General features: G+C 65.4%; 54 protein-coding genes and 3 tRNA genes (1 of these 57 only partly in view). 24 read left to right on the forward strand and 33 right to left on the reverse strand.

Annotated elements, in window-relative coordinates; all coding sequences use genetic code 11:
• A partial coding sequence (locus JSE7799_RS17645) for an IS1380 family transposase (RefSeq protein ID WP_055664783.1) occupies positions 1–880 on the reverse strand: 880 nt, incomplete at its 3' end.
• A 204-nt stretch (positions 881–1,084) separates the two neighbouring features.
• Here JSE7799_RS17645 and ligA point away from each other — a divergent pair.
• The 3 genes from ligA to JSE7799_RS22085 all read left to right on the forward strand — a co-directional run bounded on the left by ligA (position 1,085) and on the right by JSE7799_RS22085 (position 5,644).
• The gene (gene ligA, locus JSE7799_RS17650; RefSeq protein ID WP_055664837.1) at positions 1,085–3,328 is read left to right on the forward strand and encodes an NAD-dependent DNA ligase LigA; all 2,244 of its coding nucleotides are present in this window, start codon (positions 1,085–1,087) and stop codon (positions 3,326–3,328) included.
• On the forward strand, positions 3,325–5,409 hold the full coding sequence (recG, locus tag JSE7799_RS17655; RefSeq protein WP_055664784.1) for an ATP-dependent DNA helicase RecG: 2,085 nt from the start codon (positions 3,325–3,327) through the stop codon (positions 5,407–5,409). The genes ligA and recG overlap by 4 nt, the downstream gene beginning before the upstream one ends.
• Before the next feature lie 109 nt (positions 5,410–5,518).
• Positions 5,519–5,644: a hypothetical protein gene (locus JSE7799_RS22085; RefSeq protein WP_275934909.1), complete on the forward strand. Its 126-nt coding sequence runs from the start codon at positions 5,519–5,521 to the stop codon at positions 5,642–5,644.
• 209 nt (positions 5,645–5,853) lie between these two features.
• Here JSE7799_RS22085 and JSE7799_RS17660 read toward each other — a convergent pair whose 3' ends face one another.
• Positions 5,854–7,263, reverse strand: coding sequence for a methyl-accepting chemotaxis protein (locus JSE7799_RS17660; RefSeq protein WP_055664785.1), 1,410 nt, complete (start codon positions 7,261–7,263; stop codon positions 5,854–5,856).
• Positions 7,264–7,310: 47 nt separating this feature from the next.
• The gene (locus JSE7799_RS17665) at positions 7,311–7,769 is read right to left on the reverse strand and encodes an iron-sulfur cluster assembly scaffold protein (protein WP_055664786.1); all 459 of its coding nucleotides are present in this window, start codon (positions 7,767–7,769) and stop codon (positions 7,311–7,313) included.
• 77 nt (positions 7,770–7,846) lie between these two features.
• Here JSE7799_RS17665 and hisI point away from each other — a divergent pair, with 77 nt between their 5' ends.
• From hisI to eda, 3 genes are all read left to right on the forward strand, one after another.
• The gene (hisI, locus tag JSE7799_RS17670) at positions 7,847–8,209 is read left to right on the forward strand and encodes a phosphoribosyl-AMP cyclohydrolase (protein ID WP_055664787.1); all 363 of its coding nucleotides are present in this window, start codon (positions 7,847–7,849) and stop codon (positions 8,207–8,209) included.
• A gap of 122 nt (positions 8,210–8,331) precedes the next feature.
• Positions 8,332–10,137: a phosphogluconate dehydratase gene (gene edd / locus JSE7799_RS17675; protein ID WP_055664788.1), complete on the forward strand. Its 1,806-nt coding sequence runs from the start codon at positions 8,332–8,334 to the stop codon at positions 10,135–10,137.
• 48 nt (positions 10,138–10,185) lie between these two features.
• Entirely contained in the window at positions 10,186–10,818 is a 633-nt protein-coding gene (gene eda / locus JSE7799_RS17680; RefSeq protein WP_055664789.1) for a bifunctional 4-hydroxy-2-oxoglutarate aldolase/2-dehydro-3-deoxy-phosphogluconate aldolase, read from the forward strand.
• A 9-nt stretch (positions 10,819–10,827) separates the two neighbouring features.
• Here eda and JSE7799_RS17685 read toward each other — a convergent pair whose 3' ends face one another.
• Positions 10,828–11,652, reverse strand: a complete 825-nt coding sequence (locus JSE7799_RS17685) for an isocitrate lyase/PEP mutase family protein (protein WP_055664790.1) — start codon at positions 11,650–11,652, stop codon at positions 10,828–10,830.
• Between the two features lie 182 nt (positions 11,653–11,834).
• Here JSE7799_RS17685 and cysS point away from each other — a divergent pair, with 182 nt between their 5' ends.
• From cysS to JSE7799_RS17700, 3 genes are all read left to right on the forward strand, one after another.
• Complete coding sequence (gene cysS, locus JSE7799_RS17690) at positions 11,835–13,229, forward strand: cysteine--tRNA ligase (protein WP_055664791.1); 1,395 nt, start codon at positions 11,835–11,837, stop codon at positions 13,227–13,229.
• Positions 13,230–13,370: 141 nt separating this feature from the next.
• Complete coding sequence (gene cimA, locus JSE7799_RS17695; protein ID WP_055664792.1) at positions 13,371–14,966, forward strand: citramalate synthase; 1,596 nt, start codon at positions 13,371–13,373, stop codon at positions 14,964–14,966.
• On the forward strand, positions 14,963–15,718 hold the full coding sequence (locus JSE7799_RS17700; RefSeq protein ID WP_055664793.1) for a squalene/phytoene synthase family protein: 756 nt from the start codon (positions 14,963–14,965) through the stop codon (positions 15,716–15,718). The genes cimA and JSE7799_RS17700 overlap by 4 nt, the downstream gene beginning before the upstream one ends.
• Here the strand turns inward: JSE7799_RS17700 and JSE7799_RS17705 are convergent.
• Positions 15,715–16,200 (reverse strand): flavin reductase family protein, encoded by a 486-nt coding sequence (locus JSE7799_RS17705; protein ID WP_055664838.1) that lies wholly within the window; start codon positions 16,198–16,200, stop codon positions 15,715–15,717. The genes JSE7799_RS17700 and JSE7799_RS17705 overlap by 4 nt on opposite strands.
• A gap of 95 nt (positions 16,201–16,295) precedes the next feature.
• Between JSE7799_RS17705 and speB the strand changes: the two genes are divergently transcribed.
• Positions 16,296–17,270, forward strand: a complete 975-nt coding sequence (speB, locus tag JSE7799_RS17710) for an agmatinase (protein WP_055664794.1) — start codon at positions 16,296–16,298, stop codon at positions 17,268–17,270.
• A gap of 285 nt (positions 17,271–17,555) precedes the next feature.
• On the forward strand, positions 17,556–18,512 hold the full coding sequence (lipA, locus tag JSE7799_RS17715) for a lipoyl synthase (RefSeq protein ID WP_055664795.1): 957 nt from the start codon (positions 17,556–17,558) through the stop codon (positions 18,510–18,512).
• 123 nt (positions 18,513–18,635) lie between these two features.
• On the opposite strand, the gene JSE7799_RS17720 is transcribed toward lipA, so the two are convergent.
• The 12 genes from JSE7799_RS17720 to JSE7799_RS17775 form a co-directional block, all read right to left on the reverse strand.
• Complete coding sequence (locus JSE7799_RS17720) at positions 18,636–19,955, reverse strand: sensor domain-containing phosphodiesterase (RefSeq protein ID WP_222101810.1); 1,320 nt, start codon at positions 19,953–19,955, stop codon at positions 18,636–18,638.
• 19 nt (positions 19,956–19,974) lie between these two features.
• Positions 19,975–20,562, reverse strand: coding sequence for a nucleotidyltransferase family protein (locus JSE7799_RS17725; RefSeq protein WP_055664797.1), 588 nt, complete (start codon positions 20,560–20,562; stop codon positions 19,975–19,977).
• A gap of 220 nt (positions 20,563–20,782) precedes the next feature.
• Positions 20,783–22,420, reverse strand: coding sequence for a GMC family oxidoreductase (locus JSE7799_RS17730; protein ID WP_055664798.1), 1,638 nt, complete (start codon positions 22,418–22,420; stop codon positions 20,783–20,785).
• Entirely contained in the window at positions 22,417–23,037 is a 621-nt protein-coding gene (locus tag JSE7799_RS17735; protein ID WP_055664799.1) for a gluconate 2-dehydrogenase subunit 3 family protein, read from the reverse strand. Before JSE7799_RS17735 ends, JSE7799_RS17730 begins: the two co-directional genes overlap by 4 nt.
• Positions 23,034–23,969: a hypothetical protein gene (locus JSE7799_RS17740; protein ID WP_144431788.1), complete on the reverse strand. Its 936-nt coding sequence runs from the start codon at positions 23,967–23,969 to the stop codon at positions 23,034–23,036. The genes JSE7799_RS17735 and JSE7799_RS17740 overlap by 4 nt, the downstream gene beginning before the upstream one ends.
• Entirely contained in the window at positions 23,966–25,078 is a 1,113-nt protein-coding gene (locus tag JSE7799_RS17745) for an enolase C-terminal domain-like protein (RefSeq protein ID WP_055664801.1), read from the reverse strand. Before JSE7799_RS17745 ends, JSE7799_RS17740 begins: the two co-directional genes overlap by 4 nt.
• A gap of 10 nt (positions 25,079–25,088) precedes the next feature.
• Complete coding sequence (locus tag JSE7799_RS17750; RefSeq protein WP_055664802.1) at positions 25,089–26,858, reverse strand: thiamine pyrophosphate-requiring protein; 1,770 nt, start codon at positions 26,856–26,858, stop codon at positions 25,089–25,091.
• A 42-nt stretch (positions 26,859–26,900) separates the two neighbouring features.
• Positions 26,901–27,326 carry a PPC domain-containing DNA-binding protein gene (locus JSE7799_RS17755; protein WP_222101811.1) on the reverse strand — a complete coding sequence of 142 codons (426 nt, stop codon included), beginning with the start codon at positions 27,324–27,326 and terminating at the stop codon, positions 26,901–26,903.
• A gap of 317 nt (positions 27,327–27,643) precedes the next feature.
• Positions 27,644–28,072 carry a DUF2267 domain-containing protein gene (locus JSE7799_RS17760; RefSeq protein ID WP_055664804.1) on the reverse strand — a complete coding sequence of 143 codons (429 nt, stop codon included), beginning with the start codon at positions 28,070–28,072 and terminating at the stop codon, positions 27,644–27,646.
• Between the two features lie 42 nt (positions 28,073–28,114).
• Complete coding sequence (locus JSE7799_RS17765) at positions 28,115–28,606, reverse strand: YciE/YciF ferroxidase family protein (protein ID WP_055664839.1); 492 nt, start codon at positions 28,604–28,606, stop codon at positions 28,115–28,117.
• Between the two features lie 54 nt (positions 28,607–28,660).
• Positions 28,661–28,906 carry a hypothetical protein gene (locus JSE7799_RS17770; protein WP_055664805.1) on the reverse strand — a complete coding sequence of 82 codons (246 nt, stop codon included), beginning with the start codon at positions 28,904–28,906 and terminating at the stop codon, positions 28,661–28,663.
• Positions 28,907–28,983: 77 nt separating this feature from the next.
• The gene (locus JSE7799_RS17775) at positions 28,984–29,406 is read right to left on the reverse strand and encodes a CBS domain-containing protein (protein ID WP_055664806.1); all 423 of its coding nucleotides are present in this window, start codon (positions 29,404–29,406) and stop codon (positions 28,984–28,986) included.
• Positions 29,407–29,776: 370 nt separating this feature from the next.
• Here JSE7799_RS17775 and JSE7799_RS17780 point away from each other — a divergent pair, with 370 nt between their 5' ends.
• From JSE7799_RS17780 to JSE7799_RS17800, 5 genes are all read left to right on the forward strand, one after another.
• Positions 29,777–30,298 (forward strand): histidine phosphatase family protein, encoded by a 522-nt coding sequence (locus JSE7799_RS17780; protein WP_055664807.1) that lies wholly within the window; start codon positions 29,777–29,779, stop codon positions 30,296–30,298.
• Between the two features lie 39 nt (positions 30,299–30,337).
• Positions 30,338–30,413, forward strand: a tRNA-Val gene (locus JSE7799_RS17785).
• A gap of 508 nt (positions 30,414–30,921) precedes the next feature.
• Complete coding sequence (locus tag JSE7799_RS17790; protein ID WP_055664808.1) at positions 30,922–32,460, forward strand: alkaline phosphatase D family protein; 1,539 nt, start codon at positions 30,922–30,924, stop codon at positions 32,458–32,460.
• 93 nt (positions 32,461–32,553) lie between these two features.
• Positions 32,554–32,630: transfer RNA gene (locus tag JSE7799_RS17795), tRNA-Asp, on the forward strand.
• Between the two features lie 26 nt (positions 32,631–32,656).
• Positions 32,657–32,733, forward strand: a tRNA-Asp gene (locus JSE7799_RS17800).
• Between the two features lie 71 nt (positions 32,734–32,804).
• On the opposite strand, the gene mmsB is transcribed toward JSE7799_RS17800, so the two are convergent.
• Positions 32,805–33,674 carry a 3-hydroxyisobutyrate dehydrogenase gene (gene mmsB, locus JSE7799_RS17805; protein WP_055664809.1) on the reverse strand — a complete coding sequence of 290 codons (870 nt, stop codon included), beginning with the start codon at positions 33,672–33,674 and terminating at the stop codon, positions 32,805–32,807.
• Positions 33,674–34,711 (reverse strand): enoyl-CoA hydratase/isomerase family protein, encoded by a 1,038-nt coding sequence (locus JSE7799_RS17810; RefSeq protein ID WP_055664810.1) that lies wholly within the window; start codon positions 34,709–34,711, stop codon positions 33,674–33,676. The genes mmsB and JSE7799_RS17810 overlap by 1 nt, the downstream gene beginning before the upstream one ends.
• 256 nt (positions 34,712–34,967) lie before the next feature.
• Here JSE7799_RS17810 and JSE7799_RS17815 point away from each other — a divergent pair, with 256 nt between their 5' ends.
• Positions 34,968–35,987 (forward strand): sensor domain-containing diguanylate cyclase, encoded by a 1,020-nt coding sequence (locus JSE7799_RS17815; protein WP_055664811.1) that lies wholly within the window; start codon positions 34,968–34,970, stop codon positions 35,985–35,987.
• A 312-nt stretch (positions 35,988–36,299) separates the two neighbouring features.
• Here JSE7799_RS17815 and JSE7799_RS21460 read toward each other — a convergent pair whose 3' ends face one another.
• The 5 genes from JSE7799_RS21460 to JSE7799_RS17835 form a co-directional block, all read right to left on the reverse strand.
• On the reverse strand, positions 36,300–36,500 hold the full coding sequence (locus JSE7799_RS21460) for a hypothetical protein (protein ID WP_222101812.1): 201 nt from the start codon (positions 36,498–36,500) through the stop codon (positions 36,300–36,302).
• A 116-nt stretch (positions 36,501–36,616) separates the two neighbouring features.
• Positions 36,617–37,756 carry an acyl-CoA dehydrogenase family protein gene (locus JSE7799_RS17820; RefSeq protein WP_055664812.1) on the reverse strand — a complete coding sequence of 380 codons (1,140 nt, stop codon included), beginning with the start codon at positions 37,754–37,756 and terminating at the stop codon, positions 36,617–36,619.
• A gap of 68 nt (positions 37,757–37,824) precedes the next feature.
• The gene (locus JSE7799_RS17825; RefSeq protein WP_055664813.1) at positions 37,825–38,955 is read right to left on the reverse strand and encodes a carboxylate-amine ligase; all 1,131 of its coding nucleotides are present in this window, start codon (positions 38,953–38,955) and stop codon (positions 37,825–37,827) included.
• 114 nt (positions 38,956–39,069) lie between these two features.
• Positions 39,070–39,666 (reverse strand): L,D-transpeptidase, encoded by a 597-nt coding sequence (locus JSE7799_RS17830; RefSeq protein ID WP_144431790.1) that lies wholly within the window; start codon positions 39,664–39,666, stop codon positions 39,070–39,072.
• Positions 39,667–39,910: 244 nt separating this feature from the next.
• A complete protein-coding gene (locus tag JSE7799_RS17835; protein WP_055664815.1) occupies positions 39,911–41,407 on the reverse strand; it encodes a CoA-acylating methylmalonate-semialdehyde dehydrogenase in 1,497 nt (498 codons plus the stop codon).
• 298 nt (positions 41,408–41,705) lie between these two features.
• Here JSE7799_RS17835 and JSE7799_RS17840 point away from each other — a divergent pair, with 298 nt between their 5' ends.
• The 3 genes from JSE7799_RS17840 to coaD are packed head-to-tail and all read left to right on the forward strand — an operon-like array spanning position 41,706 to position 42,986.
• Positions 41,706–42,143 (forward strand): CBS domain-containing protein, encoded by a 438-nt coding sequence (locus JSE7799_RS17840; RefSeq protein ID WP_055664816.1) that lies wholly within the window; start codon positions 41,706–41,708, stop codon positions 42,141–42,143.
• The gene (locus JSE7799_RS17845) at positions 42,136–42,444 is read left to right on the forward strand and encodes a hypothetical protein (protein ID WP_055664817.1); all 309 of its coding nucleotides are present in this window, start codon (positions 42,136–42,138) and stop codon (positions 42,442–42,444) included. Before JSE7799_RS17840 ends, JSE7799_RS17845 begins: the two co-directional genes overlap by 8 nt.
• Positions 42,445–42,494: 50 nt before the next feature.
• Entirely contained in the window at positions 42,495–42,986 is a 492-nt protein-coding gene (gene coaD, locus JSE7799_RS17850; RefSeq protein WP_055664818.1) for a pantetheine-phosphate adenylyltransferase, read from the forward strand.
• 16 nt (positions 42,987–43,002) lie between these two features.
• Here coaD and ilvN read toward each other — a convergent pair whose 3' ends face one another.
• Positions 43,003–43,566 (reverse strand): acetolactate synthase small subunit, encoded by a 564-nt coding sequence (gene ilvN / locus JSE7799_RS17855; RefSeq protein WP_055664819.1) that lies wholly within the window; start codon positions 43,564–43,566, stop codon positions 43,003–43,005.
• Positions 43,567–43,722: 156 nt separating this feature from the next.
• On the opposite strand from ilvN, the gene JSE7799_RS17860 reads away from it, so the two are divergent.
• Positions 43,723–44,145 carry an EF-hand domain-containing protein gene (locus tag JSE7799_RS17860; protein WP_055664820.1) on the forward strand — a complete coding sequence of 141 codons (423 nt, stop codon included), beginning with the start codon at positions 43,723–43,725 and terminating at the stop codon, positions 44,143–44,145.
• Positions 44,146–44,270: 125 nt separating this feature from the next.
• Here the strand turns inward: JSE7799_RS17860 and JSE7799_RS17865 are convergent, their stop codons facing one another.
• The 4 genes from JSE7799_RS17865 to JSE7799_RS17880 form a co-directional block, all read right to left on the reverse strand.
• A complete protein-coding gene (locus JSE7799_RS17865; protein ID WP_055664821.1) occupies positions 44,271–46,040 on the reverse strand; it encodes an acetolactate synthase 3 large subunit in 1,770 nt (589 codons plus the stop codon).
• A 225-nt stretch (positions 46,041–46,265) separates the two neighbouring features.
• Positions 46,266–47,666 (reverse strand): TRAP transporter large permease, encoded by a 1,401-nt coding sequence (locus tag JSE7799_RS17870; RefSeq protein WP_055664840.1) that lies wholly within the window; start codon positions 47,664–47,666, stop codon positions 46,266–46,268.
• A gap of 19 nt (positions 47,667–47,685) precedes the next feature.
• On the reverse strand, positions 47,686–48,357 hold the full coding sequence (locus JSE7799_RS17875; protein WP_055664822.1) for a TRAP transporter small permease subunit: 672 nt from the start codon (positions 48,355–48,357) through the stop codon (positions 47,686–47,688).
• A gap of 106 nt (positions 48,358–48,463) precedes the next feature.
• Positions 48,464–49,471 carry a C4-dicarboxylate TRAP transporter substrate-binding protein gene (locus JSE7799_RS17880; protein ID WP_370736668.1) on the reverse strand — a complete coding sequence of 336 codons (1,008 nt, stop codon included), beginning with the start codon at positions 49,469–49,471 and terminating at the stop codon, positions 48,464–48,466.
• A gap of 116 nt (positions 49,472–49,587) precedes the next feature.
• On the opposite strand from JSE7799_RS17880, the gene JSE7799_RS17885 reads away from it, so the two are divergent.
• Together JSE7799_RS17885 and JSE7799_RS17890 are read left to right on the forward strand one after the other, a co-directional pair.
• The gene (locus JSE7799_RS17885; protein WP_222101813.1) at positions 49,588–50,310 is read left to right on the forward strand and encodes an HpcH/HpaI aldolase family protein; all 723 of its coding nucleotides are present in this window, start codon (positions 49,588–49,590) and stop codon (positions 50,308–50,310) included.
• The gene (locus tag JSE7799_RS17890) at positions 50,307–50,768 is read left to right on the forward strand and encodes a YaiI/YqxD family protein (RefSeq protein WP_055664825.1); all 462 of its coding nucleotides are present in this window, start codon (positions 50,307–50,309) and stop codon (positions 50,766–50,768) included. The genes JSE7799_RS17885 and JSE7799_RS17890 overlap by 4 nt, the downstream gene beginning before the upstream one ends.
• Positions 50,769–50,857: 89 nt before the next feature.
• On the opposite strand, the gene trpE is transcribed toward JSE7799_RS17890, so the two are convergent.
• The 4 genes from trpE to ssb all read right to left on the reverse strand — a co-directional run bounded on the left by trpE (position 50,858) and on the right by ssb (position 56,069).
• Positions 50,858–52,357: an anthranilate synthase component I gene (gene trpE / locus JSE7799_RS17895; protein ID WP_055664826.1), complete on the reverse strand. Its 1,500-nt coding sequence runs from the start codon at positions 52,355–52,357 to the stop codon at positions 50,858–50,860.
• A complete protein-coding gene (locus JSE7799_RS17900) occupies positions 52,354–54,210 on the reverse strand; it encodes a peptidylprolyl isomerase (RefSeq protein WP_055664827.1) in 1,857 nt (618 codons plus the stop codon). The genes trpE and JSE7799_RS17900 overlap by 4 nt, the downstream gene beginning before the upstream one ends.
• A gap of 64 nt (positions 54,211–54,274) precedes the next feature.
• On the reverse strand, positions 54,275–55,468 hold the full coding sequence (locus JSE7799_RS17905) for an aminotransferase (RefSeq protein WP_055664828.1): 1,194 nt from the start codon (positions 55,466–55,468) through the stop codon (positions 54,275–54,277).
• 85 nt (positions 55,469–55,553) lie between these two features.
• Positions 55,554–56,069 carry a single-stranded DNA-binding protein gene (gene ssb, locus JSE7799_RS17910; protein ID WP_055664829.1) on the reverse strand — a complete coding sequence of 172 codons (516 nt, stop codon included), beginning with the start codon at positions 56,067–56,069 and terminating at the stop codon, positions 55,554–55,556.
• 190 nt (positions 56,070–56,259) lie between these two features.
• Here ssb and JSE7799_RS17915 point away from each other — a divergent pair, with 190 nt between their 5' ends.
• On the forward strand, positions 56,260–56,427 hold the 5' end (the start) of the coding sequence (locus JSE7799_RS17915; protein WP_055664830.1) for a lytic transglycosylase domain-containing protein. It continues 432 nt past the right edge of the window; only the first 168 of its 600 coding nucleotides appear in the window; the start codon lies at positions 56,260–56,262; the stop codon falls past the right edge of the window.

The following is a 56,427-nucleotide window of genomic DNA, read 5'->3' on the forward strand; positions in this document are numbered from 1 at the left end:
CGTAGGAGAAGGTTTTGAACCGGCGCAGCTTCTGGCCCGGCGTTCGGGCGTAGCGCGCCGCTGTCGACGCTTCCAGAGCCGAGATGTTCTGCGCCAGACGGCCGTTCTTTGACAAACCGAAGACATAGCGCAGCCCGAGCCTGTCACACAGGTCCAGAACCTGCGGGGTGCAGTAGTGGCTGTCGGCTCGCAGCAGGATTTCTGTCTCGGGCCAATGCCTGGCAATCTGCCGGATCAACCGGCGGATGTGGGCCGCGCTCTCGGCCCCGTTGGGGCGGCGGGCCGGGCGCAGCAGTGTCCCCACGAGCCGGCCTTCGCCGTCAAACACGACGATCGGCTGGAAGCCGAACTCGTCGTAGAACGCATTGAACAGGCGCAGCTGCTGGTGGCCATGCACCGCGTCAAAGGTATCATCGATATCGAGCACGATCCGGCTTGGGGGGCGCGCAAACGAGTGGCAGTAGAACCGGATCATCTCGTGGCCCATGCGGATAAGGGCGCGGGCGTCGGGCAGGTTCTCCATGCGCGAGATCGTCGGCTGCGAACACGAGGCCGGCCCTGTTTCCGGGCCACGCTCCAGCGCGATCCTGAAGCTGGGATCGTTCCGCAGGGCCGCCGCGTCGTTGCCGTCTTCGTATCCCGCCCCGATCATCATGATCCGGAACCGGATGATGTCGCTCAGGCTATGCTGAACTTTCGCCGGGTCACGCGGATCGTGCAGGCAATCTGCGAGCCGCTGCGCCAGACCCGCCCTGCGCTCGATCTCGCGCAGCAGGGTCAGGCCGGCGTCGGAGCTCATGTCGGCGCCGTCAAACCCGAGCAGGACCGGCTTGCCATTGAGGGGTGACAGGCGGGGCGTGGAGCACGTAGACTGGGTCATGGCGGAGGTCGTCCTGCTGAAATCTGAATCTTTGGCGTCGATAACCAAAAAATACAGAGTTTCAGACGGTTACGCCACCTCCGCCGCCTTCTCGTGAATTATCCGGGTTAAGTAACCGCAATCTCGAATCGGTGGAAAGCGGAAGTAAGCGGCCCTATCACCCTCCTAGGCAGAAGGAGGACCGGATTGACGGAACGGGCGGACATGGAGAACGCGGCATTTGAACCCAGTGCGCTCGACCTGCCAGCGGCGGCGTCTGAGGTAGAGCGACTTTCGAAGCTCCTCACCGAGGCCAATGAGGCTTATCACAGGAACGATGCTCCCGTCATTGACGACGCCACCTACGACGCCGCCAAGGCTCGACTCGCTGATATCGAAGCCCGGTTTCCGGATCTTGCCACCACGGACAGCCCGACAAAGCAGATCGGGGCGGCACCCGCCGAAGGCTTTGGCAAAGTACGCCACGAAGTCAGAATGCTTTCTCTTGGCAACGCGTTCGACGAGAATGACGTCGCCGAATTTGATGCACGTATCCGCCGCTTTCTGGACTTGGGTCCTGATGCGCAACTGGATTACACGGCCGAGCCCAAGATCGATGGTCTGAGCCTTTCTCTGCGCTATGAACGGGGACGGCTGGTCTATGCGGCCACGCGTGGCGACGGTGTCACGGGTGAGGCCGTGACCGCCAATGCTTTCACCATTGAGGATATTCCCGAAACTCTAGATGATGCTCCCGAAGTTCTGGAAGTGCGCGGCGAAGTTTATATGACGCATGCCGATTTTGCCGCTCTCAATGCCACTCAGGCCGAAGAGGGCGGTAAGATCTTTGCCAATCCGCGGAACGCGGCCGCTGGCTCCCTGCGCCAACTCGATCCTGCAATTACCGCGATGCGCCCGCTACGCTTTTTCGCATATGCTTGGGGAGCATTGTCTGAGCTGCTTGCCGAGACGCAGTTCGACGCACTCGTCCGGCTCGCTGCGCTGGGGTTCGCTACCAATCCCGAGACGCGGCGCTGCAACGGCCCCGAGGCCCTGCTGACGCAATATCGGGCCATTGCAGCAAGGCGGGCGGAACTCGGCTACGACATCGACGGCGTCGTCTATAAGGTCGATAATCTCGCGTATCAGCAGCGGCTCGGCTACCGATCCACCACGCCTCGCTGGGCCATCGCGCACAAGTTTCCCGCCGAAACAGCTTGGACCCGGCTTGTCGCGATCGACATCAACGTGGGGCGCACCGGAGCTCTGTCGCCGATCGCACGCCTGGATCCGGTGACAGTTGGCGGGGTCGTGGTCTCCAATGCCACCCTTCATAACGAGGATTACATCGCGGGCCGCGACAATGCCGGCGTCCCCATTCGCGGCGGCGTCGATTTGCGCGTGGGCGACCGGGTGGAAATCTACCGTGCCGGCGACGTCATTCCAAAGGTGCGCGACGTCGATGTTTCTGCACGACCGGAGCATGCCGTGCCGTACGACTATCCGGAGACCTGTCCGGAATGCGGCAGTCCGGCGCCGCGCGAGCCGGGGGAAAGTGTGCGCCGCTGCTCCGGCGGCCTCATCTGTCCGGCCCAGCGCATCGCACGGCTCAAGCACTTTGTCTCGCGTCCTGCGATGGACATCGAAGGATTGGGCGACAGGGAGATCGAGCGGTTTCACGACCTCGGCTGGATTCGGGAGCCTGCCGATATTTTTACCTTAAGAGACCGTTTCGAGAGTGGCCTCCAAAGTGTCGCCGCCCTGGAAGGTTGGGGAGACACCTCCGCCAAAAATCTTTTCCGCGCGATTGAAGCGGCGCGGACGCAGGACTTTTCGCGTCTGCTCTTCGCACTTGGTATACGACATCTGGGCGAGGTGGCGGGCGGCGATCTCGCCCGTCACTACGGCTCATGGGATGCCTTTGCGGCCGCCGCCGATGCCGCAGCGCCGGCCGCTGCTGCGCATCGCGTTGCCGAAGAAGCCGTGATCGCGGAGCGCCTTGCCGCGACGAAAGAAGGCCGGCGCGCGCGTATTTCGGAAGCGCGCGCGAAGGCTTTGACCTCTGTCGACGACGAGGCGCGCGCAGCATGGGCCGACATGACCGGCATCGACGGCATCGGTGCAACACTGGCCCTCGCCATCTGTGATGCGCTGTCAGCAGAGCGGGAGCGCGCAGCGATCGATGCGCTGCTCGCCCAGCTCGATCCGAAGCCGCCGGAAATCTCGGATGCGACCAGCCCGGTCGCCGGCTTGACAATCGTGTTCACCGGCACTCTGGAGCAGATGACCCGGCAGGAGGCCAAGGCGCGGGCAGAGGCGCTTGGTGCGAAAGTCTCGGGTTCGGTCTCCGCCAAGACGGACCTCGTCGTTGCCGGAGCGAATGCCGGATCCAAAGGCGCCAAAGCCGCCGAATTGGGCATCGACACAATCGACGAGAAGGCTTGGCTCTCACTCGCGGGCCGGGCGTGAGCGGACGGCCGGAGCGGCTCTTTCCGCTCTTCGCCGGAATCGAAACGCTGCCTGGCATCGGTCCGAAGACGGCAAAGCTTCTGGCGAACCTCCAGATCGCCCATCCGAAGGATTTGCTGTTCACGTTGCCGACCGGCGGGATTGATCGCACGCTTGTCGGATCAATCCGCGACGTTGCGCTGCCGGGGATTGCGACGGTTACCGTGACGGTCGGCCGCCACATGCCGCCGACGACGCGCGGGCGTCCTTACCGGATCGAAGTCGAGGACGCGGAAACTCGGTTTCAGGTTGTTTATTTCCGCGGCGCGGCGGAGTTGCACGAACGGTCACTGCCGCAGGGCAAGCGACGGGTCCTGTCGGGCAAGGTGGAGCTCTACGACGGCCTTGCGCAGATGCCGCATCCCGATCACGTCCTCGTCGAGGGCGACAATCTGCCGGCTTATGAGCCGGTCTATCCACTGACGAGCGGGCTGACGTCGAAGGTAATGGCGCGCGCGGTGGCCGGTGCGCTGGAACGGATGCCCGCCCTGCACGAGTGGATCGATCCCGCGCTGATGGCAGAGCGCGGCTGGCCAGCCTTCGACGAGGCGGTGCGGGCGGCGCACCATCCGCAGGATGCCCGGGACGTTTCGGCGACGACACCGACGCGACAGAGGCTGGCTTATGATGAACTCTTCGCGCACCAGCTGACGCTTGCCCTTGCCCGCGCATCGGACCGCAAACGCCGCGGCCGCACGACAGAAGGTGACGGACGGTTTCGCCGCAAGGTTCTCGACGCGCTACCTTTTCGGCCGACCGGCGCGCAACAGCGGAGTCTCGGTGAGATTGAAGCCGATATGGCGGCCCCGCGCCGGATGAACAGGTTGCTTCAGGGCGATGTGGGCTCCGGAAAGACCCTTGTGGCGATGATGGCCCTACTGACTGCGGTAGAGGCGGGCGGGCAAGGCGTATTGATGGCGCCGACGGAGATCCTGGCGCGTCAGCATGCGGAGGGCTTGCGCGAACTCGCGGATCAGGCCGGTGTCGTACTTGAACTGCTTACGGGGCGCGACAAAGGCAGGGAGCGTCAGGCAAAGTTGGACGCCATCGAGTCAGGCGCAATTCAGGTTCTCGTGGGGACCCATGCCGTATTCCAGCGTGACGTGACATTTGCCGACCTGCGCCTTGCGGTCATCGATGAGCAGCATCGCTTCGGCGTACGTCAGCGGATGCTGTTGGGCGAAAAGAACGCCGAAGCCGATGTGCTTGTCATGACGGCGACGCCTATCCCCCGCTCGCTTGCGCTGACGCAGTACGGAGACATGGATCTCTCGGCGCTCGACGAAAAGCCGCCTGGCCGGACACCCGTGACGACTTCGACTGTTCCCGTTGGCCGAATGGATGATGTGGTCGCGCGCCTGCGGTCCGCCGTCGCCGAGGGACGCCAAGCCTATTGGGTCTGCCCTCTCGTGGAGGAGTCGGAGATCGTCGACACCGCGTCGGCCGAAGAGCGGTTTCGCTCCCTGCGTACGGCCTTGGGTGAGGGCGTTGTCGGCCTTGTGCACGGGCGAATGCCGCCGGCGGAAAAGGACGCCGCGATGGCGCGGTTTGTCAGTGGCGAGACAGGTGTGCTCGTGGCCACGACCGTGATCGAAGTTGGCGTCAATGTGCCGAACGCATCGATCATGGTTATCGAGCGCGCGGAAACCTTCGGACTGGCGCAGCTTCACCAGCTTCGAGGCCGGGTCGGGCGAGGGGCTGCCGCCTCGACATGCCTGCTGCTCTACCGTGCGCCTCTGGGCGAAACGGCGGAGGCACGGCTCCGGATCCTGCGCGAGACGGAGGATGGATTCCGCATCTCCGAGGAAGATCTCGCCTTGCGTGGTGCGGGAGATGTCATCGGAACGGCCCAGTCCGGATTGCCGCGGTTTCGCGTGGCCGATCTGGATCGGCAGGCCGGGCTGATGGAACTGGCCAGTCGGGATGCGCGTGCCTTGCTGGCCTCTGATCCAAAGCTTGAGACTCAGCGAGGGCAGGCGGCCAGGATGCTCCTGTGGTTAACGGAACAGGATCGGGCGCTGCGCCTGCTGTCGGTGGGATAGGGACCAGGAGGGCCTCAGACGCCGACGCAAATGTTCTCATAAAGTTCTTTACTTTCCGTTTAGGAAATGAGAACAAATGCGCAACGAAACAGCAGGCAAGGAGGTCGAAATGTCCAAAACGATCAAGCAGGGATGGCTGCGCATCGAGCGAGAGCCCCTGACCGATATTGTAGGTGGCGTCTGGCTTGTCACATTGCTCCTGGGCCTGCTTCATCTTCCGTCTGTCATCGCCTGATCTGCGTCACTGCCCGGCGTTCCACCGCTTCCATCTCCGATCTCCGTTCCCCATTCCTTAGATCGGATTGCTCGTTGCGCCCTTTTCCGGCGCAGCCTGCTTCATCGATCGGCTTCCCCGGCCATCGTCCCTGCCCGAGCGGTATGGAACGCTCCCTTGCCGCCGCCTCCGCACCACGGAGTGCGGCGGTTTTTTCGAGACGCCGCCAATCAGGTTGCGGTGTCGTTTCGATAGCCCAAACGCAGCCCGCCCCAGTGCCGCCCTTGGATGATAATCGGGACAGAGATATCCTTCATCATCACCATGCCCTGTTCTCCCATGTCTCTGCGGTAGAGTTGCATCAGGAACGGCGACCGGTTGGCGCCAGCTTTTTTGCCCGTCCGGTCGGTGAAAATGCGACGATTGCGCGAATGTGCCGCATTCCACGCGGGGTCCGGGCCCTGCGGCCGCGAAAACTTCTTGTTGTGCGTTGCAATATAGCCGATCCGATCACACGGGGCGCAGAATATAACCCGTTCATCAAAGGTAAGGGCAGCCTCTATAATTGGCGGAACAACGCGATCCGTCACCGCGAGATGGCGCGCTTCGTGTTGAGCGGGATTCGTCCCCGGAATTGGGATGTGACCAATGTCGAACAATGCAGCGGTCGAAATTCGACCGGACAAGACCGCGTCGGTCAGGGCATCCTCGACCTGCTTCGCGACGCGTGCGGCATGTTCAATAAATTTACGATCCGGACCGTCCACCTCGACTTCTGCTGCCCTTTGAAGCAATCGCTCGCAGCGATTCATCATGACAGCCGAGCGCTCATGCGCCTCCGCCACCTCGGTCGCGGCGTGTCGGGCTCCGGTCTCGATCCCGTCGCAGACGGATTGCACATCGTCTTCCGAAAAGCCGAGTTCCGCAACCGTTCCGTCCATCGCCTCGATCTGTTCGCGGGCCGCCGCCATGTCAGCGGCGATGTTGCTTACGGCCTGCACGGTTCCTGCGACCGATTGAATGCTTTCGGCAAATTGCGGGCTGATCGCCTCGCTCTCTTCGCGTATTGAACGGGTCGATTTCTCCAGCGATCCAATAGATGCCTCTATTCCTTGTGCGGCTGATGCGGTCTTGCGCGAAAGTTCCTTGATGGCTTCGGCAACCACGGCAAAACCGCGACCGGCTTCGCCGGCGCGGGCAGCTTCAATCGAAGCATTGACCGCGAGAATATTTACCTGCCGTGCAATTTGGGTGATTTCCGCATTGCTCTCCACCACTGAGCGGAGCGACTCGTCGAGCTCGCGCATGCGCGGAGCAATACCCGTTCCCCATTCCGAAATTTTGCGCCAGCGCAGGCTGTTCGCCTCGATCGCGGCAAGTCTTGCTTTTGCCGATGTCGACGTGTCGCCGGCGGTGCGCGATAGACCCTCGAACCCGTCTCGAAGTGTGGCAATTGCTGAGGATAGCCGCTCCCGAACGTCACGAAGCCTGTCGATCTGGTCAAGATTGGCCTGCGCCGTCTTGCCGATACCATCCACAAAAGCCGCGAGATCGGTGATCAGGTAGCCCAGCGGCGTGATTTCTTCGGACAGGCTTGGCCCGTTAGGTTCGGCCGCAATCACGCGCAGGCTCTGGTTCATGGCGGCTGTCCCCGGTCTCCAATTCAAACTAGATTATCAGCCAGTGATTAGCGCGCGGTTAATGCCTCCCTCCGGGCAGCTTCGAAGGCGTCCACGGTCGCGTCGAGTGCCAGCAGTATAGACGCATGACGATTGCGATAGTCGCGGGCGGGCACCAGCACTTCGAAGCCGTCGAAGGGGTTATCCGGAACCGGCCCGCCCTCCTTGAGCATTGCGCGCAGATTATCGCGCACGTTGCGCACCTCGTCCTCCGACCGGCCGATCATCGCCGCACCCGACACGGCCGCCGATGCCTGACCGAGCGCACAGGCTTTCACGTCCTGAAAGTAGGCTTTGATCCGCCCTTCGTCGTCGAGATTCATCGAAACTGCCACGGTCGAGCCGCAAAGCGGAGATCGTTTCCGCGCTGTCACCTGCGGGTCCGCAATCGGATCCGTTGCCGGCATATCGGCGGCCAGCGCAAGAATTCGCCCCGAATAGAGCTTGATGAGATCTGAGTCGGACATGCACCCTCCCGGTCGGTTCCCTCGCGGGCACGCTTCGCTTAACTAGGAGCGCGAGACCCGATTGCAAAGGCGACACCGTGACCCCCTTCGACCCCGCGACCTTGCGCTACGATGCGAATGGCTTGATCCCCGCCATCGCACAGGATCAGGAAACAGGCGAGGTGCTCATGCTCGCCTGGATGAACGTCGACGCCGTGGCCCAAACCCTGGAGACGGGACGCGTCACCTACTGGTCGCGTTCGCGGCAGGCGTTTTGGGTTAAGGGCGAAAGTTCCGGTCACGTACAGCGCCTCGTGGAAATGCGCGTGGATTGCGATCGGGATTGTCTGCTGCTGCAGGTCGATCAGACTGGCCCCGCATGCCACACGAACCGCCGCACATGTTTCTACACCGCCGTTCGCGACAATGACGAGGTCGTGACGATGGCACCGGGTGGCTGAGGATGCACCGGCTGGTCGCCCCGGCAGATCCCGGGACGGGATCCTGCACCTCGCAGCCTCTCGGGGATCGAGGCTTGAACCGTTAACGCTAACGGGGCATTCCTGTCGCGAAGGAGAGACCCATGCCGCTCGACAGCCGAATCGATGAAATCACCGACCGTATCCGCGAACGGTCCCGCGACAGCCGCGACGGATATCTCAAGCGGATGCGCGCGCAGGCGGAGCAGGGGCCGCGGCGGGCGCATCTCGATTGCGGCAATCAAGCGCATGCCTATGCCGCGATGCAAGATCAGAAGGGCGATCTCGCCGCCGATCGGGTGCCCAATATCGGGATCGTGACGGCCTATAACGACATGCTCTCGGCGCACCAGCCCTATGGCACCTATCCGGATCGCATCAAGGCCGCCGCGCGCGAAGCGGGCGCGACCGCACAGGTTGCGGGCGGCGTGCCGGCGATGTGCGACGGCGTCACCCAAGGGCAGGCGGGAATGGAGCTCAGCCTCTTCTCGCGCGATGTGATCGCCCTCGCCGCCGGTGTCGCGCTCAGCCACGATACGTTCGACGCGGCGCTTTATCTGGGCATTTGCGACAAGATCGTGCCGGGCCTCGTCATCGCCGCGGCGACGTTTGGTTACCTGCCCGGCATCTTCGTGCCCGCGGGTCCCATGCCGTCGGGCCTTCCCAACGAAGAAAAAGCCCGCATCCGTCGCGAATTCGCCGAGGGCAAGATCGGCCGGGACAAACTCATGGAAGCCGAAATGGCGTCCTACCACGGGCCGGGAACCTGCACCTTCTACGGTACCGCCAACTCCAACCAGATGCTGATGGAGTTCATGGGGCTTCATCTGCCCGGCGCGTCCTTCGTCAACCCGGACACGCCGCTTCGGGATGCGCTTACCGACGCGGCCGTCGTCCGGGCGAGCGAGATGACCGGGCTCGGCAACGCCTATAACCCCGTCTGCGATATTCTTGACGAGCGTGCTTATGTGAACGGTCTGGTGGGGCTTATGGCCACCGGCGGTTCGACCAACCTCGTCCTGCACCTGATCGCCATGGCCCGCGCCTCGGGCGTTCAACTGACCTGCGCGGATTTTGACGCCGTGTCTGAGGCGACGCCACTGATGGCGCGGGTCTATCCCAACGGTCTCGCCGACGTGAACCACTTCCATGCGGCGGGGGGGCTGCCCTTCATGATCGGGCACCTGCTCGAGGCGGGCTTGCTGCACGAGGACGTGCGCACCGTCGCGGGAGGCGGATTGTCGGCCTATGCGACCGAACCCAAACTCGATGGCGACCGGGTGAAGTGGGAGCCGGGTCCGCGCGAGACCCAGAACGACCGCATTCTGAACACGCCGGAAAACGGGTTTGCCAAGACCGGCGGTCTGAAGCAGGTGCGCGGCAATCTCGGCATCGGCGTGATGAAGATTTCCGCCGTCGCAGAGGAATTGCAGCATATCGAGGCACCCGCCCGGGTTTTCCACGATCAGGCTGCGGTCAAGGAGGCCTTCCGCGCCGGAGAGCTGAACCGCGACGTGGTTGTCGTCGTCCGCTATCAAGGGCCGCGTGCCAATGGGATGCCGGAGCTTCATGCGCTCACGCCGCTCCTGTCGGTCCTGCTGAGCCGGGGTCACAAGGTCGCGCTGGTCACGGACGGTCGCATGTCCGGGGCCTCGGGCAAGGTGCCGGCCGCGATCCATGTCGCCCCGGAGGCTCTCCTCGACGGTCTCATCGCCAAGGTGCAGGACGGCGATATCGTTCGTGTCGATGCCGCCAACGGCAAGCTCGAGGTGCTGAACGAGGGCGTGGCCGAGCGGGAGATTGTGCACCCCGACCTCACTGGAAACGAAATGGGGCTCGGGCGAGAACTGTTCTCCCTCTTCCGCGCCACGGCCGGACGTTCCGATCGCGGGGCAGGGGTCGTCATCTGACGCAACCCGCGCCACAAGACCTTCAAGCAATACACCGGAGCAGCAGACATGACCCCCGCAGATCAGTCCAAGGTCGCTCGCGACATCGCCGCCCGCGCGCCGGTCATCCCCGTGCTCGTGCTCGATGACGCGGATCAGGCCGCGCCCCTTGCCGAGGCGCTCGTCGCTGGAGGGCTACCGGCGCTGGAGGTCACCTTGCGCACGCCCGCCGCGCTCGACTGCATCCGCGCGATGTCCGCCGTTCCGGGCGGGATCGTCGGTGCGGGCACCTTGCTGACCCCCGAGGATGTCCGTGCGGCCAAGGAGGCCGGCGCGACCTTCGGCGTCTCGCCCGGCGCGTCCGGTCTGCTCCTGCGGGCCTGCGAGGAGGCAGGCCTGCCGCTCCTGCCCGGTGCCGCGACGGCGACGGAGGCGATGGCGCTCCTGGAGAAGGGCTACGACATGCTCAAGTTCTTCCCGGCCGAGGCTTCGGGCGGGGCACCCGCGCTGAAGGCGATCGGCGCGCCGATCCCGCAGATCGCCTGGTGTCCGACGGGTGGCGTGACGCCTCAGAACAAGGGCGATTACCTCGCGCTGGGCAACGTGATCTGCGTCGGCGGGTCGTGGGTCGCGCCGAAGGATGCGGTGGCGAAGGGCGACTGGGCCAAGATCGAGGCACTGGCGCGCGAAGCGGCAGGCTGACGCGCGGGATCAGAGGGAGAGGGGGTCGCTTCCCTCCCCACGCCCCGCCTCCAGAAGCGCGTTCACCTCATCGGATTCGATTCCGCCCAACCCGCTGAAATGACCGTCTTCAAAGATGGCCCGTCCCGCATCCCGGATCACCCGGTGCGTCGCCCGCGCCAGCGCCGAGCCGAGCGATATTCGCGCCACGCCTGCCGCCGCAAACCCTGCTTTCGTCTCTCGCGTCCACGGCCCTGCGGCCAAGGCATTCACCGGCGCGGAGACGGCGGCCACGATGCGCCGCAAGTCCTCCATCCCGCCCGGCATCGGACAGTAAAGCACGTCCGCCCCGGCGGTCTCGAACGCCTGCAGCCGCCGGATCGCCTCGTCCAGATCGTAGGCGCCCGTCATCACCCCGTCGGCCCGCGCGCAGAACACAAAATCATGCGGTGCCCGTCGCGCCGCCGCCGCCGCGGCCTCCACCCGCGCGACGGATGCGGCGAACGTATAGGCGGAGCCGTCCGGCGCCACATCCTCGATGCTGCACCCGGCAAGCCCGGCCAAGGCGGCCTCGTTTACCGTGTCGCCGCAATCGGCCGGTTCCGGGCCGTAGCCGTCCTCGAGATCCGCCGAGACGGGAACGCCGACATGGGCGGCAATGTCTTTCGCATGCGCGATTGCCTCGCTCCGGCCAAGACGCCCCCCATCGGGCAGCCCGCGGGTGAAGGCATGCGCCGCCGACGACGTTGCTACCGCCTGCGCCCCCAGTGCGACCAGCATCCGCGCCGACCCGACATCCCATGCGTTGGCCAGCACGAAGGGCGTGCCCGGGCGGTGAAGGTCTCGAAACGTCATGGCGTGCCTCCTCGTGCTTGCCTCCCCTGAATGCGTGTATCGGCCCGGCAAGGAAACCCGGTTCATCCGGGTTGTCGCGGCGCGGCCCTACGTGCTACGGGCCGAGCATGGGCAAGATTTGTTCAATTCGCATCATTTCCGCCCGCTGACCTGATCGGCGGGCCGTCACGGGTGCCCGCAATATGCCTTCCGGACGCCCTTCCCGCCACTACGAAAGGAGCCGTCCGTTGACGATCCGCCTGCGCAATTCGATGACCCGCCGCGTCGAGGATGTGGTATTCCGCGACCCCGGCCGCGCAAGCCTCTATCTCTGCGGGCCCACGGTCTACGACCGCGCGCATCTGGGAAATGCCCGACCGACGATCGTGTTCGACGTGCTGTTCCGCCTGCTGCGTCACGACCTCGGGCCGGAAAACGTGACCTACGTGCGCAACTTCACCGATGTCGACGACAAGATCATCGCCCGGGCGCAAGAGACGGGCCGGCCGATCGATGCCATCACTGCCGAGACGACGGAATGGTATCTCGAGGACATGGCCGCGCTCGGCACCCTGGAGCCGACGCATATGCCGCGCGCGACCGATCACATCGCCGATATGGTCCTCATGATCGAGACGTTGATCGATCGCGGCCACGCCTATGCGGCCGAGGGGCACGTCCTTTTTTCCGTGACCAGCTTTCCCGAATACGGCGCGCTGTCGGGGCGTTCCACCGAGGACATGATCGCGGGGGCCCGCGTCGAAGTTGCGCCCTACAAACGCGACCCGATGGACTTCGTTCTCTGGAAACCGTCCGCCGAGGGTGAGCCGGGATGGGAGTCGCCCTGGAGCTGGGGGCGGCCCGGCTGGCACATCGAATGTTCCGTCATGTCGAAGGCGCTGCTCGGTCCGGCCTTCGACATTCACGGGGGCGGCAACGACCTGCTCTTCCCGCATCACGAGAACGAGATCGCGCAGAGTTGCTGCGCCGATCCGGGTGCGGGCTTCGCACGCTACTGGCTGCACAACGAAATGTTGCTCGTCGAGGGCAAGAAGATGTCGAAATCCCTCGGCAACTTCTTCACCGTGCGCGATCTTCTGGATCGCGGCGTCCCGGGCGAGGTGATCCGGTTCGTGTTCCTGTCGACGCATTACTCCAAGCCGATGGATTGGACGGAGGAGAAGGCGCAGGAGGCGGAGCGGGTCCTGCGCCGCTGGCGCGGCATGGCCGAGGAAGGCGGAGCCCCCGATCCGGAGGTTCTCGATGCGCTGCGCGATGACCTGAACACGCCGGGGGCGATAACGCATCTGCACCGGCTGGCAAAGGCCGGCGATGGCGCGGCATTGGCTGCCTCCGCGAGGCTCATGGGTTTGCTTTCGCCCGCTCTTGGCGGCTGGGCCGAGGCCGGCGACGCCGATACCGTCGTCGAGGCCGTTCTCTCCGCACGCCGCGCTGCCCGCGCCGAAAAGGACTGGGCCCGAGCCGATGCTCTGCGCGATGCGCTCCTTGCGGCGGGCGTGATCGTAACCGACGGCAAGGGCAGGGGCTGGGAACCCGGTCCCGGCTTCGACCCTGCCCGATTGGAGGAATTGGCATGACGCTTTTGCGACCGACAGCAGCTTGGAGCCGCAAGTTCCCCCGGTCACACCCAAAGGCAGCGATCCTGTCCGGCGGCGAAAAAGCATCACTTCCTACGGCTGCGGCAAATCCACGTCGGTTCTCCATGGTAACGGTGCCGCATGACTGACCGCCTCACCCTCTACGACACAACGCTCCGCGATGGGCAGCAGACGCAGGGTGTCCAGTTCTCCGCCGCGGAAAAGCGCGAGATCGCGATCCTGCTCGACACGCTGGGCCTGGACTACATCGAGGGTGGGTGGCCCGGCGCGAACCCGACCGACAGCGAGTTTTTCGACGCCCCGCCCGCGACCTCCGCACGGCTCACCGCGTTCGGGATGACCAAGCGCACGGGCCGGTCGGCCGAAAACGACGACACTCTCGCGGCCGTCATGAATGCGGGCACGGGCGCGGTCTGCATCGTTGGCAAGACGCATCCGTTCCATGTCGAGACGGCGCTCGGAGTGACCCTCGACGAGAACCTCGAGAACATCTCGAAATCCATCGCCTACATTGTGGCACAGGGGCGTGAGGCGTTGTTCGACGCGGAACACTTCTTCGACGGCTACGAGGCCGCTCCCGCCTATGCCACCGCTTGCGTCATGGCCGCGCTCGAGGCCGGGGCGCGCTGGATCGTTCTGTGCGACACGAATGGCGGCACGATGCCCACGCGCATCGGTGCGATCATCCGCGCCGTGATCGCGGCCGGCATTCCCGGCGAAAGGCTCGGGATTCACACCCACAACGACACCGAGCAGGCCGTCGCCGGATCCCTCGCCGCGATCGACGCGGGCGCACGGCAGGTTCAGGGTACACTCAACGGGTTGGGCGAACGGTGCGGAAATGCCAACCTGACGACGCTGATCCCGACGCTGCTGCTCAAGGAGCCCTATGCGTCGCAATACCTGACGGGGATCGACCGCGACCGGCTCCCTTCGCTTCTGCAGGTGTCGCGCAGGCTCGACGACATCCTCAACCGCGTGCCCCGGCGCGAGGCGGCTTATGTCGGCGCATCCGCCTTTACCCACAAGGCCGGGCTTCATGCCAGCGCCATCGCCAAGGATCCGACAACCTACGAGCACATCCCGCCAGAGACTGTCGGCAACACCCGCCTCGTGCCCATGTCCAATCAGGCGGGCCTGTCGAACCTGCGGACCCGTCTCGCCGATGCGGGGCTCAAGGGCACGGACGATCAGCTTCGCCGCATCCTCTCCCGCGTGAAGTCCCGCGAGGATGAGGGCTACTCCTACGACGTGGCGCCGGCCTCGTTCGAACTAATCGCCCGCTCGGAGTTGGGCCTGCTGCCCGACATGTTCGAGGTCGAGCGTTACCGCGTCAGCGTGGAGCGGCGGCGCGATGCGCGCGGCGCCGCCGTCACCCTGTCGGAGGCCGTCGTTGTCGTGCAGGTCGACGGAGAAAAACGGCTCTCCGTCTCCGAAAGTCTCGACGAGGTCGGGGCCGATCGCGGGCCGGTCAATGCGTTGTCGAAGGCGCTGGCCAAGGATCTCGGCTCCCTGCAGGACAGGATCGCCGACATGCGTCTGACCGACTTCCGCGTCCGGATCACTCAGGGCGGGACGGAGGCGGTCACGCGCGTCCTGATCGACCACGAAGACGATGCCGGGCAACACTGGACCACAGTGGGCGTGTCGCCGAACATCGTCGATGCCAGCTTCGAGGCCTTGATCGACGCGGTCCGCTGGAAGCTTCTGCATTGAGTGACGCCGATCTCTCCGCCTGCGCCGCATTGCTCCATCGGGGCGACCCGGAGCGGTTTCGCGCCGTCATGGCGGCGCCCGTGCCGCTGCGCCGGATGCTTTTGCCGCTCTATGCGTTCAACCTGGAGGTCGCGCGCGCGCCGTGGGTCACGAAGGAGCCTTTGATCGCGCAGATGCGGCTGCAATGGTGGTCGGACGCTCTGGAGGAGATCGCGGCCGGCAAGACGCCGCGTCGGCACGAGGTGGTCACGCCGCTGGCCGAGGTGCTGGACATGCGGGGCGCGCGAGATCTCGAAACGCTCGTCGCGGCGCGGCAGGCGGATGTGGAGGGGCTGACGATCGGGCAGCTTTCCGACCTCACGCGCTACATCGATGGCACCTTGGGGACGCTGCTGTGGACGGCCGCGCGGCTTGCGGGAATGGAGGACGAATCCGCGGCACGCGATGCGGGACTGGCCCATGGTCTCGCGGCCTGGTTGACGGCGGCGCCGGATCTGACCGGGCGGGGGCGCACGACCCTGCCGCCTGGCGATTCGGCGGAGCGGACGCGCGAGCTGGCCGCCGAGGGGCGTACCGCGCTCGCCCGCTTCCGGCAGGCGCGCATTCCACGATCCGCCCGCCCGGTCTTCTTGGTTCTCTCGGACACGGAGATGCGTCTGCGCGCATTCGAAGCGGATCCCGAGCCGCCCGAGACGAACCCTGTACGCAGTCGTCTGCGACTGACGTGGAAGACGCTGATGGGGCGGGTCTAGGCGCGTTCCGTCTTGAGGTAGGAGCGCATCCCGTAGATCAGCGGTGCGCCTTCCTCGCGCACGCGTACGGCGCGCACCGCACCGATGATGACATGGTGCGTACCCACGAGGTCGGCCGATGCGAGGTCGCAGTCGAAGCCCGCCAGCCCGCGCAGGACCGGAGCGCCTGTTTCCAGAACGTCCCAAGGGACGTCGGCAAAGCGGTCTTCAACATCCGTGCGGCCCGCGAAGATGTCGGCCTCGTTCTGCTGATCCTCGCACAGCACGTTCACCGCAAAGCGCCCGTTGCGCAGGATCGGCTCCGCCGCAGAAGCGCCCTTGTTGATGCAAACCAGAATCGTCGGTGCATCGCCATCGGCCGACACGCTGGTCATGGCCGAAACGGTGATCCCCGCCCGGCCCGCGGGGCCGTCGGTCGTCACGACGCTGACGGTTGCGGCGGCGCGGGACATGGCATGAATGAATTCGTCGCGGAGGCTCATGACCTTCACCTAGACGATGACGCCGGGGAGTCGAGAGGCTTTCCCTTGCCGGGCGTCCGTGATGATCTCCGCGCGACCAGACAGGAGGAGCAGCCATGGCTTTGCAGGATGCGCGCGACCAGGTGGACGGCGCCTTCACCCGCGACAATCCGCGCGGTCTCAATTTCGAGAACGCGTTCGGCGGCGCGACGTCGATCTTCCGTCGCCGCTATACCAAGAACCTCGCGGGCTACGACCTTGCCGTCACGGGCGTGCCCTTCGATCAGGCCGTGACGCACCGTCCCGGCGCACGCTTCGGCCCCCGTGCGATCCGTGAGGCGAGCGCGCTGCAACCCTTCGATCCGCCCTATGGCTGGGACTTCTCGCCGCTCGAGGAGTTCGCCGTCGCCGATTACGGCGACGTCGGATTCGACTACGCAAAAGTTGCGGAGTTTCCGGGCGCCCTGCGGGATCATGTCGCGGGTATCCTTGCGCAGGGGGCCGGCTGCATCGCCATGGGCGGGGATCATTACGTCAGCTTCCCGATCCTGCAGGCTCACGCGGAGGTGCATGGTCCCCTCGCGCTGATCCAGTTCGACGCCCATTCCGACACATGGCCCGACGACGACCTAAGCCGGATCGACCACGGAACGATGTTCTACAAGGCCGCGAAGACGGGCGTGATCGATCCGGCATCCAGCGTTCAGGTCGGTATCCGCACGGTCAATCCTGACACGTTGGGGGTCACGACCATTGATGCGCGTGCCGTGCACGAAGCCGCGCCCGGTGAGGTGGCAGCCCGGATCAAGGCGATCGTGGGGGACCGGCCCTGCTACCTCACCTTCGATATCGATTGCCTCGATCCTGCTTTCGCGCCTGGAACGGGCACCCCGGTATGGGGCGGACTTTCGAGCGGGCAGGCCGCAGCCATCCTCCGCGATCTGGCGGGTATCAATCTCGTCGGCGGGGATGTGGTCGAGGTCTCGCCGCCCTATGACACGACGGGTGTCACGGCGGTGGCGGGCGCGCATGTGGTGATGGAGTTGATCTGCCTGTGGAGTTGGAATCGGCGGCAGTCGGACCGGAGGTAATCCGCGGGACCGGCTAATACGATCCGGATTATGAGCTAGGACGCCGTAGAGATCGGTAGGCTAATCCCCACGAATCTGTCGCGAATGTGTGGTAGGGGGCCAGCGAAAGTTCTCTACGGGAAGACAATTTACCCTGACCTGAGGGTCGTACTGGAGGCTCAGCCCCGTTACTGACCGCACCGCATCTTGAACGGCGCACCCGGAAGGTGCGTGGTAAAGGCGCAGGCCTCTGGCACTGTGGCCGCGGATGGCCTAACTGAAGACGACTGAATACCGGAGAGCGCCATGCCCCGCGACCTGAAGATCCCCGCCGAGCGTCACCCCGAGAAAGCGCGCAGAGCCGATAACGCGCAGCCCAAGAAGCCGTCTTGGATCCGCGTGAAGGCGCCGTCGGGCGAGGGGTACAAGGAAACGGCCAAGATCATGCGGGAGAACCGTCTGGTCACCGTCTGCGAGGAGGCGGGTTGCCCGAATGTGGGCGAATGCTGGTCTCAAGGGCACGCCACGATGATGATCATGGGCGAGGTCTGTACCCGCGCCTGCACCTTCTGCAACATCGCGACGGGGCGCCCGCCCGAGGCGCTCGACGTGTTCGAGCCGGGGCGCGTCGCGGATGCCGTGGCAAAGCTGGGCCTGAACCACGTCGTCGTCACCTCCGTCGACCGTGACGACGTCGAGGATGGCGGAGCGGAGCATTTTGCCCAGACGATCCGGGCAATCCGCAAACGGTCGCCTGGCACGACGATTGAAATCCTCACGCCTGACTTCATTCGCTGCGGTCCCGAGGCCTTGGAGGTTGTGGTCGCGGCGAAACCGGACGTCTTCAACCACAATTTGGAAACGGTTCCGGGGCTTTACCCCGAGGTCCGGCCGGGCGCACGCTACTTCCACTCCCTGCGGCTGCTGCAACGGGTGAAGGAACTCGATCCGAGCATGTTCACCAAGTCCGGCATCATGGTGGGCCTGGGCGAGGATCGTCAGGCTGTGCTTCAGGTGATGGACGATATGCGCGCGGCGAATATCGATTTCCTGACCGTCGGCCAGTATCTGCAGCCGACTCCCAAGCATCACGCCGTCAATCGTTTCGTGACGCCGGAAGAGTTTTCCGGCTACGAGAAGGCGGCTTGGGGCAAGGGCTTCCTGATGGTCTCGGCGACGCCGCTGACACGCTCGTCGTACCATGCGGGAGACGATTTTGCCCGGCTGCGCGAGGCTCGGCTGCGGAAGCTCGATCGAGCCTGAAGGCGGCACCGTCCTTCTAAAGGATCGCACATGCAAATCCGGGAGGACGGCATCGCTCGTCCTTCCTCTTTCTTTGTGGAATTGAAAACCAATGTGGTTGGTCCTGTCGGCTAACGTTCGTTGTCAGCCAGGATCGGTGTCGGCAGCATCGCTGACTTCACCCGGCCTGCCGAGAAAGTAGCCTTGCCCGTACCTCACGCCGAGATCTCGCAAAACATCCCGCTCTTCCTCACACTCAATCCCTTCGGCCGTTAACTGAGCACCGGTTTCCGAGGCGAAATGCACCATCGCCGATACAAGTGAGCGCCGCGCAGGATCGATGTGGATGTCGCGAACGAGGGACATGTCGAGTTTCAGGATGTCGGGGTTCAGGCGCAGGATCTGATGCAGGCCGGAATAACCCGCGCCGACATCGTCGATTGCCACCAATGTTCCCTGCCGCCGGATTGTACTAACTGCCGCGGCGAACCGATCGAAGTCGTTGCATCTCTCGTGCTCCGTGACCTCGAGTGTGATCCGCTCGGCTCCGAAGCGGGCAAAGATCGGAGCCAGTCCGCCCGTCGATACGGTGTCGGGCGCCGCATTTACCGAAAGACGCACGCCTTGGTCGAGTTCATCCAAGGCTCTGAGAGCAGTCTCGATCACTGCGACTTCCAAATCCGGTTTGCGCCCGACTTGCGCGGCATCGGAGAACCACAAGTCCGGTGTGCGGTAGGGATCGGAGCGAAAGCGGCTGAGTGCCTCAAAGCTGCTGAGCTTTCCATCGGACAGCGTATAGATCGGCTGGAAAGCCATCTTCCACTCGCGGGCTGCGATCACGGCTTTGATCCTGTTTGCAATCTCCTCGTGCGTCTGACGCCGGGCTAGGCGCGTGCGGACCTGCTCTGCGGCAAGTTCGGCAAACAGACGCATCGTGTTCAGGTCGCGCGGATTCAAGCCGGGATTCGGGGCGGGCGACAGGCAGCACAAAGTCCCGTAGATGGAACCGTCGGCGCGATGGATCGGCAGGCTTGCGTGACTGCCGATCGGCACGGCCGCGGTGATCGGCATTTCGCGGGCCAGCGGCAGGGCACCGGTGTCGGGGATCAGATTGGGCAGGTTCCCCGCAAGGATGTGTCCGCAATACACTTCGTCCAGTGCATAGGAATTGCCGCGATGGATAAGATGCTCCAGCCCGGGCGCGGAGACATGGCGGAAGATCGTCCGGTCGTCCACGATCTCGCAGAGATAGGCGATCGGCATGTCGAGATGGCTCCGAACGGCATCGAGCGCGCGGTCGATGATCTCGTCCTCACTCTCCCGGTTCGGATCGGTCAAGGCCACCGCGGATGGGATGTCGATCCTCTCCTGCTTCATCAAGTCCTCGCGATGCGGCGTTGCCTCTCCATACGGCCGCAATGGCGTTAACACGGGGTAAAAACGCGTTCCTGCGATCCGCAGCATTCGAGGCAAAAGCGAAAGGTCAGGAAAGGCGTCCGGTTCGCCTTCGCCACTCCGCCCAGTCTTCGGGCGTGTCGAGATCCGTCGTCGCACGCTGTCCCGGTAAAACATGATGGGCAACAGGATGCCTGGCGATCAGGGGCCGTGCGCCCATGTCACCCTCCAACTCAAAAAGGTCCTCGAACAACGACCGGGCGAAGATCACCGGCTGACCGCGCTTTCCGTCTTCCGTCGTCGCCTGCAGGATCGGCGTATCCGTTTCGGTCCATGCCTGCGCCAGAGCCTCGAGATCCGCGGCTTCGATCTCGGGCATGTCGGCAAGGTGGATCATCAGCGCATTGGCGCGACAGTTTTCAACACCGCGGCGGATGGAGGCGGACATTGCGCGTTCCGGTACCTCGACGATCCGCGCCGAGACATCCCCGAGCCAGCAACGGCGCGGTGAGTTCGGGGGTAGGGCGACGATCACTTCGGGCGAAGCGGCGGTGGCCGCCCGCACGGCCCGCAGGATCAGCGGCGTCCCATCCACAGGTTCAAGCAGCTTGTCTCCCCCGCGCATCCGCCGCGAATCTCCGGCGGCAAGTATGAGGATGGCGGGAAGGTCACGCATAGTGTTGTTGTCCTTGGCGTCGTCTCGGTACGGTCCAAATCGCATTGGCCGAGGGATTTCACCAGATGCAGTGTGGCCTATCGGTCTGCACTCAACCTGCACAAAAAGACGATAGTCGGTTAATGAGTATACCCAGCGTTATCGCCGACGCCTGCGCAGGAGGCGAACGCACTGCTTCAAGCAAGGATCGATAGCGATCACGCGCGTGTAGAAGCAGCCCCTAACCCTCGCCTCGCGCAATCGCACCGATCATATGGCCGGCAATGCGCGTCGCATTCGCCATGATCGTGATCGACGGATTGACTCCACCGCCAGTCGGCATGACCGAGCCGTCCGCGATCCATAAATTCGGGCAGGAAAACGCACGTCCCGCGCCATCCACCACGCCGTCTGCGGCCGAAAATCCCATGCGGCAGCCCCCCATGAGATGCGCCGAACCGGCTGTCTCGAAGATATCGCGCGCGCCTGCCGCTTCGTGCATGGTTCGCATGAAGCGGAGCGCGTGGTCCGAGAGCTTGCGGTCGTTCTCGCCGAAGCGGAAAGTGATGCGCGGCAAGGGCAGGCCCAGAGCATCCGTCTCCTCCGACAACTCGACCCGGTTGGCAGGAGTCGGCATGACCTCGCCTACGATCTTCAGGCCCGCCATGTGGTTGTAAAGAGCCATGCGCCGCCGCAACTCCATCCCGAAGACGCCAAGATTCTTGACCATCGAGGTGGCGAAGTCCGTCGGTAGGGGGCCTTGGCTCATGAAGGCATACCCGCCGTGAAAATCCTTGTCGTCGTCGTAGTTCCAGTGCTCGCAGACGGCCATCGAAGGCGGCCCCTTGTACCAGCGGATCTCGTCCTCCATTACGCCCCAGACCGCATGGTTCGAATGGACCATCAATTCCGTCCCGACCAGACCCTCGGCATTGGCCAGACCCTGCGGATGCGATGGTGAGGACGAGTTCAGCAGCAGCCGCGGCGTCTCGATCGAGTAGCCCGCGACGACGACACGGCGCGCCTTTTGAAAGCGCCACTCGCCGTCGCGGTGGTAATGCACGCCCGTCGCCCGGCCATCGGATCCCGTCTCGATGCGCCCGACCATGGCGAGGTCCCGGACCTCGGCCCCGGCGGCCAGCGCGCGGGGGATATAGGTGTTCAGAATGCTCTGCTTGGCATTGGTCGAGCAGCCGATCTTGCAAAAGCCGCGATATACACAGGGCGGCGACTTGCCCCGAGGGGCCGAGACGGTGGAGATGGGGCAGGGAGACCAATCGACGCCCATGGCCTCCGCGCCGCGTGCCAAAACCTGTGCCGAGGCGTTCAACTCATGCTGCCGGTAAGGGTAGCGCCCGCGTTTCGGCCCCCAGGGATAGGTCACCGGCCCCGCGATCTTCAGCGCATCCTCGACTTCGTCGTAGCACCGCCACATCTCGCGCCAGTCCACCGGCCAGTCGCGCCCATAGCCCAGCCGCGATCGCGCCTGGAACCATTCCGGCCGAAAGCGCAGCGCCACCATCTGAAAATGCACGGTCGACCCGCCGATGGCTCGGCCGGAATTGTTCGAGCCCATCTCGATGGCGTCGTCGCCGCCGCTGATCCGATCGTCGGTCCAGTAGAGCTTGTCCTGTTCACGCTCGTCCGAGGCGAAATCAGCTAGGGGCCGGTAGAACGCGCCGGCATCGAAGGCCACGACCGACAGGCCCGCTTCGGCAAGCTTGGCGGCGACGACGCCGCCGCCCGCGCCGGTGCCGATGACGGCGACATCCACCTCCTCGGCTTCGCGGTATTGCCGCATCGCCACCCAGCCATCGCGCGAAAATACATCCGGCGCGCGGCCGTCCTTGGCACGGATTTCGGAACCTTGAGAAATCATGGCTCTGCCGACCTGCGCGTGGCGGCGCTCTCCTCCGCCTCCCAAGGGTCACGCCGATTTGGACCCAGGCGGACATAGCCGCGGGGACTTGCGGGGCCGCCGAAGCCGATTTCGGACCACGCATCGGGATGGCTGTAATAGACGCGCACGATCTCGTTCGCCAGCACTTCGCGGAACATGCGTCGGGGCGGCAGGTCATTCCATTCTGGAGCGGCGACTTCCTCGCGATCTATCGCCTTCAGCAGGGCCTCGCGCGCATCCTGCGCCAAGTCGTGAAAGGGGCGCCCATGGCACAGCCGCGCCTCGGCTTCCAGCGCCGCGAGACCGCGTTTCCATGCCTCGCGCATAGGCGGAAGGTTATCGTACCGGGTTCCGGTCGTGCGGTTCTGCGCCAGCGCCGCATCGATCCAGATGGCGATGGGTCGGTCCCGATCCGGCTGCGGCATGATCGTGTCGCACAGGGCAATCAGCACGTCCCACAGAGCGTCGTCGAAAAACTGCCGCTCGGGCGGGTTCAGCCTCCCGGCGACCACATGGCGGGTGATGTCGTCCCAGGACGGGCTGTCTCGCTTGTCCAACACGTCGTAGTCGGGATAGCGGCGCGGTGGAGATGTCATTCGGATGCCTCCAAGAGGTCGATTGCGGCCAAGCCCACCAGCGCAACCCCGGTAAAGCCCGGCGGGGCGGGCAGGGGCGGCGCGACCAGAAGGTTCTGCTGCCAATTACGCCAGCCACCCATGTTCCGGTGCACGCCCCATGCGTGGAAGGCCGTGCCGACTAGCCCCATCATTGCCGTCGCACCCAGCATGCGGTGTGCCAAACGCAGGCGTGTCGGCGAGGGACGGGCGGCGGCGGCACCCAGCGTCAGCGCCGCGATCGGGGGAAGGGTCACGGGAATGTACATGGCCGGATTGTGATACGCGCCCCGGAAGTGCAGCAGCGCCACCTCGGCCGTCGTGCCAAGGAGCCCGGCAACTGTGCCAATCGCGATCCAGCGCCCCCGACGGTGCGGCATCTCCGGCTCTCGCCGCTCAAGCATGGTCGCGGCCAGCCCCGCCAGCCCCGCCAGAGCCACCGAGCCGGGGGCGCCGATAGGCGCGGCGTAGAACAGGTTCGACCAGCACACGCCCCCGGGCCGGTCCAGGATGTTACGGGCATGAAAGGCATGGCCTGCGAGACCCACGCCCGCCGCCGTCAATAATAAGCCTTCGCGCAGAGGCCGGGGCATGGCCGCTTGCATTGCCGATGCAGCCAGTGCCCCAATCGAGGCGGCGGGCCCGAGATACATCTCCCACCGGTGGAACCCTCCACGATAATGTTCGGTTGCGCCGTCGATCGCCGCGCTCGCCGCCAGCAGCATTCCACCTTGTCGCGCCCGCCGGGCGGCGGGCTGTCGCGCCGTCTCGACCGGGAGGGCGGAGCCCGGCTGTGGGCGAGGCTGTGGCCGGCGCGCGGCCCATAGGCCCGCACCGACCAGACCGGCCAATGCCAACGCCGTCGCGGCGCCTGCCAAGGGCGAACGCTCGCGCGGAGGAGCGAATGATGTCATGCCGGCCCCTCCGGCCAGATCCGCCAGCGCTCGGCATCCGCACGCCTCAGGTCCAGCCCCAGACCCGGGCGCGACAGGTCGGGCGCGACGAGGCCCGCACGAGGTTCGGGCGCGCCGTCGAAGAACATCTTCTCGAGGCGCACGTGATCGGCGAACCACTCCACGTTACGAATTTGCATCGCTGCGCAGCAGACATGCAGGTGCAAGGCCGGCGCAGTATGGCTCGACAACGGCAATTCATGTGCGGCCGCCAGTCCATCCGCCATCAGAAACTCCGTGAAGCCGCCGCAGCGGGTCGCATCCGCCTGCAACACGTCCACGGCGTCCGCCGCAATTAACCGGCGAAAGTCAGAGAGGGTCCAGGCATATTCGCCCGACGCGACCTCCATGCCGGCGGGCGCGCGGTCGCGGATCAGGCGCAGCCCGTCCGGGTCCTTCTGCGACACCGGCTCTTCGAACCAGGTGACGTCATGCGCCGCGGCGGCCTCGGCGAATGTCAGCGCCTGCTTGCGGCCATAGGCGCCGTTCGCGTCGACATAGAGCGCGACGTCCGGTCCCACCGCTTCGCGCGCCACCCGGACGCGGTCGACATCGCGGCCCGGCTCCCGACCGACCTTCATCTTGACGGCGAGCAGTCCTCGGTGCGCCCAGCCACCGAGTTGCGCGGCCAGTTCGTCGTCGGATTGAGAGGTGAAGCCACCGCTGCCATAGACGGGAACCGCGTCGCGCCGCCCGCCCAGCAGCGTGACGACCGGCAGATCCAGCAACTTCGCCTTCAGGTCGTGCAGCGCCACGTCGCAGGCGGCCATTGCCGAGGAGGCGATCCCGGTGCGCCCGAGATTGCGTGTCGCCCGCGCCATCGCATCCCAGCAGGCGCGGGTGGACAGCACGTCCATGCCCCGCAACACGCCCGCCAGAACGTCGGCGACGATTAACGCCGCCGCCGTGCCGGTGTAGCTGTAGCCGATACCGGATAAGCCACCGGCCCGGATGGTCACAAGCACCATCGTGGTCGCATCCCATTCGAGCGTACCGTCCGATTGAGGCGCCTCGGTCGGCACGCGGAACGCCTCGGCGTCGATCGCTTCGATGGGGATCCGCTCGGCCACGGGCGCGGGATCAGGCCCAAGACCGTTTGATGGATTGCTTGACGATGGCGTAGCTGTCTGGGTCGCCCTTCAGCAACGATTTCGCAAAGCTCTTGGCCTGCGAATAGGTGATGTGCGGCGGCAAAGATGCCATGTTTGGATCCACCACGGCATCGATCACCACCGGCCGGTCCGCACGGAGCGCCTCGTCCCACGCGGGACCGACCTGCTCTGGCCGATCGACGCGAATGCCTCTCAGCCCAAGCAATTCGGCATATTGCGCATAGTTCAATTGCGGTACGTTCTGTGTCTCCTCAACCTTGGGGAAGCCGCCCATGGCCCGCAATTCCCACGTCACCTGATTGAGGTCGCCGTTGTTCAGGACGCAGATGACCATTCGCGGATCCTGCCATTGCTGCCAATATTTGGCGGCGGTGATCAGGCTGCTCATGCCGAGCATCTGCATCGCTCCGTCGCCGACAAAGCCGATCGCCACCCGGTCGGGGTGACAGAATTTGGCGGCCGTCGCGTAAGGCACGCCCGGGCACATTGTCGCCAGCGTTCCCGACAGGGAGGCCATCTGTCCACGCCGGAACTTCATGCCGCGCGCGAACCAGTTGGCGGAGGAGCCGGAATCGGCGGAGACGATCGCATTGTCCGGCAGACGGTCCGACGCCTCCCAGAACAAGAGCTCCGGATTGATCGGGTCGGCGGACAGGTGCGCGCGTTCCCGCTCGCCCTCCCACCAATCGGTGATCTTGCCCTCCAGGCTTTCGCGCCAGCTGCGGTCCTCCTTGCGTTTCAGGTAAGGCAGCAGCGCGCGCAGGGTCAGAGCGGCATCGCCGACGAGGTTCGTGTCCATCGGGTAGCGGATCGACAGCATCTTCGGGTCAAGGTCGATCTGCACGCCCCGCGCCTGGCCCTCCTCGGGCAGGAACTCGGAATAGGGGAACCCCGAGCCGACCATCAGGAGCGTGTCGCAATCTTTCATCATGTCCCACGATGGACGCGTGCCCAGAAGCCCGATCTGGCCCGTGACGAATGGCAGGTCGTCGGGCACAGCCGCCCGTCCCAGCAGGGCCTTGGCGACGCCGGCGCCAAGCACTTCGGCCGTCTCGATCACCTCGTCGGTTGCATTCAGTGCGCCGGCACCGACCAGCATGGCAACCTTCTTGCCGCTGTTGAGAACCTCCGCCGCCTCGCGCAGCTGTTCTTCTCCCGGCACGATACGCGGCTGGGCGTAACCGATGCCGGAATGGATCGTGCCATGCTCCTGCGGGGGCTCTTCGTGGGGCATCTCCTGCACGTCGTTGGGAATGATGAGGCATGTGACGGTCCGCTCCGCCTTGGCGATGCGCAGGGCCCGGTCGATCAGGTGGCGCATCTGCTGCGGTGCCATGCAGGTCTGGACGAAGTCTCCCGCGACGTCCTTGAAGAGCGACATCAGGTCGACTTCCTGCTGGTAGTGCCCGCCCATGGCCGCACGGCTCTGCTGTCCCACGATCGCCAGGACCGGCTGGTGGTCGAGCTTGGCATCGTAAAGACCGTTCAGCAGGTGGATTGCGCCGGGTCCCGAGGTGGCGAGGCAGACGCCGACATCTCCTGTCCACTTGGCGTGGCCGCAGGCCATGAAGGCGGCCTCTTCCTCGTGCCTCGTCTGGACGAATTCAAGATTCTCATCCAGCCCCGTCTCCATCGCCCCGACGATGCCGTTGATCCCGTCGCCGGGGAACCCGTAGATCCGCCGGATTTCCCATTCCTTCAGACGCTTCAGTAGGAAGTCGGCGACAGTATCAGCCATGAAGTCTCTCCTCGTGTCGTTCGGGGTGGGGCAGTCGGCCCCTCAGATCGATAGCAGCGGAAGGCCGGTCTCCGGGTCCGCGCGTCGTTGCAGTTCCTCGGGCAGTTCGGTGACGATCACCTCCAGCGTCGGACGAACATGAGCTTCGAGAAGATGCCCGCCCCAAGCCGTGCCGTCGCGCCTCGAGACAACGACATGGGGATGCAGCCGCGCAGCCCCATCCTCGGTGGCGAAGTTGCCGACCAGACTGACGACCTCGACCTGCTCGTCCAGATGGATGCGGTCGTAATCCTCACGGGTGGTGTCGAAGAAGCCCAGCGTCACATCCCAAAGCGCGCCCAGCCCTGCAAACTCGGCCCCAACGATGGAATGCGCCCGCGCGACGTCCAGAAGGCAAGCGCCAGCTTCCTCGTCGGTGCCGAGCACGACCACAAATTGCCGCATGGAGGCCGTCTGGGTTTGCTTCACATGCATCTGAGCAGCCCTCGAAGGTTCGGGACGCGTGGAACCGACGTTTGCAGGGTCGGAGCGCGCTTCACACATGATCTCAAACCGGGAGATTGCGGAGAAGTTCCTTGCGCGCCTGCCGTTCGCGAAGCGCTGCAAGGCCCGCGGCGCAGCCATATTGCGTGACCCAGCCTGTGGCGGCCGGTGGTCATCTGTTGCTCGTCTCGTGCCCGAGATTCTGTAGGCAGTCCGGTCCGTCCGTTTGCAATGCCGGACAGCCTCGTCGGATGCGGCGGGAACAACCCGTCACCCGTATCTCTCGGGGACAGCTGCGGCACTTACCGCTGCGGGAAGAGTTCCCGGACCTCTTCGGGCACCAGATGGATCACCTGCTCCATCTCCCCGCCGGAAACGTGCCGGTCCATCGCCGCGAATACCGCGCGCGCCGCTTCTTCCGGGTCCATCGGGGGGGCACCTTCAAGCGCGCCGGAGACCCTCTGCAGGAACTCCTCTCGCGATCGAAAGACATCGGGCTTTCCCGCGGGTCGGTAGTCTTCCCAAAATATGCCGCGAACCAGCGTCGGCAGGTGCGAGGCAAGGTGGAAGGCCTCTTCAATCATCAGCCGGTCGCGCAGGGCCCAGAGCACGGAGCGAAGCGCATGGAACTGGCGCTGCTTATCGGGGCCTATGGCGTCGCCGATGTCGTTAAGCCAATCGTTGGTCTTGTGCAGTGTACGGTCGAAATTCTCCAAACCGGTCTCGGACATGGGGATCTCCTGTACTGAAGATGAAATAGGTCCGGGAGGCGCCTACTGCGCGGCCCCGGGATTGACGTCCTGCTTCGCAAGCTCGGTCAGCAGGTCATCGGCCGCCTTTTCCTGATCGAGGATCGCGAGCAATTCGCTTTGGTCCTCGTCCAGACCAAGCTGCTTGGCCCAGCAGGCCAGCGTGCCGTAGGCGGCGATCTCGTAATGCTCGATCCGTTGCGCCGATGCGATCAGGCCCGCGTCACGCAGGGCCGGGTCGTCGAGCATCCCGCTCCATTTCTCGCTCTCCTCGATCAGCCGGCGCATGGACTGATCCTGATGTTCCCCAGGATTGACCTCATGCCGCTTGAGGATCGTCTCGACCCGGGCGAGTTGCGCACGCGTATCGACGAGATGACCTTCAAGCGCCTGCTTAAGCGTCTCTGACGCCGCCGCATCGCGCATCCGGGGGAGCGCATCGACGAGCTGGCTCTCGACGGAGCACGCTTCCTGCAACTCCTGAAGGTACATCTCGCGGAAAGAATTGATTTTCATGTTGATCTCCGTCGCATGGCTCGCGGGATGCCACGCGGACATCCTGCGACTAGATCAGTTCACAGCGGCAGGCGGAGGCGCCGTGACCGGAGCGGCCCAAGGCCACGCAATCACGATGAGTCCCAACCAGAACAGAAGCAGGATCAAGAGAATGCCGAGACCCGCGCCTGCGGTGGGGTAATAGCGATAGGCCCCTCCGCTGCGGTAGGGACGGCGATTGCGCGTGTAGCCCCAGCCGGGCGCCGCGGCGATGGCGAAGAAGAAGAGCAGGATGAGGAGCCAGAACCAGAACACGTCCATTCGTGAATCTCCGATTAGGGCGGGCCATATATCGGCCCGCGGTGAGCGTCGGCGTTACGGGGTGAGAGACAGGCGGGTCAGAGTCGCTCTTGCTGTGTCGGCTCCGACACTTCCTTCACGGGATGCTCGGTAATTCCGGCGCGCGCGAGATCGGCGATCGCCACAATACCCACGAGGCGCTTGTCGCGATTGAGGACGGGCAGGCGCCGCACCTTGTGCTCCGCCATCACGTCCGCGGCGCGCTGGGCATCCTCGTCGTCGAAGCAGTAATAAACGCCTTCGGACATAACCTCCCGGACCGTGCAATTGCCCGGAGCGAGGCCTGCCGCGACGCCGCGAGCGATGATGTCGCGGTCGGTAACCATCCCCACCAGACGGTCGTTCTCGCCCACCGGCAGCGCGCCGAGATCCTCATCGCGCATGCGAATGGCGGCATCGCGGGTTGTCGTGTTCGGGTCGATAATCTCGACACCAGACGTCATCAGATCACTGATATTCAATGGAATATCCTCCAGTATGTGGGGGTCTTGCAAGGCTAACAACCGGTTCGGCCCGTTGTTCCGTTTCGGCCTCAACTTTCGAATCGCCGCCAGCGGCCGGTGCGCCGGAATGGGGGTCGCGTTCGGCAGACGGTCGGGTGCAGGCGAAAAGCGTAGGAACGGGCGGAACGCAGATCGGGAGCGCAATGCCGGTCCCTTTGCCAAGCCATACCCGGCGGCCCGAATGGGGCCGCCTTCCTCACAAGTCTTGGCCCGGCCGAAGGGGCGCATTAGGGAAAGGACGAACACCACGGCGAGGGGTGACGTTTATGAATGTGCAAACGGCTCCCTGCGCCAACACCTTGGGTCGATGAGCACGCGATTGAGGGACATGCCGCCGCTCTACATCCTTCGCCACGGCGAGACGGAGTGGAATCGTGCCGGTCGCCTGCAGGGAACCCGCGATAGCGACCTGACATCCGAGGGACGGCGGCAGGCAGCCCGCCAGGGGACGATCCTGCAAAGTCTCCCTCCGATTTGCCTTGCACGGACCAGTCCCCAAGGCCGCGCCGCCGAGACGGCGCGGCTGGCAGGTCTGCGGGCACAAGCCGATGCACGCCTGGCGGAAATCGCGCTGGGCACGTGGGAGGGGCAGCACCTCGCGGACCTCGCCCCGCCGCGCGGCATCGGCTGGAAGTTCACGGCGCCGGGCGGCGAAACCCGCGCCCGTGTCGAGGCGCGACTGCGCGCGTTGCTCGACGACCTCGACGGCCCGACGATTTTGGTGACACACGGCGTCACGTCGATCTGCCTGCGCGGTCTTCTGCTGGGGGAGCCCGACCTCGACAAGCTCACCGATCCGCAGGGTACGGTGCATCGGATCCTGGACGGCCGCGAAACCGTCTTCCGCTGACTTGCGGCGCGGATCACGCTCGGCTATCCGGCAGATCACGGGTGGTTAGCTCAGTTGGTAGAGCGTCTCGTTTACACCGAGAATGTCGGGGGTTCGAGTCCCTCACCACCCACCACTTCCATCTTGGCACATGTCGGCGTGGCTCCTTCCGTTGTCGCGGTCGGGGATCTGACGTCGTGCCGATGTAACGGCGTTGCAGGTGCCGCAGGTTGTCAGATGGTTCGCGCTCGCCGGTTGGGGATGCGCCCAAGCTATCGCTGCCTCACCTCCCGGCCAAGCTATCCGGCAGAACCCCTTCAAACGGGTGGTTTCAAGTACCCGCTAGTTCGACGAATCCCGCATCTGACTGCACGGACGTCAGGCCGGCCGCTTCAGACTTCCGCTCTGGCCCGCTCCCGTAAAAGCATGGGGCCGAGGGTTTCACACCACCGCAAATCAAACTCGGCGGCCGCGATCCCTCGACCTAATGCCCGCTGGGCACGCGGCGCATGCTCCGCCTCCTCGACAAAAGCCGACGCACGTCCTGTCACCAAACCTTCGTCCTACCGTCACGGTCCTGCGACATCCCTGTCATCTGCGCTCCGCAGGATATCGGCACCGACCTGTCAATCCCGGAGCCGATCATGATCCCTCACCCGACCCGACGCGCCACCCTGCAGGGTGCGCTTGCCGCGACATCCCTTCTCGCCATGCCGGGTCTCGCCCGCGCGCAATCCCGCCCTCTCATCACCCACGGCGTCCAATCCGGCGACGTTGCCCATGATGGCGCCGTGATCTGGTCGCGTGCGGACCGCGAAGCGCGGATGATGGTCGAATGGGCCACCCGCGAGGACTTCGCCAACGCGCAGCGCGTGCAGCCGCTGGATCTCGGTACGCCGACCGACGGGACGGGCAAGCTGACGCTCAGAGGCCTGCCGTCGGATCAGGATATCTTCTACCGCGTCACGATGGCCGATCTGACGGACCTGAACGCCGTGTCCGAACCCGTGACAGGCCATTTCCGCACCGCTCCGCGGACGGCGCGCGATATCCGCTTCGTCTGGTCCGGCGATACGGCGGGGCAGGGCTGGGGCATCGACCGTGACCGCGGCGGGATGCGCAGCTACGCGACCATGATGCGCCATCGGCCGGACTTCCTGATCCATTCGGGCGACACCGTCTATGCCGACGGACCGTTGCAGCCGGAGGTGACGCTCACCGACGGGACGATCTGGCGCAACGTGACGACCGACGCGAAATCGAAGGTGGCCGAGACGCTTGACGAGTTCCGGGGGCAGTTCCTTTACAACCTGCTCGACGACAACGTCCGGGCCTTCAACGCGGAGGTTCCGATTCTGGCGCAGTGGGACGACCACGAGGTCACGAACAACTGGTACCCTACCGAATCGCTGGCGGCAGACGACCGCTACTCGGTCAAGTCCGCGGCCCTTCTGGCGGCACGTGGTGCGCGCGCCTTCCACGAGATGATGCCGACGCGTCAGAGCCAGGAGGAGCCGAACAGGATCTACCGCAAGGTGGCGTACGGCCCTTTGCTCGACGTGTTCTTCATCGACCTTCGCACCTATCGCGGCCCCAACACGACCAATCGCGAGGAGGGCGGCACGCCGTTTCTGGGAGATGCGCAGATCGCGTGGCTCAAGCGCGAGCTGACCAATTCCGATGCGACGTGGAAGATCATCGCCTCCGACATGCCCATCGGCATGATGGTGCGCGACGGCGAGGCCGCGATGGAGAACGGTGCAAACGGCGACGGCCCCCCGCTCGGGCGGGAGCAGGACATCGCCGAGGTCCTGTCCTTCATCAAACATGCCGGCATCGCAAATACTGTCTGGCTCACGGCTGATGTCCACTACACCGCCGCTCACCACTACAGCCCCGACCGCGCGACGTTTCAGGATTTCGAGCCATTTTGGGAATTCGTGTCCGGCCCGCTGCATTCGGGAACGTTCGGTCCGTCGGGCTACGATAACACGTTCGGCCCGGAGGTCCGCTTCGCCAAGGCGCCGGCCGAGGCGCAGGGACAGAACCTGCCGCCCTCCATGGGGCTGCAATTTTTCGGTCTGGTGGACATCGCCGCCGATACCGGCGTGATGAAGGTGCGCCTGATGGATGTGGGCGATACGGAATTGTGGTCCGTCGAGCTGGAGCCAATTCGCACCTGAAGGGAAAGATACGAAAATCGGCGCGCTTCCCCGCTTGACGGGGCGGGGGACGCGCCATAGACACCCCCCACGCCGGAGACGGCGGGCAAGCGGGCGGTTGTAGCTCAGTTGGTTAGAGTACCGGCCTGTCACGCCGGGGGTCGCGGGTTCGAGCCCCGTCAACCGCGCCACCGCTTGCCCCCGTCCCGCGTAATGCGCGGTTGTAGCTCAGTTGGTTAGAGTACCGGCCTGTCACGCCGGGGGTCGCGGGTTCGAGCCCCGTCAACCGCGCCACTTTCGTCATCCGGATCGGAGCGGCGCCTGACATTTCCGTCAGGCGCCTCCGGTTCGCTCGACACCGCCGGTCAGGCGCGTCCCTTCGTGGCATAACGCGGCAGCATCGCGCTGAAATCGCGCCCCGCACCATCCTCGTCCTCGACGAACATCCGGTATTGCCGCAGAGCCTCCGTCCCCAGCGGTGTCGCGGCATCGGCCGCCTCCGCCGCCTGCGCCGCAAGCGCCAGATCCTTCAGCATCAGATCCGCGGCGAAGCCGGGCTTGTAGTCGTTATCGGACGGTGCTTCTGGCCCGACGCCTGGCGCGGGGCAGTAGGTGGTCAAGCTCCAAGACTGCCCGGAGGAGGTCGACGCCACATCGTACATCGCTTGGCGGTCGAGCCCCAGCTTGTCGGCCAGCGCAAAGGCTTCGCAGGTCACCGACATCGTGGCTCCGAGAATCATGTTGTTGCAGATTTTCGCGGCCTGCCCATTGCCGGATGGTCCACAATAGACGGTGCGCCCGCCCATCTCGTCGAGCAGCGGAGACGCCGCGGCCAGAGCGTCCCGCGTCCCGCCGACCATGAAGGTCAGCGTTCCCGCCGCCGCGCCACCGATTCCGCCCGAAACTGGCGCGTCGAGCGCCTGAATTTCGCGATCCGCTGCCTGCGCCGCGACGGCACGCGCGCTGTCGACATCGACGGTGGAGCAGTCGAGCAGCACCGCACCGGGATGCATCGCATGGATCACCTCTTCCGCCACTGCGCGCAGAATCGTGCCGTTCGGCAGCATCGTGATCACCACATCCGCTCCTTGCGCGGCCTCCGCCGCGGATGCCGCCATCGTCATACCCTCCGGCGCGGCGACGGTGTCGTAGCCCGTCACGTCGTGCCCCGCCGCCACGAGGTTTGCCGCCATGGGCGCACCCATATTGCCAAGCCCGATGAACCCGATTTTCATTATGCGTCCTCCAGTCGCGGCGCGTATTCGCCCAATGGCTGCAGCATGGCCGAGACTTCGTCCGGCGTCACGTCCTCCGGCCGGGCATGTTTCCATTTCGGCGCGCGATCCTTGTCGATGATCTGCGCCCGGATCCCCTCGACGAAGTCGCCCTGCTCCAAGGAACGGAACGTGAAGCACGCCTCCTGACCCAGCGCTTCCTCGATCGTCGGATCGTCTCCCAACCGGTGCAGGATTTCCACCGTGCAGGCCATCGATAGGGGGGCGTTCCGGGCGAACGCCTCGCGTGCCGTCTGGGCCACGTCGCCATCCTCCGGCAGATCGCGCACGATATCGCCCAGCGTCGCGCCCGCGAAGACACGATCGATCTGTGTCTGGAGGGCAGCGAGGGGTGAATCCGGGGCAGGGCGAGCCGCACGATCCACCGCGCCGACATCCCCGGTCTCGACCAGTTCCGCCTTCAGCGCATCCCAGTCCTGCGGGATGTAGTGATCAGCGAAGCCGGCATAAAGCGCGTCGCCCGGGCCCATTCGCGCGCCGGTCGTCCCCAGATATGCACCCATCCGTCCCGGTGCGCGCGCAAGCAGGCGCGTTCCGCCCACATCCGGCACCAGCCCGATTCCGCATTCCGGCATCGCGATCCGCGATGTGTCGTCCACGATCCGGTGCGACGCGTGACAGCCGACACCGACGCCGCCGCCCATCGTGAATCCATGAAGAAAGCTGACGATCGGCTTGGGAAAATGAGACAGCTTGGCGTTCATCCTGTATTCATCGCCCCAGAAGCGCCGCCCGTAGTCGAACCGTCCCTCGATCCCGGCCGCGTGCATTGCCGCGATATCGCCCCCCGCACAAAAGGCGCGCCCGGGGGCTCCATCGATCAGAGCGACATGAACATCCTCGCGTAACCGCCAGTCATCGAAAACTTTTTCGATTTCAAGGCACATGTCCCAAGTAAGCGCGTTCAGCGCGTTCGGCCGGTTCAACGTGATCCGTCCCGCGCGCCCCTCGACGCGAATATCAATGTCGTCGCTCACACCGTTTTCTTCCTCTGGCCTGAAGTGTCCCGGCGCACTGAAGCTGATCCCCGGAACTGGTCCGTTGTCACGAGATTGATCGTCCAATCCGCTGCGGGAGGCAAGGCAGCCAAGTCGGGCAATCGGATCGTCAATTTCGTAAATCGATGTGATCGCAGGCCTGCCTCGCCAGCCATTAACGAACTTTTAGGAAACATTCCCTATGCGGATTCTGCATTCTTCAGGAGGGCACATGAGCAGTTCAGGTCCAAGCGACATGGAGGCAGCCAGGCTTTCCGTTCTGCACCATTACGGCATTCTGGACAGTGGATCCGAGCCGGCCTTCGACCGAATCACCGGCCTCGTCCGTCAAATCTTCGACATGCCGTTTTCGGGCATATCCCTGATCGAGGCGGACCGGCACTGGTTCAAGTCGCGCTCGGGATCGTGCGTGGAAGAACTGCCCCGCGAGATTTCCTTCTGCGCGCACGTCATTCGGCATTCCGAGCCGACTTGCGTTCAGGATACGCTGCTCGAGGAGACATTCAGGGACAATCCGTTCGTGACGGGGGAGCCGAACGTCCGTTCCTATCTCGGCGCGCCACTTGTGACGGCAGAAGGTTTTCCCATCGGGGCTCTCTGCGCAACCGATACGAAGCCGCGAGTTTTCGATGACGGACAGATCGCGATCATGAAGTCTCTCGCGGCATTGGTGATGGATCATTTCGACCTTCGCGAAATGGCCGGCTGCGACGGCTTGACCGGCCTTCTGACCCGCCGGGCTTGGCTGGACCTAGCCAACAAGGAGATCGTCAGGGCACACCGCGAAAATGGACCTGCGGCGGTCGTCATCTTCGATCTCGATCATTTCAAGAACATCAACGACCTGCACGGCCACGCCGCGGGAGACGCCGTCCTGACCGCGCTCGGCAAGATGGTGCGGCAGGAAGGGCGGGTCGAGCATCCTGTCGGCCGCATCGGCGGCGAGGAGTTTGCGATGGTCATCCCCGATGCCGGTGTCGATGAAGCGGCGGCAGCAGCAGAACGATTTCGTGTCAGCGCGGAATCGCTTGCGGTGGAGTTCGAGGGAAAAAGGCTGAAGCCGACCGTCAGCGTGGGTGTCGCCGCGTTTTCGGAACAGTTCGTCAATGCGGAGCAATGGCTCGCCGCGGCGGACGTGGCGCTTTATCGCGCGAAGGCGGAAGGTCGGAATTGCGTCCGCGTTCTCGATCGGGTCGTTCCGGAGCAGTATCCGACTTGTGGCGCAGGGTGGTCGGTAAGCACAATCGGCCGGTGAATGGGCTTTGCCTGATCCAAGTAGGATGCTGCTCGGAAGTGATGTTGTCTTGGCGGTCACCGATTCGCATCATCGTTGCCCGATGAGCCTTCACCGGACTCTGCGCGCAAGCCAAAGCATGCTGCGATCCGTATTCGTAGGCGAATCCGGTCGCCTTTGATCTCGCTGATTTGGTCGAGGCGGTCTCGCGCCTGAACGGAACAGTGGTTTGACCTTCTTACGATTGTCAGTCGGCAAACTTCGCACCAGACCCCGCGATGCCTAACTGACCCTTAGTTATTGAGCAGTGTTTGCCTTCGAAAGTTACGTCGATCACCAAAATAAGCCACGGCGCGCATGGCGGGCCATCCTTTTGCCGTTCTTCTTAAAATTCTGCGGGATCTTGACACCGGTTGCCGCCATAAAGGCATTCCCCTCGTCCTGTCCGCCAAGGGAACCGGATACAATGCACCACATGACATCTGGTTGAACCCAAATTCGGGCCCCAACGATCAGATGGTTGAACGGCAGCACGCGCACGCTTCAAGGTGCGAGACGGCAGCCTCGAACAGACCATATTCCAGCCCTGCCACTGTAATGCGGGAATGGAGCTATCCTCGTTCCCGTAGGTGTCTTCCGCCTCGAGACGTTCAAGCCGCCAGCATTTGACGCGCGACGATCATCCGCATGATTTCGTTGGTTCCTTCCAAGATCTGATGAACCCGCAGGTCCCGGACCAGTTTTTCGATCCCGTAATCGCCGAGATAGCCATAGCCGCCGTGAAGCTGCAGGCACTGGTCGACGACGCGGCTGCCAACTTCGGTGACCATCTTCTTGGCCATCGCGCAGAACTTCGTGGCATCCGGCGTGCCCTGATCCAGTTTCCATGCCGCCTGGCGCAGGAAGGTGCGGGCGGCCTGCAATTCGATCTCCATGTCGGCGAGCCGGAACTGCAACGCCTGGAACTCCGTCAGGCTCTGCCCGAAGGCCGTCCGCTCGCGCATATAGGCGACGGTCAGATCCAAGGCCTGCTGCGCGGCACCCAGAGAGCAGGCCGCGATGTTCAGCCGCCCGCCGTCGAGCCCCTGCATCGCGTAGCGAAAGCCGTGGCCTTCCTCGCCCAGAAGGTTCTCCGCCGGCACTGTACAATCATCGAACTGCACCTGCCGCGTGGGCTGTGAGCGCCAGCCCATCTTGTCCTCCAAGCCGCCGAAGCTGATCCCCTTGGTCCCGTCATCGACCATGACGGCGCTGATCCCCTTCGGTCCGGCCCCGCCGGTCCGCGCCATCACGATATAGCTGTCGGAATAGCCACCGCCCGAAATGAACGCCTTGGAACCGTTCAGCACATAGCCTTCGTTCGTCCGCTCCGCCCGGGTCCTGAGCGCCGCGGCATCGGAGCCGCTGGCGGGCTCCGTCAGGCAATAGCTCAGGAACGTCTCCATCGTGACGGCCTTCGGCAGGCGCGCGGCCTTCATCTCCTCGGAGCCGAACGCATCGATCATGCGCGCGCACATGTTGTGGATCGACAGGAAGGCCGCAACCGACGGGCATGCCATCGACAGCGCCTCGAAGACCAGGGTCGCATCGAGCCGGGTCAGGTTCGTGCCGCCCTGCTCCTCGGACACATACAGCGCGCCGAAGCCGAGCGCCGCAAGCTTGGGCCAGAGGTCCCGCGGGATCGTGCCCTCGGCTTCCCATGTGCGGGCATGCGGCGCGATTTCGTCTTGGCCCACGTCGCGGGCCATGTCGAACACCGCCCGGCTTTCCTCCGATAGTGCGAAATCCATGACCGGCCCTCCCGCGCCGTTATCTGAACACCTGTTCAGTTATCGAACCGCACCTGCAAAAAGCAAGGTCATAACCCCGCGCGAAATTCTTCGGCCAGATGTGTCACCACCCGCCGCAAGGCTTCGTCACGCTCCGCTCCGCCGGTCAGCGCGTCTTCCAAAACCGCCCGTTGCCGGTCGGCGCTCGTCCCTTCGGCCGCCAGCTTCCGGGCGCGTGCAATCTCGTCCGCGCAATCCAGCGCCTCCGCATCCTCCGCAATCAGCTCCAGCCACTCGTCAACCAGCTCCGTCAGCGGGACGAGCGAATGCCGTCCGAAATCGATCAGCCCGTCGCCGCGCACGCCGTAACGCTGTGCGCGCCAGCGGTTCTCGTCGACGAGGAACCGCTCATACACGCGCCACCGCTGGTTGCGCAGGCTCAGCCGCCAGAGCATGCGCGCCGTACATTGCGCCAGCGCCGCGAGCGTCAGCGCATCCTCCATGCGGGGCGTCACGTCGCAGATGCGCGACTCGATCGTCGGAAAGGAATGGGAAGGGCGCAGATCCCACCAGATCTTCGACGCATCCTCGATCAAACCCAGATCCGTCAGCAGGTCCACCGACCGCCGAAACTCTCCCCAATTCGCCAGCCGGGGCGGCAGGCCGGTCCGCGGCATGTTGTCGAAGACCGTGAGCCGGTAGGAGGCCAGCCCCGTATCCTCTCCCTGCCAGAAGGGCGAGGACGCGGACAGCGCCAGAAGGTGCGGCAGGAAATAGGCCAGCTGGTTGACCAGATCGATCCGCATGTCCTGATCGGGGATGCCGATATGAACATGCATGCCACAGGCCAGCATCCGCCGCGCCACCCCGCGAAGGTCGCGCGCAAGCTCCTGATACCGCTCCTTCTCGGTAAACTCCTGATCCTTCCAGTCGGAGAACGGATGACAGGCGGCCGCAATCGGCGCAAGGCCGTGATCCGCGGCATGCTCCGCGATGGTCCGGCGCAAGCGCGTTAGATCCTCCCGCGCCTCATGAACGCTGGCACAGACGCCGGTGCCGACCTCGATCTGGCATTGCAGGAACTCGGGGCTGACCTGATCGCCCAGAGCGTCCCGGCACGATGCCATCAGCGCTTCGGGCGCCTCGGCAAGATCGCCGGTGGCCGGGTCGACGAGAAGGTATTCCTCCTCGATCCCAATAGTGAAGGGGGGATCCTGCATTGCGCACCTCGTCTCGGGCCGACGCAGGCAAGCAGCCTGATCACCCTCTTGAAGCGAAAAACGCGCGCCGAAGGGCGCGCGTTCCAGAAAGGTACGGGACGCTGGCGCGTCCGTTCAGATCAGGCGAACCTGCGTGCCGATCGGCGTGATTGCATAAAGTTCCTGAATCTTCTCGTTGTAGAGACCGATGCAGCCCGACGAGGACCGCCGCCCGATCTTGCGCGTGTCGTGCGTGCCGTGGATCAAATAGGCGGGCCAGTCGAGATACATGGCGTTGGTGCCCAGCGGGTTCATCGGGTCGCCGCCGTCAATGCGGTCGGGCAGGGAGGGCGTCCGCTCCCGCATATCGGCCGTGGGCGTCCAACTGGGCTGTTCCTTCTTGCGCACGATCTCCGAATATCCGCGGCGCGTCAGCTCCTCGGACATGGGGACGGAGGTCGGATAAAGGCGATAATCGCTGCCATCGGCGTTCCAGTAATGCAGCGCGCGGGACCGGGTGTCGCAGATGATGGTGGCAAGGCCCAGCGTGTCGAAATGGTCGCGCCAATCAATCCGCTGGAAGCTCGACACGTTACGGCGCGTGTTCTCGCCCCCGGAGGAGCCGCCGAAATCCTCGGCCGTGTATTGCTGAACCTGCGCGCGCAGAATGGTCGGCGTCGCCAGCGCGGCGGTCGCGCCCAGCAGGATGTTGCGGCGGGTGGGACGGGTCATGGATATGCTCCTTCCGAACATGGCGTCACGGGGCGACCACAATTGCGGCCGCGTTTGGGACAATATGTAGCATCCGGTCGCTACCTGCCATTCACGATTTGATCATCTGCATTTCCGAACCGTAAGGATGCGACCGGAAACCCGCCCATCGGCCGCCCGGGCTCACGGCGGACGCCACGCGTTCTGGACCGGCAAAAGCCGCAGTACGGGGTCCGGGGCGGGTGGGCCCGCCCCGGATGGTCGGTCACTCCATGACCGGGATCGAGAACTCGCCGCCCTCCTTGATGCCCGAAGGCCAGCGGGCGGTGACGGTCTTGGTGCGCGTGTAGAACCGGAAGGCATCTGGCCCATGCTGGTTCAGGTCGCCGAACATCGACTTCTTCCAGCCGCCGAACGTGTGATAGGCCAGCGGCACGGGGATCGGCACGTTCACGCCGATCATGCCGACTTCGACGCGCTTGGCGAAGTCGCGGGCGGCGTCGCCGTCACGGGTGAAGATCGCGGTGCCGTTGCCGTATTCGTGGTCGGTCGCCAGCGCCAGCGCCTCCTCGTAGGATTGCGCGCGCACGGTGCAGAGGACGGGACCGAAGATTTCCTTGCGGTAGATGTCCATCTCCGGCGTCACCCGATCGAACAGGACGGGGCCAACAAAAAAACCGTCCTCGTAACCCTGAACTTTCATCGCGCTTCCGTCCACGACGGCCTCGGCGCCGGCATCCTTGCCCGACTGGATAAGGCCGAGGATGTTCTCCTTGGCCTGCGCGGTCACGACCGGCCCGAAATCGACGTCTTTGCCGGAGGTATACGGCCCGACCTTCAGCGCCTCGACCCGCGGGGCCAGCTTCGCGATCAGGCGGTCCGCCGTCTCGTCGCCCACGGGCACCGCGACCGAAATCGCCATGCACCGCTCGCCCGCCGCGCCATAACCCGCGCCGACCAGCGCATCCGCCGCCTGATCCATGTCCGCATCGGGCATGATGATCATGTGGTTCTTGGCTCCGCCGAAACACTGCGCCCGCTTTCCGTGCGCCGCCGCCCGCTCGTAGATATAGGCCGCGATGGGGGTGGAGCCGACGAAGCCGACCGACTGGATCACCGGATGCTCCAGAATCGCGTCCACCGCCTCCTTGTCGCCGTTGACGACCTGCAGGACGCCCTTGGGCAGCCCCGCCTCTTCCATGAGCTCCGCCAGCATCAGCGGCACCGAAGGGTCGCGCTCGGACGGCTTGAGGATGAAGGCGTTGCCGCAGGCGATCGCGGGCGCGAACATCCACATCGGGATCATCGCGGGAAAGTTGAACGGCGTGATGCCGGCGGTGACGCCCAGCGGCTGCCGCATGGAATACATGTCGATGCCGGGGCCCGCGCTTTCGGTGAACTCGCCCTTCAGGTGATGCGGCGCGCCGATGCAGAACTCGACCACCTCGAGACCGCGCTGCACGTCGCCGGCCGCGTCGGGCAGGGTCTTTCCGTGTTCGCGCGACAGCGCCTCAGCCAGCTTGTCCATGTCGCGGTTGAGAAGCTGGACGAACTTCATCAGGACCCGCGCCCGGCGCTGCGGGTTGGTCGCGGCCCAGGCCGGCTGCGCCTCGGCGGCGATCCGTACGGCGCGGTCAAGGTCGTCGCGGGAGGCGAGCGCGACCTGCGCCTGAACCTCTCCCGTTGCCGGGTTGAAGACATCGGCGGTGCGATCTCCGCCAGCGACGGACGCCCCGTCGATCCAATGTCCGATCTGCTGCATGTAAAGTCTCCCTTGCTTCGGCGCAAACCCTAGCCGCGCGGCGAACGGGCGAACAGGGGGGTCGGCGGCGGCGTGAGCGCTAGCGGTCAACTCAAGCTTCGCACTGCCCGACAGCCTCGGCGAAACAACGCTCCCGGTCTCGCCCCGATCAACGAGTCTCACCGTGCCAAACCGCCACCCGCACGACGCATCCCCGGCCCCTCATGCCGCTAACCGTCGCGTCAACCGAAGCCCCGCTTGACTTGACGCCGCGGCAGGGCGACGCTTCGGAAACCGAGCGAAAAACGGGGAGATAACCATGTTCGTCACCCAGATCCTGAATTCCAAGCAAACATCGGGCGTTCTGACCATCGACCCCGGCGCATCCATCGCCGATGCGGTGGCCGAACTGGCCGCTCGCCGGATCGGTGCGCTGGTCGTGTCATCCGACGGCAGTCATGCCGAAGGGATCCTGTCGGAGCGTGACATCGTGCGCGAGATCGGCCGCGACGGTCCCGCCATTCTGGAGCGTCGCGTGGCCGACCTGATGACGCGGGAGCTACAGACCTGCGCCCCGGGCGACCACGCGCAGGCGGTCCTCGCGGCCATGACCGAGGGCCGCTTTCGCCACATGCCGGTCGTTAAGGACGGCGCGCTGATCGGGCTCATCTCCCTCGGGGACGTGGTCAAGGCACGCCTGAGCGAGGTTTCGATGGAAAAGGACGCGCTGGAGGCCATGATCTCGGGCCATGGCTGACCCTCGCGCGGCGCGTGAGGCCCGGTGGCTCCGGCTCACGCGCCGGGATTTGCCCGCGGCGGCCGGGCCGGACTGGCCCGTCCGTCTCGACCATTGCTTTCAGCGTATTCTGCTCGACCACGCGACGAATGGCTGCTGGTACGACGCGATCCCGCGCCGGCCGGCCTATGCCCACGCGCCCGACGCTGTGCTCGACCGGGCCATCGCGCTGGGCGAGGACGTGCTGGCCGGGCATGCCGATCTCCACGCGCTCAACCGCCAGAGCCTCGTCTGGCGCGGGAAGGGGCAGGGCGCGGCTTGATCCCCCCGCCCGCGCATGTCACGCCTGTCGCATAACAATTCGGAGCCGTTATGCGCACTGCTCTTTATCCCGGCACCTTCGATCCGATCACGCTGGGCCATCTCGACATCATCAAGCGTGCCTGCGGGCTTGTCGACCGGCTGGTCATCGGCGTGGCGATCAATCGCGACAAGGGCCCGCTCTTTACGCTTGAGGAACGGGTGCGCATGGTCGAGGCGGAATGCGCCTACTGGTCCTCGCGCACGGGGACCGAGATCGTGGCCCATCCGTTTGAGAACCTGCTGATCGATTGCGCCCGCGATGTCGGCGCCCAACTCATCGTGCGTGGCCTCCGCGCCGTGGCGGATTTCGAGTACGAGTACCAGATGGTCGGCATGAACCGCATCCTCGACAACTCAATCGACACGGTCTTTCTCATGGCCGAGGCCCAGCATCAGGCCATTGCGTCGAAGCTGGTCAAGGAAATCGCGCGCCTCGGCGGCGACGTCTCGAAATTCGTGACGCCGCCTGTGAACGACGCGCTGCTTCAGAAATTCGGGTAGAGCAGGGGGCGCCCGCCTACTCCGCCCCGCGCGACAGCGCCGCAACCCCCGTGCGCGCCATTTCCACCAGACCGATCGGGCGCATCAACTCGGCGAAGGCGTCGATCTTGTTCACGTCGCCGGTGATCTCGAAGACGAAGCTGTCGAGAGTCGAATCGACCACGTTGGCGCGGAAAATCTCGGCCAGCCGAAGCGCCTCGATCCGTTTGTCGCCCTTGCCCGCCACCTTGAAGAGCGCCAGTTCCCGCTCCACCGCCGGACCCTCGACCGTCAGGTCGTGGACCTCGTGCACGGGGACGATCCGGCCAAGCTGCGCCTTGATCTGCTCCACGATCTGCGGCGTGCCGGTGGTGACGACCGTGATCCGCGAGGTGTGCCCCTCGTGATCGACTTCTGCCACGGTCAAGCTTTCGATGTTGTAGCCGCGCCCCGAGAACAATCCGATCACACGCGCCAGCACGCCGGCCTCGTTGTCGACGATGACGGCGAGCGTGTGCCGCTCCTCCACGTCCGAGAATTCCGGGCGCAGGTTATAGGCGGAATGGCTGGTCGAGCCTTTCTTGAGCTTCAGCGGCGGCATGATGTGTCCTCGGCAATTTTCCCCGTTCTGAACGCTTTTCCGCCGTCGTGAAAGGCCGGATCGGAACCGGCAACGGGGGGTGGCGCATTGAACCTGTGCGATCGGGGCGGGAAGGCCCGTCCCGACGACGAATTTTCAGTACGAGGAGTCTTTCTGATGAAAGTCACAAAGTTTTTCACTGCTTCCGCCCTGACGCTTGCCCTCGCGACGCCCGCCGCCGCGCAGCTGGTCCTGAAGGGCTATGACGTGGACGGTGACGGCCAGTTGACCGGCGCCGAAGCGCGCGATCTGTTCGACGCCGACGGCGTCGTCTCGCTCAGCACCTTCGACACGGATGGCGACGGCGTCCTGTCGAGCAGCGAGTTCGACGCGCTCTTCGGCCAAGCCGAGGCGTACTGGGTTGATACCGGCGTCGGCTTCAACACGTTCGACGCCAACGAAGACGACGTGATCGACCAGGAGGAATACTTCCAGGGCTTCGTGTCGGCCTACGATCTCGACCAATCCGGCGCGTTCGAGGCGGAAGAAATGCAGCAGATGGAAGAAGACTTCAACGCGATGGGCTTCTCCGACAGCTGATGTGACGGATCCGGGGCGCCCGTTTGGATGCCCCAATGAGAAGACCCCGGCGGACACTCCGCCGGGGTCTTTTTGCCTTCCATCAGCGGACAAATCCGCTCTGCCGCATCGACGGTGCGCGCGTCCTACACCAGAACGGAGCCCTTGGCGTCGATAACGCCCCGCGTCTCGCCATCCGGCAGCAGCATGTCGTTATGCGCCTTGCCCGACGGGATCATCGGCAGGCAATTCTCGTGCTTCTCGACAAGGCAGTCGAATACCACCGGCCCGTCATATGCGATCATCTCGCGGATCGCCTCGTCCAGATCGGCCGGATCGTCGCAGCGGATCCCCTTGGCCCCGAACGCCTCCGCCAGCTTAACGAAGTCGGGCAGGGCCTCGGACCAGCTCTGGGAATACCGCTCCCCGTGCAGAAGCTCCTGCCATTGCCGCACCATGCCGAGGCGCTCGTTGTTAAGGATGAACTGCTTGACCGGCAAACGGTACTGCGCCGCGGTCCCCATCTCCTGCATGTTCATCAGCCACGACGCCTCGCCCGCCACGTTGATGACGAGCGCGTCGGGATGGGCCACCTGGATCCCGATGGACGCCGGGAAGCCATAGCCCATCGTGCCGAGACCCCCGGACGTCATCCAGCGGTTCGGCGCCTCGAAGCCCAGATATTGCGCCGCCCACATCTGGTGCTGGCCCACCTCGGTGGCGATGTAGCGGTCGTGATCCTTCGTCAGCGCCTCAAGCCGCGAGATCGCGTGCTGCGGCTTGATGATCGGCCCCTCCTGGCGGAAGCGCAGGCAATCAACCGCGCGCCACTCGGTGATCTGCTTCCACCACTTTTCCAGAGCCGGGCGATTGACCTTCGCGCCGCGCGATTTCCACAGCGCCAGCGCATCCTCGAGGATATGCGCCACATCGCCCAGAAGCGGGATGTCGGCCTTGACCACCTTGTTGATCGACGAGGGGTCGATGTCGATATGGGCCTTCATGCTCTTGGGGCTGAAGGCGCCGAGAATGCCGGTGATCCGGTCGTCGAAACGCGCGCCGACATTGATCATCAGATCGCAGCCATGCATCGCCATGTTGGCCTCGTAGAGGCCATGCATGCCCAGCATCCCGAGCCACTTGTCCCCCGAGGCCGGATAGGCGCCCAGCCCCATCAGCGTCGACGTGATCGGAAAGCCCGTCGCCTCGACCAGCTCACGCAGCAGACGGCTCGCCTCGGGGCCCGAGTTGATGACGCCGCCACCGGTATAGAAACACGGTCGCTCGGCCTTCTCGATGGCGGCGACGAGACGCTCGACCTCTTCGGCATCGCCCTTGAGGCGCGGCTGGTAATGCGAGGTCTCGACCTGCTTCGGGCCGACATAGGTCGAGGCGGCGAATTGCACGTCCTTGGGGATATCCACGAGAACCGGACCCGGGCGGCCGGAGGTGGCGACATGGAATGCCTCGTGGATGACGCCGGACAGCCGCGCCGTATCCTTCACCAGCCAGTTATGCTTGGTGCAGGGGCGGGTGATGCCGACCGTATCGGCCTCCTGGAACGCGTCGGAGCCGATCATGAAGGTCGGCACCTGACCCGAAAGGACGACGATCGGGATGGAATCCATCAGCGCGTCGGTCAGACCCGTCACCGCATTGGTCGCCCCCGGCCCAGACGTCACCAGCGCGACGCCCGGCTTGCCTGTGGAGCGGGCATAGCCCTCGGCGGCATGCACGGCGGCCTGTTCGTGACGCACGAGGATGTGGCGGATGCCCTGCTGCTGAAAGATCTCGTCGTAGATCGGCAGGACGGCACCGCCCGGATAGCCGAAGATGACCTCCACCCCCTGATCGGCGAGGGCGCGCACGACCATCTGGGCGCCGGTCATCTGCTTGGGGGAAGCGTGCTTGTTCATCCTGAGGCCCTTTCCAAGAAAAACCCCCGGAGGGGCGAACTCCGGGGGTGCATGTCTGCCGATCTGGCTGCCGCTATCCGCGACCCATGCACCCTGATCGAATGATTACGAGAAGCTTGATCATGCCGATCTCCTTGCGAGGCTATCCATACCGGCCGGAACCGTGGCGTCAACCGCCCCGGAGAATATTTCTCTCCGCGCAAGGGAACCTTTTCACATGTTGCGTCACCCCATCAGTCCCGGAAGCCACAGAACGATCCCCGGAAACAGGATCAGCACCGCCACCGTGACCACGTCGGCGACGAAGAACGGCGTCGCGCCGCGGAACACGTCCTGCACCGAGATGTCCATCTTGGCATCCTGCGCCACGCCGGCCACGACGAAGCAGTTCAGCCCGATCGGCGGCGTTATGAGACAAAGCTCCGCCATCTTGACCACGATGATCCCGAACCAGATCGCCGTCTCCTCATTCGTCATGCCAAGCGCGCCCACCTCCCCGCCGATGCCGCCATTGAGGGCCATGACCGCCGGGAAGGTGATCGGCAGGGTCAGGATCAGCATGCCGATCGCATCCATGAACATCCCCAGGATCACATAAGCTCCGAGGATCATCAGCAGCACCAGATACGGCCCCATCTCCAGCGAGGTGATGAACTCCGCGAACGCGTCCGGCAGCTTGGCGAAGCCGAGGAAGCGCACGTAGATCAGCACGCCCCAGATCATCGCGAAGATCATCACCGTCAGCTTCGCCGCCTCCATCAGCGCACCCTTCAGGTCGCGCCAACGCATCCCGTGGCGCAGCGCCATGATCAGCACCACGCCCGCACCCAGCGCGCCCGCCTCGGTCGGCGTGGCCCAGCCGAAGTAAATCGAGTAGACGATGATGAAGACGACCAGCAGGATCGGCATCGCGCCGGGCAGGCTCTCGAACCGCTGCCGCCACGTGAAGCCGCCGACCGCCGGCCCGAGACTGGGCCGAGCCCGCGCAAGCCCGATCACCAGCGCCCCGTAGATCAGCGCCGAGACCATGCCGGGCAGGAACCCCGCCAGAAGCAGCTTGCCCACCGATTGCTCCACGATGATCGCATAGATCACGAGAATGGCCGAAGGTGGGATCAGGGAGGCGAGCGTGCCGCCCGCGGCCACGACGCCCGCGGCGAAACGCTTGTCATACCCCTCGCGCAGCATCTCGGGGATGGCGATGCGGGCAAAAACGGCCGAGGTCGCCACCGACGCGCCCGACACGGCCGCGAACCCCGCCGTGGCAAAGACGGTCGCGACCCCAAGGCCCCCCGGCGTCCAGCCGATCCACCGTTTCGCCGCCTCGAACAGGTGGCGCGTCAGCCCCGCGTAGTAAGCGAGGTAGCCGATCAGGATGAAAGTCGGGATCAGGCTCAGGGAATATTGCGTGGCCTTGGAATGGGGCACCTGCCCGGCGAGCTTGGCCGCCGTGACGAGGCCCCGGTCGAACCCCTGCTTTTGCATGAAGAAGGCGCACAGGCCCACGAAGCCGATAAAGGCCGCGGCAAAGGCCACCCGCACGCCGATCAGCACCAGCAACAGCAAGAGCCCCGACAGCCACAGCGACAGTTCGAATATCGAGACGCCGTCGAGCAGCGCCCGCATGTCGATCAGATTGTCCAATTCAATCGCTCCCGTGGCGCGTCTGTCCGGCCAGCTCGGTTCCCGCGCCGATCGCGCCGACCGAAGCGGCTTCCTTCGAGGCCTGCTCGGCCGGATCCTCGGGCAGCGGCACCCCGACGATCGCATCCCCGCCCAGCCGCAGACCGCGGCCATACGCCCAAAGCTGCACCACCAGCCGCAGCCACAGGACCGCGAACGCCACCGGCACGGCCAGCTTCGACGGCCACAGCGGCAGCGAGATGTCGATGGAACTGTCCGTCGACCAGTTCGGCGCCCCGAAATCGAACGACCGCATGAAGTGGAACCACGTCCCGTAGATCAACGCCGTGACCACCAGCAGCATGAACAGAACCGAAAGGAACTCGAACAGCCACAGCACGCGGCCCTTCAGGTTGCCCACCAGCAGGTCCATCCGGATATGTCCGCCCTCGCGCTGCACGTAGGCGAGGCCGAGAAACGCGAAGACCGCCATGAACTGCTCGGTCCAGTCGATATAGCCCGGCACCGGCAGGTTCAGGAACTTGCGCATCAGCACGTTGGCGATGGCCAGAAGGACCAGCGCGAAGATCGTGATGCCCGAGGCGAGGTTCAGCGCGGCCTCCACCTTCAGAAGCGCGCGGTCGGTCCGCGACAGCGTTGTGCCGTCGGTCAGGACGCTGGATGGCGTGGTCATGTCTCTCCTTCGCCAGGGCGCGGATCTTCGCACCAGGCCGGATTGTCCGTTCGAATTCGGGATGTGGCGGCGCGCGGGACCTGGGGTCAGGCCCCGCGCGAACGGCTCACTCGCTCTTGGCTTCGGCCAGGGTCGATTCCACGAGATCGTAAAGCTCCTGCCCCGGCAGGCCGTTGGCGGAGGCTTCCGCGATCCAGGCGTCGTGGATCGGCTGGGCCTGCGACCTCAGCTCCGCGATCTCCTCGGGGGAGACGCGAACCTTCTCGACGCCCTTCTCCTCGAGCGTGGCGTCCCAGTCCCGCAACAGCTCGGCGTAGTTCTCGAGGTAATACTCGATCGAATCGTCGACCGCCGCCTCGAGGATCTCCCGGTTTTCGTCCGAGAGCGATTCATAGGCGTCGATATTGACCACGATGGGGCAATTCACCGTGCCGGGATTGAGGTTCTCGGTCCACCAATCCGCGATGTCGAGCGTGCCGAAGGACAGGTGCGCATGCTGGGCAAAGGCCACGGAATCGACCACGCCGGCTTCCATCGCGTTATAGGCCTCCGACGAGGTGACCGAGGTGGGCACCGCTCCCACCGCCGCGAACATCTCGCCCAAGCCGCCGGTGGCGCGCACGCGCATGCCGTCGAAGCTCTCGATCGTGTCGCGCGGTGCGCCGGTGCCGACCAGGTTGTACTGGGGCATCGGGCTGGTCATCAGCATCTTCGCGTTCCACTGCGCCATCTCATCGGCGACGGCGGGATGGTCGTAGACGGCGTGGCTGACGGCCACTTCCTGCTCCAGGTTCTCGACGCCGAGGAACGGCAGTTCCAGCACAGTGATCGCGCGGTTCTTGTCCTGATGGTAGCCGGCGCAGAACTGCGCCATCTCGAAGGCGCCGATGGAGATCCCGTCGAGGTTCTCGCGGTTGTTCGACAGGCCGCCATAGCTGATGTTCATGGTGAAATCGCCGTCCGAGCGCTCCTCGACCAGCTCGGCAAGCTTCTCGACATGCTCGGTGAAGGCGCGGCGCGTGCCCCAGACCGATACGTTCCATTCCACGGCCATCGCCTCGCTTGCGAATGCGACGGTAAATGCCGCGACCGAGGCCTGCGTCAGGTATTTCATGATCGTCTCCCTTGTGTTGCGCGATCTCCCCGCCGCGCCTGTGCCGGGACGCTAAGGCAGGGGTCCGGTCTGGGCAAGACTTGCCTGCCGCCCGGCGCCGTGCCAACCCGATGCCCATGGACACGCTGGCAAACCGAATCCGACGAGGCGATACGCTGCGCGGGCTGTGGCAGGTGCTGCCGGGGCCGGAGGCGGCCGAAATCGCCGCCGCGGCCGGCTTCGACTGGCTCCTGCTCGACGGAGAGCACGGGCCGTGGGATCCCTCCGACCTGCGCCGCCGCCTGATCGCGGCGCCGGACGCACTGATCCGGGTCCCCGCCAACGAGGCGTGGATGATCAAGCAGGCGCTCGATCTCGGGGCGGGGGGCCTCCTCGTGCCGATGGTCGACGACGCCGAGGCCGCGCGCGCCGCGATCGCCGCCGCCCGCTACGCCCCGGCCGGACGGCGCGGCGTCGGCGCGATGGTGGCGCGGGCCTCCATCTACGGGCTCGATGCGGGATATGCGGCGCGGGCGGACGACCTGACGGTCTGGGTGCAGGCCGAAAGCCGGTCCGCCATCGAAAACCTCGACGCGATCTGCGCCGTGCCGGGGATCGACTGTGTGTTCCTCGGCCCCGCCGATCTTGCCGCCGACATGGGCACGACGCCCGCCGACCCGGCCTTCCACGCCGTGCTGGAGGATGCCATCGCGCGCATCGCCGCCGCCGGGATCGCGCCGGGCATCTTCGCCGCCGATCCGGAGCGGTGGGTCGCCGCGGGGGCGCGGGTCGTGTCGATGGGCGCGGATGGGATGGTGCTGGCCGCCGGGCTGCGGGGGCTTGCGCGGGGCGGGGCATGATCCTCGTCGATGCCGATGCCTGCCCGGTGAAGTCCGAGATCACCGAGGTCGCCCTGCGCCGCAAGATGCGCGCAATCTTCGTGGCCGGCTCGCATCTGCGGCTGACGGATCATCCGCTGATCGCGCTCTATGTCGCGGGTGAGGGGTTCGATGCGGCCGACGACGCCATCGCCGAGGTCGTGCGCCCCGGCACCGTCACAGTGACCGCCGACATCCTGCTGGCGCAGCGCGTCCTGGCCAAGGGCGGCGCCGCGCTCGACCCGCGCGGGCGCGAATTCACCGAATCGAGCATCGGCGACACCGTGGCGACGCGGGACCTGATGGCGGAGTTGCGCCCCGGGATCGAGGGCATGACCGGCGGGCAGGGGGGCGGGCCAAAGCCCTATGCCGCCGCCGACCGCGCCGCCTTCAAGAACGGGCTCGACCGGATCCTGACGCGCTTCGCCCGCAATCGCTGACCCGCCGAGGGACGGCCGATCCCTTACCCAAAAAAATACCGCAATGAAAACAGGTGGATGCAGCAATTACCCATGGGTAATCGCCGATCCTAGCGGTTTGTGCGCCCCGTGAACCGCCCTGCCTCGGCCGCCGCCATCTTGAGCGCGCGGGATTTGTTGACCGTCTCCTGCCATTCGGCCTCGGGGTCGCTGTCATGCACGACGCCGCCCCCGGCCTGAACATAGAGGTGCCCGTCCTTCACCACGCCGGTGCGCAGCGCGATGCACATGTCCATGTCGCCATTGGCCGAGAAATATCCGACGCCGCCGCCATAGACGCCGCGCTTTTCGGGTTCCAGCTCGTCGATGATCTGCATCGCCCGCACCTTGGGCGCGCCCGACACCGTGCCGGCGGGGAGCCCCGCCAGCAGCGCCGACAAGGCGTCATGCTCCTCCGCCAGCTCGCCCACGACATTCGAGACGATGTGCATCACGTGGCTGTAGCGTTCGATCACGAATTGCTCGGTGGGGCGCACAGTGCCGGTGCGCGCGACGCGCCCCACATCGTTGCGCCCGAGATCCAGAAGCATCAGATGCTCCGCCCGCTCCTTCGGGTCGCCGAGAAGATCGGCCTCCATCGCGCGATCCTCCTCAGGGGTGGCGCCGCGGGGGCGGGTGCCGGCGATCGGGCGGATCGTCACCTCCCGCCCGAAGACGCGGACGAGAATCTCCGGCGAGGCACCGACGATCTGAAATCCGCCCATGTCGAAATGGAACATGAAGGGCGACGGATTCGTCCGCCGCAGCGCCCGGTAGAGCGCAAAGGGCGGCAGCGGAAAATCGAAGGTCCAGCGCTGCGAGGGCACGACCTGAAAGATATCGCCCGCCGCGACGTATTCCTTGGCCCGCTCCACCGCGGCCAGATAGGCGGGCTTGGAAAAGTTGCTGACGGGCTCGGGCAGGTCGAACGGCTCTGCCATGTCGCGCGGCTCCGTCACCGCGCGGCCAAGCGAGGTCAGCGCATCCTGCAGGCGTTCCGCGGCCTGCGCATAGGCCGCGCGCGCGGTTTCGCCGCGATGCCAGACCGGCGCCACGAGGATCACCTCGCCCTTCACCCCGTCGAGAACGGCGACGACCGAAGGCCGCATCAGCATCGCGTCGGGCAGGTCGAGCGGGTCGGGATTGACGTCGGGCAGACGCTCCACCAGCCGGATCATGTCGTAGCCGAGATAGCCGAACAGACCCGCGCAGGCCGAGGGCAGGCCGTCGGGCAGGTCGATCCGGCTTTCGTCCAGAAGCGCCCGAATCGCGGCGAGCGGCGCGCCCGCATCCTCCCACGCGGACGGATCCCAGCGGGCGGCGCGATTCACGCGGGACGTCTCGCCGCGGCATTCCCAGATCAGGTCGGGCTTCATCCCGACGATCGAGTAGCGCCCCCGCACCTCGCCGCCGGTGACCGATTCGAGCACGAAGGAGAAGGGCTGCGCCTCGGCGAGCTTGAGCATCAGAGAGACGGGCGTGTCGAGATCGGCGGGCAGGCGGGTCCAGAGCACCTGATTGGCGCCCGCCTCATGCGCCGTCTCGAAATCGGCGAAGTCGGGGGCGATCATGCGCCGCCCATCTGCGACTGCACCGCCTGCACGGCCTGCTGCTCGACGGTGATGCCCATATCGCTCTGGACGGCGCGGCCATAGGCTTCGAACAGGTCGCCCGCGACCGCTTCTTCGGCCTGATTGGCGATGGCGCGGCGCAGTTCGGCCCCGCGACCGCCGGACAGGTCGGCCGCATTCACGGCATCGATCCGCACCACATAGGCCACGTTCTCGTCGCCCTCGACCGCCAGGATATCGCCCGCCTCGGCGGCGAAGACCTGTTCCAGAAGGGCGGCGGGGGTGCCTTCGAGAACCGCATCGCGCGCCACGTCTTCAAGCATTTCGGGCGTTCCGGAGATATCACGCGTCGGATGCTCGGCCAGAAACTCCGCCCGCTCCGTCAGGATCCGGCGCAGGGTCTCGGCGCGCCATGCGGCTTCGACCTCGGCGCGGACCTCCTCAAGCGGCAGCACCCTCGGCGCGACCACCTCGTCGAGGCGCAGCGCCAGAAGCCCGCCATCGGACAGCGCCACCAGTTCCGGGAAATCGTCGGGCTCCGCCGCCGCGGCCGCCTCGCGGAACCCCTCGTAGGCGGCGACGCCGGAGGCGCCTTCGGATCCGGTCGCGTTCCAGTCGATCGTGTCGACGGCGAGGATAGTCTCGTCGGCCAGTTCCTCCAGCGTCGCACCGCCGGCCAGAAGGTCGTCAATCGATTCGCGCGCGGCGTCGATGCGGCGGCGGGCAACGTCCACCGCCGCCAGCGCGGCGAGCTCCTCCTCGACGTCCTCGAACGGGGTCTCGGTCGCGTCGAGGATCGCGTTCACGCGGTAGAGCGCCGGGCCGAGCGGGGTCTCGACCGGACCGACGATCCCCGGCTCCTCCAAGGCGAAGAGCGCTTCGGCGGCCTCGGGCGCCAGATCGGCGCGCGACAGGTCGCCCTGATCCACGTCGTCCAGCGTCAGGCCACGCGCCTCGACGAGGGCGTCGAAGGTCGTTTCCCCCGCCTCGATCTCGGCCAAGGCGGCTTCGGCGGCGGGGGCGTCGGTGAAGGCCAGCCGCTCGGCCAGCACGCGCTCGGGGCGGCGGAACTCGTCGGCGCGGTCTTCGTAGAGCTCCCGGACCTGCGCCTCCTCGACCTCGGTCTCCTCGGCCAGCATCTCCGGCGTGATCCAGGCATAGGTGATCCGCCGCAATTCCGGCGTCTCGAAGGCCTCCTCGTTGGCCTCATAGAAGGTGCGCAGATCCTCTTCGGTCGGCGCGGGCACGCCGCCGGGCAGGTCGGCCTCGGTCACGGAGGCGAGGGTGATGTCGCGGGTCTCGGCGATCCATGCGGCGATCGTGGCGGCATAGGTGCCGGGCGCGGACGTGCCGCCGATTACGGCGGCCTGCAGGATCTCGCGCGCGATCTCGTCGCGGATTTCCTCCTCGTAGCGCGCCTCGCTCAGGCCCGCACGATCCAGCGTGAAGGCATAGCCTTCACGGTCGAAGGCGCCGTCCACGCCGGCGAAGGCGGGATTGGCGCGAATGCGGCGCGCGACCACGGCGTCGCCGACCGAGACGCCGACCTCCTGCGCCTCTTCGGCCAGCGCGGCGGCGGCCAGAAGACGCTCCATGACGGCCTGATCGATGCCGAACATGCGCATTTCCTGCATCGTGATGTTGCGATCGGCCTGCTGGCGCAGGCGCGCCTGTTCCGCCCGCAGCGCGTCGGCATATTCCTGCACCGTGATCTCGCGGTCGCCCACCGTGGCGACGCGCGTCAGGTTACCGCCGAACCCGCCGATGCCGAACCCGCCGAGGGCCAGGATCAACAGGCCGATGACCACCCAGACGAGGAGGCCCGGCGACTTTTTCTTGCGTGTCTCGGCCATGGTGTCTTTCCCCCTCGTGGTCCGGCGGGTTGATAGGCGGCGCGGCGCGTGGGGGCAAGCGGGCCTAGAGGCCGTCGCGCGTCACCTGCGCCAGCCGGTCGAACAGGATGCCGATGCCGTCGCGGTCCGCATTGGCGAAGGCGATCCGCAACGTGGCCTCGGCGCGACCGGAGCCGCCATCCGCGTGCGACGGCCCAAACATCGTGCCGGGCAGGGTCAGGACGGAAGCCCGCTCCACCAGCCGCCGCGCCACCGCATCGGACGGCAGGTCGAACGGATGGGCCACATAGGCGAAATAGGCCCCGCATCCCAGAAGGCGCCAATCGGGCAGGGCGGCGAACCCGTCCTCCATTGCGGCGCGGCGGGCGAGGATTTCCTGCCGTTCGCCGGCGAGCCAGTCGCCGAGATGCTCCATCCCCCAAAGCGCGGCCCGCTGGCCGATGCCATTCGGACAGATGGCAACGGTGTCGAGCCATTTCTCAACCTGCGCCAGCCGCGCGGGCGCGGCGCAGATCGCGCCGACGCGGTGGCCGGTCAGGCGATAGGCCTTGGAGAAGGAGTAGAGCTGGATCAGCGTGTCGTCCCATTCGGGATCGGCAAACAGGTCATGCGGCGCGCCCTCGCGCGAATGGAAGTCGCGGTAGGTTTCGTCGACGACGAGCGCGAGGCCCCGGGTGCGGGCGAGGTCGCGGAAGGCGGCAACCAAGGCCGCCGGGTATTCCACGCCGCCGGGATTGTTCGGCGTGACCAGAACGATGGCGCGCGTCCTGTCGTCGATCAGGGCGGCCGCCGCCTCGGGGTCGGGGAGAAGGTCGGACCCGGTTTCCAGCGGCCGGGTCGCGACGCCGCCGAGGTCGAGCCACATCTTGTGGTTGAAGTACCACGGGGTGGGCAGGATCACGTTGTCGCCGGCCCCTGCCAGCGTGGCAACCGCGGCGGCGAAGGCCTGGTTGCAGCCGGACGTGACGGCGACCTGATCGCGGTGCACGTTGCCGCCATAGGCGGTGCTCCATGTATCGGCGATGCGGGCGCGCAGCGGGTCATAGCCCAGTACCGCACCATAGAGATGCGCCGACGGGTCGGTCAGCACAATGTCCGCTATCGCCTGCAGGAGCGGCGCGGGCGGCGGATCCGTCGGCGCGGCTTGGGACAGGTTGAGGAGCGGGCGATCGACGGGGAATGTCGCGTCCGCGATCCAGCGCCGCGCCTCCATCACCGGGGGCGGCTCCGTCGCGGCCATGGCGGGGTTCAGGCGCATCGCGGATCTTCCTTCGTCCCGGTCGCGGTGGCTTCGGGTGGGGTGCGGCCGGACGCCTTGGAGCGCGCCGGCCGTCACGTCTTTCTCAGAACGGGATTTCGTCGTCGAGGTCGGAGCCGCCGCCATAGCCGCCTTGGCTGCTTCCGCCGCCGCCGCCGCTACTGCCGCCGTAGTTCCCCTGACGGTCATCGTAACCGCCGCCACCGCCGCCGTAATTGCCGCCACCGCCACCGCCACCGCCGCCTTCACCGCGGCCGTCGAGCATTGTCAGCTCCGAGCGGTAGGGGCGCAGGACGATCTCGGTCGAGTAGCGGTCCTGGCCGGACTGGTCCTGCCATTTCCGGGTCTCGAGCTGGCCCTCGATATACACCTTCGAGCCCTTCTTGAGATATTGCTCGGCCACGCGGACCAGCGGCTCGGAGAAGATCGCGACGGAGTGCCACTCCGTCCGTTCCTTGCGCTCGCCGGAATTCTTGTCGCGCCAGGATTCGGACGTGGCGATGCGCAGGTTGCAGACCTTGCCGCCGTTCTGAAAGCTCCGCGTCTCCGGGTCACGGCCGAGATTGCCGATCAGGATGACCTTGTTGACGGATCCGGCCATGTCTCTCCCCATCTTTGTCGAATCTGGCGCGGGCGAACCGTCGCCCGCGCCCGTCTGAGTAACCAACATGGCGGATGGGCGAAAGGCCCGGCTTGGCGCATCGGCATCGGTGGGGTAACCATTTTCGGGGCGGCAGGGTCGCGGCAGACGAGCCGCCGTCCGGGACATTGGACGACAGGGAGCCACCCACATGCGCCTTTTCCGATTCGCCGCGCTGACGGCGCTGGCCGCCGCGACCTGTGCCGAGGCCGCCACGGCCCAGACCGTTTCGACGCGTGGCCGCTCGGACGCGTTCGCCGCGCAGACGGCGCTGATCGACCGCCGGCTCTCGGCGCAGTACGCCCATTCCGAGCGTCTC

Origin of the sequence: Jannaschia seosinensis, from assembly GCF_001408515.1 — a bacterium.
GTDB lineage: Bacteria > Pseudomonadota > Alphaproteobacteria > Rhodobacterales > Rhodobacteraceae > Jannaschia > Jannaschia seosinensis.

Coding starts and splice junctions, on each gene's coding strand:
- ligA (WP_055664837.1), top strand. CDS start 1,085: ATGGAGAACGCGGCATTTGAACCCAGTGCGCTCGACCTGCCAGCGGCG.
- JSE7799_RS22085 (WP_275934909.1), top strand. CDS start 5,519: ATGTCCAAAACGATCAAGCAGGGATGGCTGCGCATCGAGCGAGAGCCC.
- JSE7799_RS17660 (WP_055664785.1), bottom strand. CDS start 7,263: ATGAACCAGAGCCTGCGCGTGATTGCGGCCGAACCTAACGGGCCAAGC.
- JSE7799_RS17665 (WP_055664786.1), bottom strand. CDS start 7,769: ATGTCCGACTCAGATCTCATCAAGCTCTATTCGGGGCGAATTCTTGCG.
- edd (WP_055664788.1), top strand. CDS start 8,332: ATGCCGCTCGACAGCCGAATCGATGAAATCACCGACCGTATCCGCGAA.
- eda (WP_055664789.1), top strand. CDS start 10,186: ATGACCCCCGCAGATCAGTCCAAGGTCGCTCGCGACATCGCCGCCCGC.
- JSE7799_RS17685 (WP_055664790.1), bottom strand. CDS start 11,652: ATGACGTTTCGAGACCTTCACCGCCCGGGCACGCCCTTCGTGCTGGCC.
- cysS (WP_055664791.1), top strand. CDS start 11,835: ATGCCTTCCGGACGCCCTTCCCGCCACTACGAAAGGAGCCGTCCGTTG.
- cimA (WP_055664792.1), top strand. CDS start 13,371: ATGACTGACCGCCTCACCCTCTACGACACAACGCTCCGCGATGGGCAG.
- JSE7799_RS17705 (WP_055664838.1), bottom strand. CDS start 16,200: ATGAGCCTCCGCGACGAATTCATTCATGCCATGTCCCGCGCCGCCGCA.
- speB (WP_055664794.1), top strand. CDS start 16,296: ATGGCTTTGCAGGATGCGCGCGACCAGGTGGACGGCGCCTTCACCCGC.
- lipA (WP_055664795.1), top strand. CDS start 17,556: ATGCCCCGCGACCTGAAGATCCCCGCCGAGCGTCACCCCGAGAAAGCG.
- JSE7799_RS17720 (WP_222101810.1), bottom strand. CDS start 19,955: ATGCTGCGGATCGCAGGAACGCGTTTTTACCCCGTGTTAACGCCATTG.
- JSE7799_RS17725 (WP_055664797.1), bottom strand. CDS start 20,562: ATGCGTGACCTTCCCGCCATCCTCATACTTGCCGCCGGAGATTCGCGG.
- JSE7799_RS17730 (WP_055664798.1), bottom strand. CDS start 22,420: ATGATTTCTCAAGGTTCCGAAATCCGTGCCAAGGACGGCCGCGCGCCG.
- JSE7799_RS17735 (WP_055664799.1), bottom strand. CDS start 23,037: ATGACATCTCCACCGCGCCGCTATCCCGACTACGACGTGTTGGACAAG.
- JSE7799_RS17740 (WP_144431788.1), bottom strand. CDS start 23,969: ATGACATCATTCGCTCCTCCGCGCGAGCGTTCGCCCTTGGCAGGCGCC.
- JSE7799_RS17750 (WP_055664802.1), bottom strand. CDS start 26,858: ATGGCTGATACTGTCGCCGACTTCCTACTGAAGCGTCTGAAGGAATGG.
- JSE7799_RS17760 (WP_055664804.1), bottom strand. CDS start 28,072: ATGTCCGAGACCGGTTTGGAGAATTTCGACCGTACACTGCACAAGACC.
- JSE7799_RS17765 (WP_055664839.1), bottom strand. CDS start 28,606: ATGAAAATCAATTCTTTCCGCGAGATGTACCTTCAGGAGTTGCAGGAA.
- JSE7799_RS17770 (WP_055664805.1), bottom strand. CDS start 28,906: ATGGACGTGTTCTGGTTCTGGCTCCTCATCCTGCTCTTCTTCTTCGCC.
- JSE7799_RS17780 (WP_055664807.1), top strand. CDS start 29,777: ATGCCGCCGCTCTACATCCTTCGCCACGGCGAGACGGAGTGGAATCGT.
- JSE7799_RS17790 (WP_055664808.1), top strand. CDS start 30,922: ATGATCCCTCACCCGACCCGACGCGCCACCCTGCAGGGTGCGCTTGCC.
- mmsB (WP_055664809.1), bottom strand. CDS start 33,674: ATGAAAATCGGGTTCATCGGGCTTGGCAATATGGGTGCGCCCATGGCG.
- JSE7799_RS17815 (WP_055664811.1), top strand. CDS start 34,968: ATGGAGGCAGCCAGGCTTTCCGTTCTGCACCATTACGGCATTCTGGAC.
- JSE7799_RS17820 (WP_055664812.1), bottom strand. CDS start 37,756: ATGGATTTCGCACTATCGGAGGAAAGCCGGGCGGTGTTCGACATGGCC.
- JSE7799_RS17825 (WP_055664813.1), bottom strand. CDS start 38,955: ATGCAGGATCCCCCCTTCACTATTGGGATCGAGGAGGAATACCTTCTC.
- JSE7799_RS17830 (WP_144431790.1), bottom strand. CDS start 39,666: ATGACCCGTCCCACCCGCCGCAACATCCTGCTGGGCGCGACCGCCGCG.
- JSE7799_RS17835 (WP_055664815.1), bottom strand. CDS start 41,407: ATGCAGCAGATCGGACATTGGATCGACGGGGCGTCCGTCGCTGGCGGA.
- JSE7799_RS17840 (WP_055664816.1), top strand. CDS start 41,706: ATGTTCGTCACCCAGATCCTGAATTCCAAGCAAACATCGGGCGTTCTG.
- JSE7799_RS17845 (WP_055664817.1), top strand. CDS start 42,136: ATGGCTGACCCTCGCGCGGCGCGTGAGGCCCGGTGGCTCCGGCTCACG.
- coaD (WP_055664818.1), top strand. CDS start 42,495: ATGCGCACTGCTCTTTATCCCGGCACCTTCGATCCGATCACGCTGGGC.
- ilvN (WP_055664819.1), bottom strand. CDS start 43,566: ATGCCGCCGCTGAAGCTCAAGAAAGGCTCGACCAGCCATTCCGCCTAT.
- JSE7799_RS17860 (WP_055664820.1), top strand. CDS start 43,723: ATGAAAGTCACAAAGTTTTTCACTGCTTCCGCCCTGACGCTTGCCCTC.
- JSE7799_RS17865 (WP_055664821.1), bottom strand. CDS start 46,040: ATGAACAAGCACGCTTCCCCCAAGCAGATGACCGGCGCCCAGATGGTC.
- JSE7799_RS17870 (WP_055664840.1), bottom strand. CDS start 47,666: ATGCGGGCGCTGCTCGACGGCGTCTCGATATTCGAACTGTCGCTGTGG.
- JSE7799_RS17875 (WP_055664822.1), bottom strand. CDS start 48,357: ATGACCACGCCATCCAGCGTCCTGACCGACGGCACAACGCTGTCGCGG.
- JSE7799_RS17880 (WP_370736668.1), bottom strand. CDS start 49,471: ATGAAATACCTGACGCAGGCCTCGGTCGCGGCATTTACCGTCGCATTC.
- JSE7799_RS17885 (WP_222101813.1), top strand. CDS start 49,588: ATGGACACGCTGGCAAACCGAATCCGACGAGGCGATACGCTGCGCGGG.
- JSE7799_RS17890 (WP_055664825.1), top strand. CDS start 50,307: ATGATCCTCGTCGATGCCGATGCCTGCCCGGTGAAGTCCGAGATCACC.
- trpE (WP_055664826.1), bottom strand. CDS start 52,357: ATGATCGCCCCCGACTTCGCCGATTTCGAGACGGCGCATGAGGCGGGC.
- JSE7799_RS17900 (WP_055664827.1), bottom strand. CDS start 54,210: ATGGCCGAGACACGCAAGAAAAAGTCGCCGGGCCTCCTCGTCTGGGTG.
- JSE7799_RS17905 (WP_055664828.1), bottom strand. CDS start 55,468: ATGCGCCTGAACCCCGCCATGGCCGCGACGGAGCCGCCCCCGGTGATG.
- ssb (WP_055664829.1), bottom strand. CDS start 56,069: ATGGCCGGATCCGTCAACAAGGTCATCCTGATCGGCAATCTCGGCCGT.